The 48831-nt window shown below is 70.2% G+C and carries 44 protein-coding genes and 1 tRNA gene (1 of these 45 running past the window's edge); 30 read left to right on the top strand and 15 right to left on the bottom strand.

The genetic code is table 11. The annotated features are described in order from the left end of the window. On the bottom strand, positions 1-1514 hold the 5' portion of the coding sequence (locus tag Q8S30_RS17300) for a stimulus-sensing domain-containing protein (protein WP_305667273.1). 184 nt of this gene lie to the left of the window's left edge; the window shows 1514 of its 1698 coding nt (coding positions 1-1514); it begins with the start codon at positions 1512-1514; the stop codon falls past the left edge of the window. A gap of 134 nt (positions 1515-1648) precedes the next feature. Here Q8S30_RS17300 and Q8S30_RS17305 point away from each other — a divergent pair, with 134 nt between their 5' ends. Then, positions 1649-3253, top strand: coding sequence for a long-chain-fatty-acid--CoA ligase (locus Q8S30_RS17305; RefSeq protein ID WP_305667274.1), 1605 nt, complete (start codon positions 1649-1651; stop codon positions 3251-3253). A gap of 115 nt (positions 3254-3368) precedes the next feature. Further along, the gene (locus Q8S30_RS17310; protein ID WP_305667275.1) at positions 3369-4325 is read left to right on the top strand and encodes a patatin-like phospholipase family protein; all 957 of its coding nucleotides are present in this window, start codon (positions 3369-3371) and stop codon (positions 4323-4325) included. A gap of 124 nt (positions 4326-4449) precedes the next feature. Here the strand turns inward: Q8S30_RS17310 and Q8S30_RS17315 are convergent, their stop codons facing one another. Further along, positions 4450-5151, bottom strand: a complete 702-nt coding sequence (locus tag Q8S30_RS17315; RefSeq protein ID WP_304813343.1) for a response regulator transcription factor — start codon at positions 5149-5151, stop codon at positions 4450-4452. Positions 5152-5264: 113 nt separating this feature from the next. Here Q8S30_RS17315 and Q8S30_RS17320 point away from each other — a divergent pair, with 113 nt between their 5' ends. Both Q8S30_RS17320 and Q8S30_RS17325 read left to right on the top strand, forming a co-directional pair. Then, positions 5265-5978 (top strand): HugZ family protein, encoded by a 714-nt coding sequence (locus Q8S30_RS17320; protein ID WP_304813344.1) that lies wholly within the window; start codon positions 5265-5267, stop codon positions 5976-5978. Positions 5979-6125: 147 nt separating this feature from the next. Further along, the gene (locus tag Q8S30_RS17325; RefSeq protein WP_304813345.1) at positions 6126-7721 is read left to right on the top strand and encodes a phosphoenolpyruvate carboxykinase; all 1596 of its coding nucleotides are present in this window, start codon (positions 6126-6128) and stop codon (positions 7719-7721) included. A 114-nt stretch (positions 7722-7835) separates the two neighbouring features. Here Q8S30_RS17325 and Q8S30_RS17330 read toward each other — a convergent pair whose 3' ends face one another. Further along, on the bottom strand, positions 7836-8999 hold the full coding sequence (locus Q8S30_RS17330) for an oxygenase MpaB family protein (RefSeq protein WP_304813346.1): 1164 nt from the start codon (positions 8997-8999) through the stop codon (positions 7836-7838). A gap of 126 nt (positions 9000-9125) precedes the next feature. Here Q8S30_RS17330 and Q8S30_RS17335 point away from each other — a divergent pair, with 126 nt between their 5' ends. Further along, positions 9126-9893 (top strand): SDR family oxidoreductase, encoded by a 768-nt coding sequence (locus Q8S30_RS17335; RefSeq protein WP_305667276.1) that lies wholly within the window; start codon positions 9126-9128, stop codon positions 9891-9893. A gap of 1 nt (position 9894) precedes the next feature. Here the strand turns inward: Q8S30_RS17335 and Q8S30_RS17340 are convergent, their stop codons facing one another. Next, positions 9895-10326, bottom strand: a complete 432-nt coding sequence (locus Q8S30_RS17340) for an Rrf2 family transcriptional regulator (RefSeq protein ID WP_304813348.1) — start codon at positions 10324-10326, stop codon at positions 9895-9897. An 82-nt stretch (positions 10327-10408) separates the two neighbouring features. On the opposite strand from Q8S30_RS17340, the gene Q8S30_RS17345 reads away from it, so the two are divergent. Beyond that, on the top strand, positions 10409-10561 hold the full coding sequence (locus tag Q8S30_RS17345) for a hypothetical protein (RefSeq protein WP_304813349.1): 153 nt from the start codon (positions 10409-10411) through the stop codon (positions 10559-10561). Between the two features lie 13 nt (positions 10562-10574). Then, a complete protein-coding gene (locus Q8S30_RS17350; protein WP_305667277.1) occupies positions 10575-10949 on the top strand; it encodes a group III truncated hemoglobin in 375 nt (124 codons plus the stop codon). Between the two features lie 33 nt (positions 10950-10982). Here Q8S30_RS17350 and Q8S30_RS17355 read toward each other — a convergent pair whose 3' ends face one another. Genes Q8S30_RS17355 through Q8S30_RS17365 form a run of 3 tightly spaced genes read right to left on the bottom strand, consistent with a single transcriptional unit; the run spans position 10983 to position 15273 of the window. Next, a complete protein-coding gene (locus Q8S30_RS17355) occupies positions 10983-12188 on the bottom strand; it encodes an MFS transporter (protein WP_305667278.1) in 1206 nt (401 codons plus the stop codon). 21 nt (positions 12189-12209) lie between these two features. After that, positions 12210-15032: a DNA polymerase I gene (polA, locus tag Q8S30_RS17360; RefSeq protein ID WP_305667279.1), complete on the bottom strand. Its 2823-nt coding sequence runs from the start codon at positions 15030-15032 to the stop codon at positions 12210-12212. 1 nt (position 15033) lies between these two features. Beyond that, complete coding sequence (locus Q8S30_RS17365) at positions 15034-15273, bottom strand: zinc-finger domain-containing protein (RefSeq protein WP_305667280.1); 240 nt, start codon at positions 15271-15273, stop codon at positions 15034-15036. A gap of 91 nt (positions 15274-15364) precedes the next feature. Between Q8S30_RS17365 and Q8S30_RS17370 the strand changes: the two genes are divergently transcribed. Continuing rightward, positions 15365-16381, top strand: a complete 1017-nt coding sequence (locus Q8S30_RS17370; RefSeq protein WP_305667281.1) for an alpha/beta hydrolase — start codon at positions 15365-15367, stop codon at positions 16379-16381. Positions 16382-16384: 3 nt separating this feature from the next. On the opposite strand, the gene Q8S30_RS17375 is transcribed toward Q8S30_RS17370, so the two are convergent. Further along, positions 16385-17533, bottom strand: a complete 1149-nt coding sequence (locus tag Q8S30_RS17375; protein ID WP_305667282.1) for a 2-methylaconitate cis-trans isomerase PrpF family protein — start codon at positions 17531-17533, stop codon at positions 16385-16387. Next, positions 17533-18714 carry an enolase C-terminal domain-like protein gene (locus tag Q8S30_RS17380; RefSeq protein ID WP_305667283.1) on the bottom strand — a complete coding sequence of 394 codons (1182 nt, stop codon included), beginning with the start codon at positions 18712-18714 and terminating at the stop codon, positions 17533-17535. The genes Q8S30_RS17375 and Q8S30_RS17380 overlap by 1 nt, the downstream gene beginning before the upstream one ends. Positions 18715-18793: 79 nt before the next feature. On the opposite strand from Q8S30_RS17380, the gene Q8S30_RS17385 reads away from it, so the two are divergent. Both Q8S30_RS17385 and Q8S30_RS17390 read left to right on the top strand, forming a co-directional pair. Beyond that, positions 18794-19570, top strand: coding sequence for an enoyl-CoA hydratase (locus Q8S30_RS17385; protein WP_305667284.1), 777 nt, complete (start codon positions 18794-18796; stop codon positions 19568-19570). A gap of 43 nt (positions 19571-19613) precedes the next feature. Then, the gene (locus Q8S30_RS17390; protein WP_304813361.1) at positions 19614-20585 is read left to right on the top strand and encodes a tripartite tricarboxylate transporter substrate binding protein; all 972 of its coding nucleotides are present in this window, start codon (positions 19614-19616) and stop codon (positions 20583-20585) included. A 33-nt stretch (positions 20586-20618) separates the two neighbouring features. On the opposite strand, the gene Q8S30_RS17395 is transcribed toward Q8S30_RS17390, so the two are convergent. Genes Q8S30_RS17395 through Q8S30_RS17405 form a run of 3 tightly spaced genes read right to left on the bottom strand, consistent with a single transcriptional unit; the run spans position 20619 to position 22758 of the window. Then, positions 20619-21599 (bottom strand): NAD(P)-dependent oxidoreductase, encoded by a 981-nt coding sequence (locus Q8S30_RS17395; RefSeq protein WP_304813363.1) that lies wholly within the window; start codon positions 21597-21599, stop codon positions 20619-20621. Positions 21600-21609: 10 nt separating this feature from the next. Continuing rightward, the gene (locus Q8S30_RS17400; protein ID WP_305667285.1) at positions 21610-22203 is read right to left on the bottom strand and encodes a thiamine pyrophosphate-dependent enzyme; all 594 of its coding nucleotides are present in this window, start codon (positions 22201-22203) and stop codon (positions 21610-21612) included. 3 nt (positions 22204-22206) lie between these two features. Then, the gene (locus Q8S30_RS17405) at positions 22207-22758 is read right to left on the bottom strand and encodes a thiamine pyrophosphate-binding protein (RefSeq protein ID WP_304813367.1); all 552 of its coding nucleotides are present in this window, start codon (positions 22756-22758) and stop codon (positions 22207-22209) included. Positions 22759-22843: 85 nt separating this feature from the next. On the opposite strand from Q8S30_RS17405, the gene Q8S30_RS17410 reads away from it, so the two are divergent. After that, positions 22844-24202, top strand: coding sequence for an ethanolamine ammonia-lyase subunit EutB (locus Q8S30_RS17410; RefSeq protein WP_305667286.1), 1359 nt, complete (start codon positions 22844-22846; stop codon positions 24200-24202). Further along, the gene (gene eutC, locus Q8S30_RS17415) at positions 24199-24921 is read left to right on the top strand and encodes an ethanolamine ammonia-lyase subunit EutC (RefSeq protein ID WP_305667287.1); all 723 of its coding nucleotides are present in this window, start codon (positions 24199-24201) and stop codon (positions 24919-24921) included. Before Q8S30_RS17410 ends, eutC begins: the two co-directional genes overlap by 4 nt. Positions 24922-24924: 3 nt before the next feature. Here eutC and Q8S30_RS17420 read toward each other — a convergent pair whose 3' ends face one another. The 3 genes from Q8S30_RS17420 to Q8S30_RS17430 form a co-directional block, all read right to left on the bottom strand. After that, positions 24925-25251, bottom strand: a complete 327-nt coding sequence (locus Q8S30_RS17420; RefSeq protein ID WP_304813372.1) for a cupin — start codon at positions 25249-25251, stop codon at positions 24925-24927. Beyond that, positions 25248-26612 carry an amidase gene (locus Q8S30_RS17425; protein ID WP_305667288.1) on the bottom strand — a complete coding sequence of 455 codons (1365 nt, stop codon included), beginning with the start codon at positions 26610-26612 and terminating at the stop codon, positions 25248-25250. The genes Q8S30_RS17420 and Q8S30_RS17425 overlap by 4 nt, the downstream gene beginning before the upstream one ends. 69 nt (positions 26613-26681) lie before the next feature. After that, complete coding sequence (locus Q8S30_RS17430) at positions 26682-26837, bottom strand: hypothetical protein (RefSeq protein ID WP_304813375.1); 156 nt, start codon at positions 26835-26837, stop codon at positions 26682-26684. 144 nt (positions 26838-26981) lie between these two features. Here Q8S30_RS17430 and Q8S30_RS17435 point away from each other — a divergent pair, with 144 nt between their 5' ends. From Q8S30_RS17435 to Q8S30_RS17520, 18 genes are all read left to right on the top strand, one after another. Further along, positions 26982-28013 carry a TRAP transporter substrate-binding protein gene (locus tag Q8S30_RS17435; RefSeq protein ID WP_305667289.1) on the top strand — a complete coding sequence of 344 codons (1032 nt, stop codon included), beginning with the start codon at positions 26982-26984 and terminating at the stop codon, positions 28011-28013. A gap of 75 nt (positions 28014-28088) precedes the next feature. Then, entirely contained in the window at positions 28089-28604 is a 516-nt protein-coding gene (locus tag Q8S30_RS17440) for a TRAP transporter small permease (protein ID WP_305667290.1), read from the top strand. Between the two features lie 6 nt (positions 28605-28610). After that, positions 28611-29909 (top strand): TRAP transporter large permease, encoded by a 1299-nt coding sequence (locus Q8S30_RS17445; RefSeq protein ID WP_305667291.1) that lies wholly within the window; start codon positions 28611-28613, stop codon positions 29907-29909. A 5-nt stretch (positions 29910-29914) separates the two neighbouring features. Beyond that, positions 29915-30784, top strand: coding sequence for an SMP-30/gluconolactonase/LRE family protein (locus tag Q8S30_RS17450; RefSeq protein ID WP_305667292.1), 870 nt, complete (start codon positions 29915-29917; stop codon positions 30782-30784). Between the two features lie 12 nt (positions 30785-30796). Then, complete coding sequence (locus tag Q8S30_RS17455) at positions 30797-31639, top strand: NAD(P)-dependent oxidoreductase (RefSeq protein WP_305667293.1); 843 nt, start codon at positions 30797-30799, stop codon at positions 31637-31639. A 67-nt stretch (positions 31640-31706) separates the two neighbouring features. Next, positions 31707-32549 (top strand): hypothetical protein, encoded by an 843-nt coding sequence (locus Q8S30_RS17460; RefSeq protein ID WP_305667294.1) that lies wholly within the window; start codon positions 31707-31709, stop codon positions 32547-32549. Between the two features lie 50 nt (positions 32550-32599). Continuing rightward, the gene (locus Q8S30_RS17465; protein ID WP_305667295.1) at positions 32600-33751 is read left to right on the top strand and encodes an FAD-dependent oxidoreductase; all 1152 of its coding nucleotides are present in this window, start codon (positions 32600-32602) and stop codon (positions 33749-33751) included. After that, a complete protein-coding gene (locus Q8S30_RS17470) occupies positions 33748-35370 on the top strand; it encodes an acyl-CoA dehydrogenase family protein (RefSeq protein ID WP_305667296.1) in 1623 nt (540 codons plus the stop codon). The genes Q8S30_RS17465 and Q8S30_RS17470 overlap by 4 nt, the downstream gene beginning before the upstream one ends. A 57-nt stretch (positions 35371-35427) precedes the next feature. Next, positions 35428-37023, top strand: coding sequence for a phytoene desaturase family protein (crtI, locus tag Q8S30_RS17475; RefSeq protein WP_305667297.1), 1596 nt, complete (start codon positions 35428-35430; stop codon positions 37021-37023). A gap of 295 nt (positions 37024-37318) precedes the next feature. Beyond that, on the top strand, positions 37319-38905 hold the full coding sequence (locus tag Q8S30_RS17480; protein WP_305667298.1) for an NAD(P)/FAD-dependent oxidoreductase: 1587 nt from the start codon (positions 37319-37321) through the stop codon (positions 38903-38905). A 16-nt stretch (positions 38906-38921) separates the two neighbouring features. After that, positions 38922-39740: a lysophospholipid acyltransferase family protein gene (locus Q8S30_RS17485; RefSeq protein ID WP_305667299.1), complete on the top strand. Its 819-nt coding sequence runs from the start codon at positions 38922-38924 to the stop codon at positions 39738-39740. Between the two features lie 3 nt (positions 39741-39743). Beyond that, on the top strand, positions 39744-40856 hold the full coding sequence (locus Q8S30_RS17490) for a glycosyltransferase family 2 protein (protein ID WP_305667300.1): 1113 nt from the start codon (positions 39744-39746) through the stop codon (positions 40854-40856). 6 nt (positions 40857-40862) lie between these two features. Continuing rightward, positions 40863-42473, top strand: a complete 1611-nt coding sequence (locus tag Q8S30_RS17495) for a squalene/phytoene synthase family protein (RefSeq protein ID WP_305667301.1) — start codon at positions 40863-40865, stop codon at positions 42471-42473. 10 nt (positions 42474-42483) lie between these two features. Beyond that, the gene (locus Q8S30_RS17500) at positions 42484-43725 is read left to right on the top strand and encodes an FAD-dependent oxidoreductase (protein ID WP_305667302.1); all 1242 of its coding nucleotides are present in this window, start codon (positions 42484-42486) and stop codon (positions 43723-43725) included. Beyond that, positions 43722-45080 carry an aldehyde dehydrogenase family protein gene (locus Q8S30_RS17505; RefSeq protein WP_305667303.1) on the top strand — a complete coding sequence of 453 codons (1359 nt, stop codon included), beginning with the start codon at positions 43722-43724 and terminating at the stop codon, positions 45078-45080. Before Q8S30_RS17500 ends, Q8S30_RS17505 begins: the two co-directional genes overlap by 4 nt. A gap of 18 nt (positions 45081-45098) precedes the next feature. Then, on the top strand, positions 45099-45776 hold the full coding sequence (locus tag Q8S30_RS17510; protein WP_304813401.1) for a GNAT family N-acetyltransferase: 678 nt from the start codon (positions 45099-45101) through the stop codon (positions 45774-45776). Positions 45777-45787: 11 nt separating this feature from the next. Then, positions 45788-45869: transfer RNA gene (locus Q8S30_RS17515), tRNA-Leu, on the top strand. 273 nt (positions 45870-46142) lie between these two features. Beyond that, positions 46143-48831: MG2 domain-containing protein (locus tag Q8S30_RS17520; RefSeq protein WP_305667304.1), on the top strand; the 2689-nt coding region annotated here is incomplete at its 3' end.

The raw sequence follows: 48831 nt of genomic DNA on the forward strand, positions 1-48831 counted from the left end.
ATCGATTCCAGCTTGGCATCGGGGATGCCTGGCCCCTCATCCTCGACGATGAACTCCACCATCTGCCCCACATTGCGCGCCCGCATCACCACATGCCCGCCCTTCGGGCTGAAGGAGATGGCGTTGCCGATCAGGTTGCGGAATACCTGCACCAGCCGCCCCTCCACACCGCGCACCACCAGGCCTTCGGCCGGCGCCTCGATCTCCAGCGTCGGGTCCTCCTCCTCCCGCGTCGCGGCGTGCAGCTCGCCCAGCGCACCGAGGATGGGCGCGATATCGACCGGCGTGGCGATGGTGCGCGACAGCTCGGCATCCACCCTTGAACTGTCGGCGATGTCGTTGATCAGCCGGTCCATCCGCACTGCGTCGTCGGAGATGATGGCGAGCAGGCGGCGCTGCTTCACCGGGTCCTCGATGCGGCGCAGTGTCTCGATGGCCGACCGCACGCTGGTCAGCGGGTTGCGCAGCTCATGCGCCACATCCGCCGCGAAACGCTCATTGGCGTCGATCCGCGCCCACAGCGCGCGCGCGGCGGTCTGCAGGTCTCGCGCCAGCACGCCGATCTCATCCTCCCGCCGCAGCAGGGGGGGCGGCACGCTGCCGCCACGGCCCTCGCCTTCGCGCATCGCGGCGGCGGCGCTGGCGAGTTGCAGGATCGGCGTCGCGATGGTGCGCGACAGATACAGCGACAGCAGCACCGTCAGGATCAGCGCGAGCGAGAACAGCGCCAGCACGGAGACGCGGATATCCAGCAGCCGCGCATCCACCTCCCGCGCTTCCCGCGTCAGCAGCACGATGCCGACGGAAGCGGCGCCGCTGCGCGCGGGTTCGGCGACCGAGACCAGCAGGCGGCCATCCGCGGTGCGGCGGATGTAGGGGCGCACGCCGCCCTCCAGCGCCAGGCGCAGCTCCTCCCGCCGATCGGTTCCGGTCCTGTCAGTTCCGGTCCTGTCGGTGCCGCCGAATTCGGGCTGCCAGTCGAAGGACGGGGCGTTGGGGTTCACATCCACCAGCATCTGGTCCTGCGCGCCACGCGGCAGGATGGTCAGCACCCGTTCATAGATGCCGGCGATGGTGCCGGCGAAGGCGTCGCGCGGCTCCGGCGGGGGCAGGGGTTCCGTCACGATGGCGCCGCCGGGGCCTTCGCGCACGCGGCTGTCGGCCACCAGCAGGCCGGTATTATCGAACAGCCGGGCCTGGGTGTTGGGCGATGGCTCCACCAGGCGGCGCAGCAGCGGACGGGCGGCTTCCGGCACCAGGATGGTGCGGTCGTCGCGCGGGCGGGCGGCAGCCTCCCCGATCGCGGCGGCATAGATGCGCGCCTGGGTGCGGAGCGACTCGACCTCGGCCGCCAGCAGTCCGTTCTGGTACTGGTCGAGATACAGCAGCGTGGCCGCCAGCAGGGCCGGCGGCAGGGCGTTCATCAGCAGGATGCGGCGCAGCAGCGGCGAGAGCCAGCGCCGGCGCCGCTTTTCCGTGACGGGGGGAGGGGGGGCACCGCCCGCATCGGGCATGGGTCTGGGATTTCCTGAGGCTGCTTGCGGGAAGGTAACGCGGCAGCCTGCCGCAAGGCCATGGCCGTTGCATGGCGGCCGCGAAGGGCCAAGACTTACCGGCAAGAACCAGGGGGAACGCGATGCTCGGGCTGATGCAGGACTGGCCGCTTCGGATCCACCGGCTGATCGACCACGCCGCCCGCCACCATGGCGGCCGGACCATTGCCAGCCGCAGCGTGGAAGGGCCGATGCATCGCACGGACTACGCCACCCTGCGCCGCCGCTCGCTCGCCCTGGCGCAGCGCCTGGTGCGGGAGGGGGTGCAGCCCGGTGACCGCGTGGCGACGCTGGCCTGGAACACCTGGCGGCATATCGAGGCCTGGTACGGCATCACCGGGGCGGGGGCCATCTACCACACGCTGAACCCGCGCCTGTTCCCGGACCAGATCGCCTGGATCCTGAACCACGCCGAAAGCCGTCTGATGTTTCTGGACCTGTCCTTCGTGGCGCTGGCGGAGGGCATCGCGGCGAAACTGCCGCATATCACCCGCTACGTGGTCATGACCGACGCGGCCCACATGCCCGCCACCAGCCTGCCCGGCGCGGTGGATTACGAAAGCTGGCTGGCCGAGGCCGATGGCGACTTCGCCTGGCTGCCCGGTGAGGAGAATGCCGCCGCCGGCCTCTGCTACACCTCCGGCACCACCGGGGAGCCGAAGGGGGTGCTGTATTCGCACCGCTCCAACCTGCTGCACGCGCTGGCGGTGGCGGCGCCGGACATGATGGGGCTTTCGGCGATGGACCGGGTGATGCCGGTGGTGCCGATGTTCCACGCGAATGGCTGGTGCCTGCCCTTCGTCGCGCCGCTCACGGGCGCCGGGCTGGTGCTGCCCGGGCCGAAGCTGGACGGGCCTTCGCTGCACGCGCTGATGCAGGCGGAAGGCGTCACCTTCACCGCCGCCGTGCCCACCGTCTGGCTCGGCCTGTTGCAGCATATGGAGGCGACGGGCAGCGAACTCACCACCCTGAAGCGCGTGGTGATCGGCGGTTCCGCCTGCCCGCGCGCCCTGACCAGCGCCTTCGAACAGCGCGGCATCCATGTGGTCCACGCCTGGGGCATGACCGAGACCAGCCCGATCGGCACCATCTGCGGCGTGAAGCCGGAAGTGGCGGGACGGGATGCGGAGGGTGTGCTGGATCTGCAGGAAACCCAGGGATTCCCCCCCTTCACGGTGGATATGCGGATCGTCGGCGATGATGGTGTGGAGAAGCCCTGGGACGGCGCCACCTTCGGCAACCTCCAGGTGCGCGGTCCCACCGTCACGCGCGGCTATTTCCGCACCGGGGATGCGCTGACGGAAGATGGCTGGTTCGAGACGGGCGATGTCGCGACCATCGATCCTGCCGGCTACATGCACATCACCGACCGCACCAAGGACGTGATCAAGTCCGGCGGCGAATGGATTTCCTCCATCGCGCTGGAAAACCTGGCGATGGGCCACCCGGATGTGGCGGAAGCCGCCGTGGTCGCCGCCCGCCATCCGAAATGGGATGAGCGGCCGCTGCTGGTGGTGGTGGCGAAGCCCGGCCGGACGGTGACGCGGGAGGGGATGGTGGCGCATCTGGCGCCGCATGTCGCGAAATGGTGGCTGCCTGATGATGTCGTGGTGGTGGAGGAAATCCCCCACACGGCGACCGGCAAGATCCTGAAGACGAAGCTGCGGGAACAGTTCGCGGGGTATTTCGGGGTGCCCTGAAGGCGGGCTAGCCTCGCACCCGGATGATACGGGATGCCGGACATGGCGGGCGCGGAACTGGAGACCGGCGCGGCGGCGCGCTCCCTCACCCCTGGCTGCGGCGCGGCCGGCTGACATGGCGCGTCCCCGGCTCGGCATTGCCCTCGGCAGCGGCTCCGCGCGTGGCTGGGCGCATATCGGCGTGCTCGACGCGCTGGCGGAAGCCGGCATCGCCCCCGACATCGTCTGCGGCACCTCGATCGGCGCCCTGGTCGGTGCCGCCCATTCGGCCGGCCACCTGGCGAAGCTGCGGGAATGGGTGGAGGCGGCGACCTGGCGGGAGATTGTCGGCCTGCTGGATGTGCGGCTGACCGGCGGCGGGCTGATCGAAGGCAAGGAACTGCTGGGCTTCCTGAACGGCCTGGGCCTCGCCGGCCCGATCGAGAGCCAGCCGCTTCGCTTCGCCGCGGTGGCGACGGAACTCGCCACCGGGCGGGAGATCTGGCTGCAGTCCGGCCCGATGCATGAGGCGGTGCGCGCCTCCGCCGCCCTGCCTGGCCTGTTCAGCCCGGTGCTGCGGGACGGCAAGTGGCTGGTGGATGGCGGGCTGTGCAACCCGGTGCCGGTCTCGGTCTGCCGGGCGCTGGGGGCGGATGTCATCATCGCCGTCAACCTGAACGGGGACCTGGTTGGCCGGCGCTTCGAGACCACCCCGCCCACGCCCACGCCCACGCCCACGCCGTCGCCCTCGTCGTCGCCGGGCCCGGGCGGGGAGGGCATGGCCCGGGCCCTGGCCCAGCTTCCCGCGGCGCTGCGGGACCAGGCGGAGGCGCTGGGGGCGCGGCTATTTCCGAATGGCGGCGCCCGGAACGGCCTGGCCAGCCCCGGCTATTTCGACGTGCTGGCCAATTCCATCAACATCATGCAGGACCAGATCACCCGCACCCGGCTGGCCGGGGAGCCGCCGCATGTGCTGCTGCTGCCCCGGCTGCGCGACATGGCGCTGATGGATTTCCACCGGGGGCGAGAGGCCATCGCCGAGGGCCGCGCCTGCGTCGAACAGGCGCTTCCCGCACTGCGGCGGTATCTTTGACGCGCGCACCGAAGGTGGCCGCGCGGCTGACGCCGCGTAGCCATTCGGAGCATCGTCCCGAGGCCCGAGGCCTCGTCGTCACGCCCTTGGCGTGCCTGCGGCACGACCGAGCTCAAGGATCTCCTCAGGCTTCCTTGTAGCGATAGCCCAGCCCGTACAGCGTCTCGATCTGCTGGAAATCGTCATCCACCGCGCGGAACTTCTTCCGCACGCGCTTCACATGGCTGTCGATGGTGCGGTCATCGACATAGATGTTCTCGCCATAGGCGCCGTCGATCAGCTGGTCGCGGTTCTTCACCATGCCGGGGCGCACGGCCAGCGCCTTCACCAGCAGGAATTCCGTGACCGTCAGCTGCACCTGCTTTCCCTTCCACATGCAGGTGTGCTTCGTCTCATCCAGCACCAGGTCGCCGCGGGCGATGATGCCGCCGGCCGGCGTGCCGCTGCCCTCGGCGCGGCCGGCCTCGTTGCGGCGCAGCAGGGCGCGGATACGCTCCAGCAGCAGGCGCTGGCTGAACGGCTTGGTGATGTAGTCATCCGCGCCGAGTCGGAGGCCCATCAGCTCATCCAGCTCGTCATCCTTGCTGGTCAGGAAGATCACCGGCATGGCGCTGCGCTGGCGGAGGCGCTGCAGCAGCTCCATCCCATCCATGCGCGGCATCTTGATATCGAGCACCGCGAGGTCCGCCGGCCGGGCCATCAGCCCCTGCAATGCGCTTTCCCCGTCGGTGAAGGTGCGGACGGTGAAACCTTCCTGCTCCAGGGTCATGGAGACGCTGGTCAGGATGTTGCGGTCGTCATCCACCAGGGCAATGGTGTGCGGCACGGGGTGCTCCTCATGGCGCGGGGCGCCGCTAACACGGACGCAAGGGCGCCGGTCCGATTCTCTGTAACCGCAGATTGTGGCAAAGCCGGGTCACGCAAAGGGCTGACGAGGAAATGAGCGAGGACGACCACGGATTTACCGCCCGCCGCCTGCTGCGCGGTGCCGCTGCCGCCACCCTGGCGACCTCCGCCGAGGGCCAGCCCTTCGCCAGCCTGGTGACGCCTGCGGTGCTGCCAGACCTGACCGTGCTGCTGCTGCTGTCCGACCTGTCCGAGCACACCCGCCACCTGAAGGCGGAGCCCCGCTGTTCGCTGCTGGCCCAGGGGGTGCCGGAGAACGCCAACCCGCAGACCGCGCCGCGCGTGACCATCACCGGGCTGGCCGAGCTGGCGCCGGCGGATCTCAAGCCGCGCTGGCTGGCGCGCCACCCCTATGCCGCCTTCTACGCCGGTTTCGGCGATTTCCGCCTGTGGCGCATCCGCCCCGCCGCCGCCCTGCTGGTGGCCGGCTTCGCCCGCGCCACCCGGCTGCGCCAGGCCGATCTGCTGCCCGATCCCGCCGCGGTCGAAGCCCTGGCGGCGGCGGAGGCCGGGATCATCGGCCATGTGAATGATGACCACGCCGATGCGCTGTCCGCCATCGCCACCGGCCTGCTCGGCAAGCCCGCGGGCGATTGGCGGATGACGGGGGTGGACCCGGATGGCTGCGACCTGGCGGCGGGGGAGGTTGTGGCCCGGCTGGACTGGCCCGCCCCGGTTGCAGATGCTGGCGGGATTCGCGTGGCGCTTGTGGCGGCGACGCGCGAGGCCCGGGCAAAAATCGGCTAAACAGCGAAGGTTGAACAAGTAACCAACCGGTTCGCGTTGATTGTGACAGCTTACCCGCCCTAATTTGGCCGCCACGAGCGCCTATCAGGGGACGCACGGTGCGGCTGGCGCGTTTATGGTCCTGGCGCACCTTTTTGGAGGCTTGCGATGACATCCGACGTATCCGCCCTGTCCGGGACCGGCGTTGCCGGCTCGGCGACCATCCATGCCAACCTGACGGCGCCGGGTCTTTATGCCCATGCGCTGCGGCGGGATGAGGGGCGGCTTTCCGCGGATGGCGCCTTCATGGCCGTCACCGGCCAGCACACCGGCCGTTCCGTGCAGGACAAGTTCGTGGTGGACGACCCGGAGGTGCATGACGCCATCTGGTGGGGCAAGGTCAACCGCCCGCTGCCGGTGGACAAGTACAAGGCCTTCTCCGCCAAGGTCCGCACCTGGCTGGGCGAGCAGCCGGAGCTGTTCACCCAGGACCTGTATGCCGGCGCCGATCCCGCGCATCGCATCAAGGTGCGGCTGGTCACCACCAATGCCTGGCACGCGCTGTTCGCCCGCAACATGTTCATCCGCCCGGCGCGGGAGGAACTGGCGAGCTTCAAGCCCGACTACACCATCCTGCACGCCCCGGAATATGAGGCCGATCCGGCCGTCGATGGCTGCCGCACCAGCACGCTGATCGCGCTGTCCTTCGCCGCGCGCACCATCTGCATCGCCGGCACCAGCTATGCGGGTGAGATCAAGAAGTCGATCTTCACGGTGATGAACTGGATCCTGCCGGATCGCGGCGTGCTGCCGATGCATTGCTCCGCCAACCTCGGCAAGGATGGCGACACCGCGCTGTTCTTCGGCCTGTCCGGCACCGGCAAGACCACGCTGTCCTCGGACCCTGAGCGCCAGCTGATCGGCGATGACGAGCATGGCTGGAGCGAGACCGGCGTCTTCAACTTCGAGGGCGGCTGCTACGCCAAGGTCATCAAGCTGTCCCAGGAAGCCGAGCCGCAGATCTGGAACGCCTCGCATCGCTTCGGCGCGGTGCTGGAGAACGTGGTCGGCGACGATTACGGCAGCCTCGACCTCGACGACAACGGCCTGACCGAGAACACCCGCGCCTGCTACCCGATCGAGTTCATCCCGAACACGGTGCAGGGTGGTCAGGCAGGCAAGCCGAAGAACGTGGTGATGCTGACGGCGGATGCCTTCGGCGTGCTGCCGCCGATCGCCAAGCTGACGGCGGCGCAGGCGATGTACCACTTCCTGTCCGGCTACACGGCGCGCGTGGCGGGCACCGAAAAGGGCCTGGGCAAGGAGCCGCAGGCCACCTTCTCCACCTGCTTCGGCGCGCCCTTCCTGCCGCGCCACCCGGAAGTCTACGGCAAGATGCTGGCGGAGCGCATCGCCAAGGACGGCGCCGAGGTGTGGCTGGTGAATACCGGCTGGACCGGCGGCGCCTATGGCACCGGCAAGCGGATGTCCATCCAGCACACCCGCGCTTTGCTGCGCGCCGCGCTGGATGGCAGCCTGGCCAAGGTGGAGTTCGAGACGGACCCCTTCTTCGGCCTGTCCATTCCGAAGGCGGTGCCGGGCGTGCCGTCCGACGTGCTGAACCCGCGCAACAGCTGGGCGGACAAGGCGGCCTATGACAAGCAGGCCAAGCAGCTCGTGTCCCTTTTCGAGCAGAACTTCGAGAGCTTCGCCGGCGGCGTCAGCGACGAGGTAAAGGCCGCCGCGATCCGCGCCGCGGCCTGAGGCAGTATCGCGTGATGACTGAGGTGGACCGACCGAAAGTCTGAACCACGCGACCGGACCAGGCGGGCCCATGATGCGTGGTGAACGCATCCTGGGCCAGCGGGCCGGCCCGGATCAGTCCGGCCGCTCCGTCTCCGCATGCAGCTTGGCGGGCAGGCGGTAGCTGATCGGGCCCTTGTCGTCGTAGGACATGCCCAGCATGTGGCTGTACTGCCCCGCCCGCCGGCGGCCTTCCTGCCCGGGAATCCACTTCCGCATCAGCCGGTCCGTCCTGGCGCGGAGCCGGAAGAAGGGCAGCACCCCGAAGGTCGAGAGCTTCGGAAAGTTCAACTGGTCCGCCATCTCGTCGCCGAGCAGGGCGCGTGAAACGCGATAGACATACTGCGCCAGCTTGCGCCGCTTCCCGGGGTCCGTGATCCCGGCCACCAGGGCGGCGGAGTTGATCAGGCCATTGGCCACCAGGATCGCCTCCATATGCGGCGGTGGCTCGCACATCCGCCCGATCCGGACGATGCGCTGCGCATCCTCGGCCGTCACCGCCTGCATCTCCGCCGGCACGCCCATCAGGTGGCCGGAGTAGCGCCAGGTGTGCATGAAGCTGTCCACCTCCTCCTGCGTCATCTGCAGGCCGAGCTGCTTGCCGCGCATCAGCAACTGGCCGGAGAAGGCCGAAGCCGCGAAGGCGATATGCGAGGCGCTGAGCGGCACGCCCCAGGCCGCCTTGTCCCATTCCTCGGAGCGGTTCAGCATCTGGCGGACGCGCGCATGGATCATCCGGATGCGGACGGACAGTTTCCAGCCTTCCGCCTGCCGGTCCAGCCCGCCCATCATGAAGATCTCGACCAGGTGGCGGTTGTTCTGGTGCATCCGCGACACGCCGGTATCCGTCACCCGCCCGGTGATGGCGAAGGATTTGCTGATCATCGTGGCGAAGCCCTCGACCAGCACGGCGCCGACGAAGGCGCCGAGCAGCAGTTCGAGGTTGGCGTGGAAGGCATGGCTGCCGGCGCGCGTGGCCTCCGGATCGTACCAGTCCGGCACGCGCTCGATCTCCGCGAACAGGGCGCGCATCGGCTCCGGCGCCTCGGCCAGGGCCGCGCCGCCCTCCTCGATACCCTTCTGGATCCAGATCTTTTCCTCGCCAGGCTTGAGCGAGGCGAGCGCCGCATCGGCCAGGGGGTCGCCCTCGGTGATGAAGCGGAGGTAGGTTTCCGCCATCTGCGGATCGTGCTTGCGTGCCTCGGCGAAGCCAGCAGCATATTCCGTCGGGATGTTCATGGCCGGCGGTTTCCTTCCATTATGGGAGCAGGTCCACGGCCCCACCGCCGCGAACAGCCAACCGGGGCCTGAGCCTGTGCTGCCGATCCGATTCAACTTGAATGCAAATCAACGGGGGAAACGCGCGTGAATCAAGCGCATTTGCAAAAATTCGACCTGACCGGGCGGGTCGCCCTGGTCACCGGTGCCTCGCGCGGCCTCGGCGCCGCCATGGCGCGCGGGCTGGCCCAGGCGGGGGCGGAGGTGATCCTGAACGGCCGCGACCAGGCCGCGCTGGAAGCCCAGGCGGGGTCCCTGCGCGCCGAGGGCCTGGCCTGCCGCATCAGTGCCTTCGACGTGACAGATGGCCCGGCGGTGGAGGCGGCGGTGGCCGGCCTCGGCCCGATCGACGTCCTGCTGCACAATGCCGGCAACCAGCACCGCGCGCCGATCGAGGAGACGACGGAGGAAGGCTGGCACAGCGTGATCGACACGCACCTGACGGCGCTGTGGCGGCTGTCCCGCCTGATCGTCCCGGGGATGAAGGAACGCCGCCGCGGCAAGGTGATCGCCACCGGCAGCCTGGCGAGCGACCTCGGCCGCGCCACCATCACGCCCTATGCCTCGGCCAAGGGCGGGCTGAAGATGTTCATCCGCGCGCTGGCCGTGGAACTCGGGCCGTGGAACATCCAGTGCAATGCGATCGGGCCGGGCTGGTTCGACACGGATATGAACAAGGCGCTGCTGACCAACCCGGACTGGCTCGCCATGGTGCAGCGCCGCTGCCCGGCCGGGCGCTATGCGGATCCGGAGGAGATTGCGGGGACGGCGGTTTTCCTGGCTTCCCCGGCGTCCGACTTCGTCTCGGGGCAGTTGCTGTTCGTCGATGGTGGCGTCACGGCCAGCATGACTTGATTCAGCCCGGCAAGCCCAGCAGGTCGCGCAGCTCCGCCTGGGGCTGCGCGATATCGGCCAGGGTGGTGCCATCCAGCACCGCCAGGAACGCGGCCCTTGCCTGATGCAGCGCCTGTTTCAGGCGGCAGGCGGGCAGGATGGCGCAGGCGCCGCCGCCCAGGCAGGGCACCAGCGCCATATCCGGCTCCATCTGCCGCACCACCTCCCCCACCGTGATCGCCTCCGCCGGCCGCGCCAGCGCCAGCCCGCCGCCACGCCCGCGCAGGGTGCGGACATGGCCGGACTGGCCGAGCTGGTGCGCCACCTTCATCAGGTGGTTCTCCGAGATGCCATAGGCCTGTGCCACCTCCGCGATGGTGGGCCGCTGCCCCGGCGTGATCGCCAGGTGGATCAGCATGCGAAGGGCGTAGTCGGTGAGGGTGGTGAGGCGCATGATTTGAAGATGCATTATCCATATTGCTTTGCAAGCGTCATGCGGCCTAAGATGTATGGACAATACATCTTAGGAGGCCTCGATGAGTCCCGTCGGCCTGTTCCTGTTGCCCGGCAACCTCGTCAGCGACGCGCTGCACATCCAGGACCGCGACAGCCGCGTCATGCTGCGCACGCTGGTCAATATGCTGGTCTGGAACCTGGTGGCGGTGCTCGCCATCCTGCCCTTCCTGTGATGCCGGTCCCGTGATGCCGGAGATTACCGAAGCGCAGATCGCCCGGCTGGTGGAGCATTTCTATGCCCGGATCCGCCGCGATCCGGTGCTTGGCCCCGTCTTCCACAGCGCGATCGGCACGGAGTGGGACGCGCATCTGGACAAGCTGCGCCGCTTCTGGTCCGCGGTGATGCTGCGCAGTGGCGCCTATCACGGCGACCCATACACCGCGCATCTGCGTCTGCCCGGCCTGACGCCGGCGATGTTCGATGCCTGGCTCGGGCTGTTCGAGGAAAGTTGCCGGGACCTGTTCCCGGATGCGACGGCGCAGGCCTTCATCGACCGTGCGCAGCGCATTGCCCGCAGCCTGCGGATGGGGCTGTTCGAAAGGCTGCCGCTGCGGCCCTGACGCATTTTCCGGGAAGCCCCGCTGGGAAAATGCTCACCCCTTCCGCCGCATCTCCTGCGCCAGGGCCATCCCTGCCGTCGCCAGCATGAAGGCGCCGCCGAGCAGGAACACCGCCTCCGGCCGCCCGCTATCCACCAGCCAGCCGAACATCGGCGGCGCGATCATGCCGCCGATGTTGAAGCCGGTGGAGACCACGCCGAACACCGCGCCGGCCTGGCCGGGCGGCGCCGCGGCGCGCACCATCATGTCGCGGGATGGCATGCACAGCCCGGTCAGGATGCCGGCCAGCCCGAGCACCACGGCGACCAGCCAGGCCGGCATCGCCAGCAGCCCGACGCCGATGGTCAGCACGCCGGCCAGCCCGAAGCCGCCCATCGCCACCAGCCCGTGCCGCTTCACCCGGTCCGCCAGCGCACCGCCCAGCAGCACGCCGACGGCTGACCCCGCGAGCAGCGCCGTCAGCGCGACGGAGGCCATGCCGAGGCTCATGCCGCCGGCGGCCACCAGCGCCGCGATGGCAAAGGCGTTCATGCCACCAACGGACAGCGAGATCAGCACGAAGAAGCCGGTGAGCGAGATCACCGCCGGGTTCAGCACCCGCGTCTGCTGCCCGGCGATCGGCTTCGGGGCGACGCCCTTCACCGGGTCCGGCGGGCAGGTCGCCAGCACCCAGGCCGCGACCACCCAGGCAATGCCCCCCGCCACCAGCAGCGCGCCGGACAGGCCCAGCGTCGCCGCCAGCCCGAGCATCAGGAAAGGCGCCACCGCCCCGCCGGCAAACCCCGCGAAAGTGTGCAGCGAAAAGGCCCGCCCCATGCGCGGCCCGGCCATGGTGGTATTGAGGATGGCGTAGTCGGAGGGGTGGTAGACCGCATTCGCCAGCCCGGCGAGCGCGCCCGCCAGCAGCACCATCGGGTAGCTCGGCGAAAGCCCGACCAGCGCGAAGGCCGCGCCACCCACCACCAGCCCCGCCGCCAGCACGCGCCGCGGCCCGATCCGGTCCACCAGGAAGCCCATCGGCGCCTGGGTGAGTGCGGAGACGATGCTGAACAGCGTGATCGCCAGGCCCAGTTCGATGAAGCTGACGCCGAGGCGGGCCTGCAGCAGCGGGAACAGCGGCGGCAGCACCAGGATATGCAGGTGGCTGACGGCATGCGCCGCGCCGATCGCCCCCAGGGTGCGCCGTTCCGTGGCGCTCCAGCTTGCGCCGGGAAGGCTGCTATCCGCCGTTATGCTCACTGCGTTTCCACCCGTATGCGATCAGTGGGCCTCGGCCCAGGACCTGCCATGCCCGATCTCAACCGATAGCGGCACGGAAAGGCTGGCGACGCCCTCCATGATCCGCTTCACCAGGGCGGATGTGGCCTCGACCTCGGCCTCCGGCACCTCGAACACCAATTCGTCATGCACCTGCAGCAGCATGCGCGCGCCGAGGCCGGCTTCGTGCAGCGCCAGGGGCAGGCGCACCATGGCGCGCTTGATCACCTCCGCCGCGCCGCCCTGGAAGGGGGCGTTGATGGCGGCGCGTTCGGCCCCGCCGCGGCGCACCGGGTCCTTGCTGGCGATGTCGGCGATCCACAGCTTGCGGCCGAAGGGGGTCTGCACATAGCCGCTGGTGCGCGCATCCTCCTTCAGCTTTTCCATGCAGGCGCGGATGCCAGGGTACTGGGCGAAATAGGCATCGATGATCGATCGCGCCTCGCCCGGCCCGATGCCGAGGCGGGCGCCGAGGCCGAAGGCGGACATGCCGTAGATGATGCCGAAATTGATCGTCTTGGCCCGCCGCCGCGCTTCCTTGTCCACCGCATCGGGAGCCAGGTGGAAGATATCCGCGGCGGTGCGGGAATGGATGTCCTGGCCGGTGGCGAAGGCCTCCTTCAACGCCGGCACATCAGCCACATGCGCCAGGATGCGCAGCTCGATCTGGCTGTAGTCGGCCGCCAGCAGCACATGACCCGGCTCCGCCACGAAGGCGGTGCGGATGCGGGCCCCTTCCTCCGTCCGCACCGGGATGTTCTGCAGATTCGGATCGCTGGAGGACAGCCGCCCGGTGGAGGTCAGCGCCATGGCGAAATCCGTATGCACCCGGCCATGGGCATCCGCCGCCTGGGCCAGCGCATCGACATAGGTGGATTTCAGCTTGGCGATCTGCCGCCAATCCAGCACCCGGCGGGGCAGCGCATGGCCCTGGGCGGCCAACTCCTCCAGCACCCCGGCATCCGTGCCCCAGGCGCCGGTCAGCTTGCTGCGCTTGCCGCCCGGCAGCTTTTGTTCATCGAACAGGATTTCGCCAAGCTGCTTGGGCGAGCCGACATTGAAGGGCTTGCCCGCCAGTTCATGGATCTCGCGCTCATACCGCGCCAGTTTCTCGGTGAAGTCGGCGCCAATTCGTGACAGTTCGGCGGCGTCGATCTTGATGCCGGCCAGTTCCATGTCCCGCAGCACGGGCACCATGCGGCGCTCCACCTGCTCATACAGCGCCAGCGCGCGGGCCGGGCGCAGTTCGGGGCGCAGCGCGTGCCACAGCCGCAGCGTCACATCGGCATCCTCCGCCGCATAGGCGGTGGCCTTGTCCAGCGTGACCTTGCTGAAGGGGATGCGGTTGCGGCCGGTGCCGGTGACGCTGTCGTAGCTGATGCAGCTATGGCCGAGATGCTGGCCCGCCAGCTCATCCATGCCGTGCCCATGCTTCCCGGCGCGCAGCGCGTAGGACATCATCATGGTGTCATCCACCGGCGCCACGGCGATGCCGCCATTCGCCGCCCGGCACAGCACTTCCAGGTCGTATTTGGCGTTGTGCAGCACCTTGAGGACGGCCGGGTTCTCCAGCAGCCCCTTCAACTCCGCCAGCGCGGCCTCCGGCGCAATCTGCGCCGGCGTGCCGCTGCCCATCAGGTCGCCGCTGCCCTCATGCCGCAGCGGCACGTAGCAGGCGCGGCCCGGCGCGGTCGCCATCGAGAAGCCGACCAGGCTGGCCTTCATGGCATCGAGGTTGTCGGTCTCCGTATCGAAGCCGATGACGCCCGCCGCATTGGCCTCCGTCACCCAGGCGCGCAGCGCGTCCAGCGTGGTGACGGTCTCATAGCCGGTGAAGGCCGGGGCCTCCGTGGGCGTGGCCGGGGTTTCGGCGAGCGGGGCGGGGGGGCGGTAGCCATTGTTGCGGGTGACGGCGCTGGCATCCCCCAGGCCGAGGCGGGCCAGCAGGCTGCGGAAGCCGTTGTCGCGCAGGAATTTCTCCAGCGTGACCGGGTTCGGCGCGCGGGTCAGCATGTTCTCGATCGGGCAGGGCAGCGGCGCATTGGCGTCCAGCTGCACCAGCCGCCTGCTGATCCGCGCCTTCTCGGCGTTCTGCTCCAGCGCTTCCCGCCGCTTCGGCTGCTTGATCCTGGCCGTATTTGCCAGAAGCTCTTCCAGGCCTCCGAATTCATTGATGAGCAGCGCGGCGGTCTTGATGCCGATGCCCGGCACGCCCGGCACATTATCCGTGCTGTCGCCGGCCAGCGCCTGCACCTCCACCACCTTGTCCGGCGTCACGCCGAACTTCTCGAACACCTCCGGCTCCCGGATCGGCTTCTGCTTGATCGGGTCCAGCATCTGCACGCCGGGGCCGACAAGCTGCATCAGGTCCTTGTCGGAGGACACGATCGAAACCTCGCCGCCCTCCGCCACGAAGGCGCGGGCGTAAGCCGCGATCAGGTCATCCGCCTCGAAGCCCGGCTGTTCCGCCTGGCAGACGCCGAGCGCCTCGGTCGCCTCCCGGATCAGGGCGAATTGCGGAATCAGCTCCGGCGGTGGTTCGGGACGATGCGCCTTGTAGTCGGGGTAGAAATCATTGCGGAAGGTCAGCCGCGCGCTGTCGAACACCACGGCGATATGGGTCGCGGCGTGGCGCGAGAGGAATTGCGACAGCATCTGGGTGAAGCCGAACACGGCATTCACATGCACCCCGTCCGGCCGCGTCATCGGCGGCAGGGCGTGAAATGCGCGGAAGATGTAGCCCGAGCCATCGACCAGGATCAGCCGCTTCTGGCCCGGCGCGACCGGTGGGACAGCTTCCTCGACGGGCAGCGCGGCTTCGCTCATCTCAATGCCCGCTATCGTCGCCCGCGCCTTCGGCCAGGACATAGGTGCGGGAGCAATAGGGGCAGGTCACCTGGTGCTGCTCGATCCGCAGGAAGACCAGCGGATGGCCAAGCGCACCGCCGCCGCCATCGCATCCGATGACGCGGGTGGTGACCATGATGGTCTCCTCCGGCGTCACGCCGGGCAGGGCAACCGGGGTGTAGCCGGTCTGGCGGGCATCGCGCATGGCGGTCCTTCGCATGGCAGTTGTGGCATGGCCGTTGGGCAGGACCGGGAACATAGGGGGGGCGAGGGCGATGGACCAGCCCGGCCCGTCTTGCTACCCCTTGCCCATGCGCCCCATCGCCTCCCCCCGGGTGGTCCTGGCCTGCCTCGCCTTGCTGCTGGGGGTTGCCTGCACGCCGGTGGTGATGCCGATGGGCCCGGCCATTTCGCCGCCCGCCCTGGCGCCGGATGCGGTGGTGGCGGCGGATGGCGCCCGGCTGCCGATGCGCGCCTTTCCGCCGGACGGGCCGCCGCGCGCCGTGCTGCTGGCGCTGCATGGCTTCAACGACCATTCCGGCAATTTCCTGGCCGACAGCATCGCCGCGCTGAACGAGGGCGGGCTGCTGGTCTATGCCTATGACCAGCGCGGCTTCGGCCGGTCCCCCAACCGCGGCTATTGGGCGGGGGAGGCGACGCTGGCCGGGGATGCCGCCACCGCCGCCCGCCTGCTGCGCGCCCGGCACCCCGGCCTGCCCCTGTTCCTGATGGGGGAGAGCATGGGCGGTGCGGTGGCGGTGGTGGCCGGCACAAGTGCCGATCCGCCGCCGGTGGATGGCTATGTCCTGCTCGCGCCTGCCCTGTGGGGCCGGGCCAGCATGAATGCGGTGATGCGCGGCGGGTTGTGGGTGGCGGCGCGGACCATGCCGATCCTGGGTTTCCAGGGCGGCGTCGGCGGCATCGTCGCCAGCGACAATCCGGCCGCCCTGCGCCGCCTGGGGCGGGACCCGCTGGTGCTGCGCAGCACGCGGGTGGATGCCGCGGTGGGGCTGGTGGATCTGATGGATGCGGCGACCGCCGCCCTGCCCACCTGCTGCCGCAACGCGGCGCAGCAGCCGGTGCCGGTGCTGCTGCTGTATGGCGACAAGGATAGCGTGATCCCGGCCCGCCCGGTGCGCGCCGCGCTGCGCCGGCTGCCGCCGGACAGCCCGGTGCGGATCGCCATCCATGAGGAGGGTTTTCACCTGCTGCTGACCGACAACAACCGCGACGCGGTGGCGGGTGACATCCTGGCCTTCACCGCCGACCCGGCCGCGCCGCTGCCTTCCGGCGCCGAAGCTTTCGCGCCAGGCTGGCTGGCGCGCTGAGGCTCAGGCGGGAATCCACACCCGCCCATCGAACAGCCGCCGCGCGGTGCGGTAGAAGGACCCGGCGCGGGCCACCCATGCCCCCGCCTCCTGCACCACATCCGCACCCACGGTCAGCACACCGGAGGGCATGCCGATGCGGATCGGCCCGGTCCCGCTGCCGACGCATTCGGCCACCAGCGTGCCCTCGATCCGCGCCGCGACGGCGGTGCAGAGCGAGCCGGTCAGCGGCAGCGCCCGGTGCGGCTGGCCGTTGGAGATGATGCGCGCCGCCAGGTCGATCTCCCCGGCCGCGATGGTCTCGCCGGACAGGGTCGGCGCCGCGGCCGGCGGGCTGACGAAGCCGATATAGGGGACGGAACTGATCGCCCGCGCCGCCGCCAGATCCGCCCCGATGCCCATGCGGATGCTGGCCTGCAGGCGGATGGCATCGAGCAGCGCCAGCACTTCCGGCCGCGCCTCCAGCTCCTCCGGCAGTTCGCGGCCCGTCAGCCCGATATCCCGCGCCCGGATGAAGGCGGAGGCATTGGCGGCATCGACCAGCGAGGCCTCGATCCGGCCGAAACCCGGCACATCGAGCACATCCACCACCTGGCCGGAGGGCAGCAGCCGGCCTGTGGTGGCGCCGCCGGGCTGGACGAAATCCAGCCGCACCGGCGCACCGGTGCCGCCGACGCCCGGAATCGCCAGCTCGCCGGTGACCTTGGCGCGGCCATCCTCCACTTCGAAGCTGTTGTGGATGATCTTCTTCGTATTGGTGTTGTAGATGCGGACCGTGGCGCTGGTGCCGTTCGGCCGCACCAGCCCCTCATCCACCGCGAAGGGGCCGACGGCGGAGCTCATATTGCCGCAATTGCCCTTCCAATCGACGCGCGCCTCGCGGATCAGCACCTGGGCGAAGGTGTAGTCGATATCGGCATCGGCGCGTTCGGACGGCGCCAGCACGCAGATCTTGGACAGGGAGGAGACACCGCCCCCCATGCCGTTGAGCTGGCGGCCATAGGGATCGGGCGTGCCCAGCGCCGCCATGAAGATCCCGTCCCACTCGGCACGATCCTCTGGGCGATCCGCAGGCAGGTCGCGCGCATGAAACATGATGGCCTTGCTGGTGCCGCCGCGCATGAAGACGGCGGGGATGGCGCGCTGGGGCATCAGCCGAGGCTCTTGAACACGCTGTGCAACGCGTTCTTCGCCTCGAAGCCGATGCCCGGGATATCGGGCATCGCGACCCGGCCTGCGACCACCGGCACGTCATCGGCGAAGCCGCCAAACGGCGCAAAAACCTCCGGATAGCTCTCATTGCCCCCCAGCCCGAGCCCGACCGCGATGTTCAGCGCGAACTGATGCCCGCCATGCGGCACGCAGCGGCGGCGGGACCAGCCATGGGCGGCCAGCATGTCCAGCGTGCGCAGATACTCCACCAGGCCGTAGGACAGCGCCGGGTCCATCTGCAGAATGTCCCGGTCCGGCCGCAGCCCGCCATGGCGGATCAGATTGCGCGCATCCAGCATGGAGAACAGGTTCTCGCCGGTCGCGATCGGCGGCCCGTAATGCTCGGCGAGCGTCGCGTGCGTGGCATAATCCAGCGGGTCGAGCGGTTCCTCGTACCAGCGCAGTTTCATCGGCGCGAGCGCCTCGGCATAGGCCAGCGCGGCGGGCAGGTCGAAGCGGCCATTCACATCGACCGCCAGCTTGCTGCCATCACCGCCGAGCAGCTTCACCACCGCCTCGATGCGTTCGATATCCTCGGCCAGCGCGTCGGCGATGGGGGTGCCGGGGGCGCCGCCGATCTTCATCTTCACCGTGGCATAGCCCATGCCGAGATAGCGCTTCATCTCCTCGACCAGCGCATCCACCCCCTTGCCGGGGTAGTAGTAGCCGCCGGCGGCATAGACCCAGGCGGCCTCATCCGCCTGGCCGCCATTGTAGCGATCCGCCAGCAGGCGCCACAGCGGCACGCCTTCCAGCTTCGCCGCCGCATCCCACAGCGCCATGTCCAGCACGCCGACGGCGACGCTGCGCTCGCCATGGCCGCCGGGCTTCTCGTTCTTCATCATCGCCGACCAGGCGCCCTGCGGGTTCAGCTTGCCATCGGGGCTGGTGATCTGCGCCTCGGTGGCCTCCGTCAGCCGCGGCACGAAGCGTTCGGCCAGCAGGCCGGGCTGGGCGTAGCGGCCATTGGAGTTGAAGCCGTAGCCTGTGGCGCGGCGGCCAGCCTCGCCTTCCACCGTGACCGCGACAATGGAGGCGGTCATCTTGGAGAAGTCGATATAGGCGTTGGCAATGTCGCTCGCGATCGGGGCGATGCCCTGCTTGACGCTGACGATACGCATTCTTGTCAGTCTCCATCCGGTTGCCGGACTTGTCGCCCCGTGCGACCTGACCGCACAAGAGGGGACCAAGGAGGAAACCATGCCCGACATCCTGCACGAGACCCGCGGCCCGGTGGCCTGGACCACGCTGAACCGCCCGGACCAGCGCAACGCCATGACCTTTCCGATGTATGAGGGCCTGTTCGAACAGGCCGCCGCGGTGGCGGCCGACCCCGCCATCCGCTGCTGGGTCATCACCGGCGCCGGCGGCAAGGCCTTCGCGGCCGGCACCGATATCAGCCAGTTCCAGCACTTCTCCACTGGCCAGGACGCGCTGGACTACGAAACCCGGATCGACCGCGTGCTGTCCGCGATCGAGGATTGCCCGAAGCCCGTCATCGCCGCGGTGGCCGGCGCCTGCGTCGGCGGCGGCCTCGGCATCGCCGGCGTCTGCGACATGCGGATCGCCAGCGCCAATGCCCGCTTCGGCGTGCCGGTGGCCCGCACCCTGGGCAATACGCTGTCCACCATGAACATCTCCCGCTTCGCCGCGCTGATCGGGCCCGCGAAGCTGAAGGATTTGATCTTCACCGCGCGCCTGATGGATGCGCCGGAAGCCCTGGCCGCCGGCTTCATCTCCGAAATGCTGGACACGCCGGAGGCGCTCGCCGAGCGCGCCCTGAAGCTGGCGGAAGATGTCGCCGGCATGGCGCCGCTGACGCTGACCGCGACCAAGGTGGCCCTGAAGCGCCTGCGGCTGGCCGCCGGCACCATCGAGGGTGACGACCTGGTGACCATGTGCTTCGGCAGCCATGATTTCCGCGAGGGGGTCGAGGCCTTCCTCGCCAAGCGGAAGCCGGTCTGGACGGGCAGGTAGGGCCGCGCCATCCTCCGGTCATAAGAAGAACCGGAGGAATACGATGTTTTCACGACGCGGCCTGTTGGCGGCGGCGGGCGCCACGGCCCTGCCGCTGCCTGCCTTGGCCCAGGGCAGCTACCCCACCCGCACCGTCTCCCTGCTCGTCGGCTTCGCGCCAGGCGGTGGCACGGACATCATCGCCCGGCTGTTGCAGCCGGCGCTGCAGGCGGAATTCGGCCAGGCCATCGCCATCGAGAATCGTGCCGGCGGGTCCGGCACCATCGCGGCGACGACCAATGCGCGCGGCCGTCCGGATGGCTACCAGATGCTGATGACCACCGTCAGCGCCTCCGCCGTCGTGCCGCCGACGATGAAGCCGCCGCCCTTCGACATCATCGCGGACCAGACCGCCGTGGTGCTGGCAGGCACCGTGCCGCTGGTGGCGGTGGTGCCGCTGGAATCTCCGGCACAGGATTTTGCCGGGTTCATCGCCCATGCCAAGGCGAATCCGGGCAAGCTGAATTACTCCTCCTCCGGCGTTGCAACCCAGCAGCATCTGGCCGCCGCCGCGCTGTCCTTCGCCGCTGGGCTGGACATGACCCACATTCCCTTCCGCGGGACCGGCCAGGCGGTGAATGAGGTGCTGGCCGGGCGCATCGACATCGCCATCGACACGCTGCCCACCTACCTGCCGCATATCCGATCGGGCCGCGTGCGCGCCTTGGCCACCACCCTGCCTGCCCGCGTGCCGACGCTGCCGGATGTGCCGACCATCGCCGAAAGCGGCTTCCCGGATTTCGACGCGGCCGTCTGGTACATGGTGATGGGCCCGCCCGGCCTGCCTGCCGCCATCAGCGAACGCTGGGTGCAGGCGGTGAACAAGGCGCTGTCCGACCCTGCCCTGCGCCAGCGCGTGGCCGAGGCCGGCTTCATCCCCGGCGGTGGCACCAGCGCCGACGCCGCGGCCCTGCTGCGCCGCGATGCGGCGAAATACGCCGAGGTGATCCGCCGCGCGAATATCCAGTTCGACTGAAGCAGGGCGGGGCGCGCGCGCCCCGCCTCCGCCTCAGTTCCGGCGTGCCAGAACCTCGGGATTGACGATGACGTCGGGGTCGAGCGTGCCGGCGAAGCAGGCCAGCGCGGCGGCGGCGGAATCGAGCGCCATGCGCCGCAGACCCTCCGCCGTGCTGGCGGCGACATGCGGCGTCATGATCAGGTTCGGGGTGGAGAGCAGGCTGATCGGCGTCTCCACCGGCTCCTCCTCGAACACGTCGATCCCGGCGGCGGAAAGATGCCCGGCGCGCAGCGAAGCCTCCAGCGCCACCTGATCCACGATGGTGCCGCGCGCGGTGTTCACCAGCACGGCGCCGGGCTTCATCCGCGCCATGAAGGCGCCGTCGATCATGTTGCGCGTCGCCGGGCCGCTGGGGACGTGGACCGTGACGATGTCCGCCTCCGCCGCCGCGGTCGCCGCGTCATCCACCGGCTCGAAGCCGAGGCCGCGGATGCTGCCCTTGCCAATATTCGGGTCGCGCACCAGCACGCGCATGCCAAACGCGGCGCACAGCTTGGCCACGCGCGTGCCGATGCGGCCGAAGCCCACCACCAGCACGGTCTTGCCCTGCAGGTCGAAGGTGGGCAGCCCGGCCTGCGCGCCCCAGACCGGCGTGGCGGCGCGCATATTGGCGTTGAAGCTGGTCAGCTTGCGGGCGCAGGCCAGCATCATCATCAGCGCGTGTTCGGCGACCGAAACCGCATTGGCTTCCGGCGTGATGGCCAGCGGAATGCCGCGCTCGGTCAGCGCCGGCACATCGACGATGTCGTAGCCGACGCCGTGGCGCACCAGGATCTTCAGATTGGTGCAATGCGCCAGGAAGGCGCGGTCGATGCGGATGGTCCGCACGATCAGCGCATCCGCCTTCGGCAGATTGGCGGCGAGGCTTTCGGGCGAGAGGTCCATCAGGACATCCACCGTCACCCCCGGGGTCGCGCGCATCCGCGCGATGGCTTCCTCGTGGATCGGGCGGACGCAGATCACATGCGGCATGGTCGGGCCTTCAAAGCTGGTGGTGGGCGGCGGGGCCGAGCAGGGCCTCGCGGAATCGCGCTTGCAGGATGGCGCCGTCGCGCGGCGGCAGCACCAGCGGCAGGTTGCCGGGCGCGATCTTCTGCACCGCGAAGATGGTGCCGGTGGCGGCATGGATCTCGGCCCGCAGGGCCGGCACCTCCTCCAGCGTCGTCAGCGTGCGCGCACGGGAAAGCCCCGCGCCGCGCGCCATGGCGGCGAGGTCCACGCCATGCTTGGTCGCCGTTTCCTGGTTGCCCGTCTCGCTGTAGTGTTCATTGTCCAGCACGACGATGGACAGGTTCTTCGGCCTCTGCACCGCGATGGTCGCCATGGCGCCGAGCGCCATCAGCATCTCGCCATCGCCGGTGATGACCAGCACTTTCGCGGAAGGCTGCGCCAGCGCCAGGCCGAGGCCCATCATCGCCGCGCCCCCCATGCCGCCCCACAGCGGCAGATTGCGCGGCGTGTCGCCGATGGCGGTGATGTCCCAGGCGGAGGCGCCGAGGCCGGCGATAACCATCAATTCGCCGCGGTCTTCCAGCAGCGTGCGCACCACGTCGCGCCGGTTCGGGTATTCGGCCATGGATCAGTCCTTCCCGAAGGTCTTGGCGCCGATCAGGCGCTGGCCGAGCAGCGTGGCTGCCGGGCGAAAGGTATTGAAGGCGAGGCGCAGCGTCGCATCCACCGTCTCCGCCACATCCTCTGCGCGGTCGGCGCGATGCACGATCGTGCCCATCGCTTCCAGCACCGCCTGCGTCGCCTGGCCCATCGGGATCTGCGCCGGATTGAATTCCGCAAAATCGCCGCGCATGGTCACGATCATCGGCAGTGGCGTGCGGTGGATATGCGACAGCGACAGCATGTTGATGCAGTTGCCGACGCCGGAAGACTGCATCAGCAGCACGCCCTTCACGCCGCCAAGCCAGGCGCCACAGAGCAGGGCAACGCCCTCCTCCTCCGTCGTCAGGGTGACGACGGTCATTTCATTATCGGCTAGGCACCGCTTGATCAGCCGGCTGTGGCCGGCATCCGGCACCAGGGCGACCTGGGTGATGCCATTGGCCTTGAGCGCCGCGTAGATGTGGTCCGGCCAGCCCGCCGCCGCATCCGGGCGCATCTCCAGCTTGTCGCGATCCATGCCGTTCCTCCGTATTTGTGGCATCCTCGCCCCGGAGGCTCCAACTGACAACCCGGGCGCGTGATGGGTATAGGGAGAGGGCGGCATGGGTTTTTCCGCGACGGTGGGCGGCACGCGGCACAATTTCGCCGATCTGCGCCAGCTTCTGGCCTGCGCCACGCCGTTCCGGTCCGGCGATGCGCTGGCCGGCGTGGCCGCCGAAAGCGCCGCGCAGCGCGTGGCGGCGCAACGGGCACTGGCCGACCTGCCGCTGCGGCACTTCCTGTCCGATGCCGTGGTACCCTATGAGGCGGATGAGGTGACGCGGCTGATCCTGGACAGCCACGACGCCCAGGCCTTCGCCCCCGTGGCGCATCTGACGATCGGCGGCTTCCGGGACTGGCTGCTGGCCGAGGCGGATGCGCCCGCGCTTGCCGCCCTCGCGGCGGGCCTGACGCCGGAGATGGTGGCGGCATTGTCAAAAATCTGCCGGTTGCAGGATCTGGTGGCGATCGGCGCGAAATGCCGCGTCGTGACGCGCTTCCGCAACACGCTCGGCCTGCCCGGCACGCTGTCCATCCGCCTGCAGCCGAATGACCCGGTGGATGACCCGAAGGGCATCGCGGCACAGGTGCTGGATGGGCTGCTGCTCGGCGCCGGGGATGCGGTGATCGGCGTCAACCCGGCCACCGACAATGTGGACAATCTCTGCCGCGTGCTCGGCCTGCTCGATGCGGTGCGGGACCGCTATGCGATCCCCACCCAGAGCTGTGTGCTGGCCCACATCACCACCACGCTGCTGGCGATGCAGCGCGGCGCGCCGGTGGATCTGGTGTTCCAATCCATCGGCGGCACCCAGGCGGTGAATGAGAGCTTTGGCGTGTCGCTCTCCCTGCTGGCGGAGGCGCATGCGGCCGCGCTGGCGCTGGGCCGCGGCACGCTGGGCGACAACTGCATGTATTTCGAAACCGGCCAGGGCAGCGCGCTGTCCGCGGATGCGCATCACGGCGTGGACCAGCAGACGCTGGAATGCCGCGCCTATGCCGTGGCGCGCCGCTTCCGGCCGCTGCTGGTGAATTCCGTGGTCGGCTTCATCGGCCCCGAATACCTGTATGACGGCAAGCAGATCACCCGCGCGGGTCTCGAGGACCATATGTGCGGCAAGCTGCTCGGCCTGCCGATGGGGGTGGATGTCTGCTACACGAACCACGCCGAGGCCGACCAGGACGACATGGATGCGCTGCTGACGCTGCTCGGCGTGGCGGGCGTGACCTATGTGATGGGCGTGCCGGGGGCGGATGACACGATGCTCGCCTACCAATCCACCTCCTTCCATGACGGGCTTTATGTCCGCGCCGCGCTGGGCAAGACGCCCGCGCCGGAATTCGCGGCTTGGCTGCACCGGATGGGGCTGGCGGTGCACACGCCGGATCGCCTGCCGATGGCCGTGGCGGGGCTGCTGTGACCGCACCTGTCCTGTGGCGCGACCTGCGGCGCTACACGGCGGCGCGCGTTGGCCTCGGCCGTGTCGGCAATGGCCTGCCCACCGCGGCGCATCTCGATTTCCAGGAGGCGCATGCCCAGGCGCGCGATGCCGTCTGGTCCACCCTGGATGTGCCCGTGCTGCGCGATGCGCTGGGGGCGCAGGTGGTCGCCAGCGCGGCGCCGGATCGCCGCGCCTATCTGCTGCGCCCGGATCTCGGGCGGCGCCTGGCGGAAGGTGTCCCGCTCACGCCGCGCCCCGGCTGCTTCGCCATTGTCGTGGCGGATGGCCTCTGCGCCACCGGCGTGCAGGCCCAGGCGCCCGCGCTGGTCACGGCGCTGACGGAGGGGCTGCACCAGGCGGGCTGGGATGTCGCGCCACCGGTCATCGCCACCCAGGCGCGAGTCGCCATCGGGGATGCGATCGGCCAGGCGCTCGGCGCGGCGATGGTGGCGGTGCTGATCGGCGAGCGCCCGGGCCTGTCCGCGCTGGACAGCATGGGCATCTACCTGACCCACGCGCCGCGCCCCGGCCGTCGCGATGCGGAGCGCAACTGCATCAGCAATATCCGCCCCGGCGGGCTGAGCGTGGCGGAGGCTGCGGCGAAACTTCTGTGGCTGGTTGCCGCCGCGCGTGGCCTGGGTGCGACCGGCGTCGCCCTGAAGGACGAACAGCCGGCGCTGCCGCTGCTGGAGGGCTGAGCTTCACCCTGGCGGCAGATGCACCGCCAGCCAAAGCGCATCCGCGCTGGTCGCCACCACGCGATGCCGGCAGCCCGCCGGCAACACCGCCCAATCGCCCGCCACCATCACCCGCGCCGCGCCATCGGCAAGACCGAGCGTCGCCGCGCCGCGCGCCAGCAGCACGAATTCCGTGCCGGGCTGGTCGTACCAGAAGCCCGCCGGGCTGGCGGCGCGGTGGGAGGCGATGCGCTGCACCACCACGCCGCCCTGTTCCAGCAGCGTGGCAAAGCTCTCGGCGCCTTCGGTTGGCGCTTCCCCCTCAACCAGGCTCCCGAAACGCGCGCTCACGCGGCCAGCGCCGCCTCCACGGCCTGCGCCACGGCGAACAGCCTGGCATCGCCGCCATGCTCGCCCATCAGCTGGAAGCCGACCGGCGCCTCCCCAGGCTTGTGGCAGGGCAGGCTGATGGCGCAGCGGTCGAGGAAGTTGCCAACGCTGGTATTCCGCAGCAGCAGCAGGTTGATTCGGCCATACTCCGCTTCATCCTCGATCTCGGACAGGGCAGGTGGCACCAGCGCGCAGGTCGGCGACACCACCGCATCATATCCCGCCGTGCGCGCCGCAAACGCCGAAATGATCCGCGCGCGGTCCTGGCCGAGCTGAATGTAGTCCGCCGCCGCCATCTGCCCGCCGCGCAGGATGCGGGACAGGATGCGCGGGTCGTAGGCGTCGCGCTGGCGTTCGATCAGCCCGCGGTGAAAGGCATAGGCCTCGGAGGAGGCGTAGCCGCCGGTCGCATTGGCCTTCGGAATATCGGCCAGCTCCGGCACCACCAGCTTCTCCACTCGCGCCCCGGCGGCGGAAAGCCTGGACAGCGCCGCCTCGAAGGCGCTGGTCACGCCGGCATCCCAGTTCTCGGTGACGTAGCCCTGCAACACGCCGAGGCGCAGCCCGGCCACTGGCACCGGCAGGCCCGGTGACCAGGCCTCCTCGCCGGCCATCAGGCTGTCGATCACCGCGCAGCAGGCGACGGAGCGTGCGATGGGGCCGAGGCTGTCCAGCGTGAAGGACAGCGGCAGCGTGCCCGTCAGCGGCACCCGCTTCGCCGTCGGTTTCCAGCCCACCAGCCCGCACAGCGCCGCCGGAATCCGGCAGGAGCCGCCGGTATCGGAGCCCAGCCCGGCAAACCCCATCCCATCCGCCGTCGCGACGGCGGCGCCGGAGGAAGACCCGCCCGGCAGCCGCCCCGTCGCCCGGTCCCCCTTGTCCCGGCCCCACGGGCTGCGCGGCGTGCCGAAATGCGGGTTGTGGCCGAGGCCGGAGAAGGCGAATTCCACCATGTTGGTGCGCCCGAGCACCACGAACCCCGCCCGTTGCAGGCGCGCGACGGACGGCGCGGTGGCCGTGGCCGGCGCCACATCGGCCAATGCCTTGGAACCACCCCGGGTCTGCTGCCCGGCCTCGTCGTAAAGGTCCTTGATGCTGATCGGGATGCCGGCCCAGGGGCTCGGCGCGCGCCCGGCCTGGCGCAGCGCATCCATCGCCCGCGCCGAGGCACGCGCCGCTTCGGCCTGCACCACCAGGAAGGCGCGCCCGCCTTCACCGTCCGGATCGGCGATGCGCTCCAGCGCCGCCTCGGTCAGCGCCGCGGCGGTGGTGCGGCCGGCGGCGAGGTCGGCGGCGGCTTCGGCGAGGGTGGCATGCGACATGGGCGGGTTTCCGGCTGGGATGCGCCGGATGCTGGCCAGGATGGGCGGCGCCCGCAAGCCCGCGCCGGGTCAGCCCTGGGCGGGCGGCGCCACCTGGTCGTTGGCGGGCGGGTGGGCGACGATCAGCTCCAGCACAGCCGGATAGACCAGGAAGCCGACCAATCCGGCAGGCAGCAATCGCACGCCCCCGGCTTCGGCTTCCTCGATGGTGGTCCCGCGGTCCATGCTGCCCTCCTGGCAATCCACAGGGGGTGAGCGCGGCAGGCTGCGACGGGTTTGCGGACGAATTGACAAGACGCCGCGAGCAAGTCGTATGATGTCGTATAACCCATGGCCAGAAGGCCGTGGGACGGGAAGGAGAGACAATCCATGAAAGCTCTGCGCGCCATCCGCGCCAAGGCCGCCGAGGCCTTTCGAGCCAAGGCCGGCCAGGCCTTCTGTGCGGGTGCCCTGGCGGCTGCCGCCCTGCTGCCCTGGTCCGCCACGCCCGCCACGGCGCAGGAATGGCGCGGCTGGAACATCCATGCGGCGGACTATCCCAACGGCCAGGGCCTGGACCGATTCGGCCAGCTGGTGATGGAGCGGACCAACAACCGCATCCGCATGCGGACCTACCACTCGGCGCAGCTCGGCCAGCAGGATGAGGCCATCCAGCAGATGCGGCTGGGGTCCATCGATTTCGGCAATTTCAACCTCTCGCCCTTCAACAACCTGGCGCCGTCGACCAATGTGGTGACGCTGCCCTTCCTGTTCCGCAACGTGGCGCACAGCCATGCCGCGATTGACGGCATCGCCGGGACCGAGATCGCCAAGGACCTGGAGGCGATCGGCATCATCGCACTCGCCTGGTATGATGGCGGCGCCCGCAGCGTCTATTCCACCCGCCCGATCCGCACGCCGGCCGATATGCGCGGCCTGAAGATCCGCGTGCAGACCAGCGATTTGTGGATCGACCTGATGCGCGCACTCGGCGCCAATGCCACCCCGCTGCCTTTCGGCGAGGTCTTCACCAGCCTGCAATCCGGCGTGATCGACGCGGCGGAGAACAACTTCCCGTCCTACGAAAGCACCCGGCATTTCGAGGTGGCGCGCTACTACACCACCACGGAACACTCCAACGTGCCCGAGGTGCTCGCCGTCTCCCAGCAACGCTGGCGCCGGCTGAACGAGCAGGAGCGCAACATCGTGCGCGACGCCGCGCGTGAAAGCGCCACCCTGCAGCGTCGCCTCTGGGCGGAGCGGGAGCAGGTTTCCCGCCGGCGGGTCGAGGCCGCGGGCGTGACCGTGATCGAACTGACGGATCGCACGCCCTGGTCACAGCTGATGGAGCCGGTCTACGCGAAATACGCCGCGACGCCGCGCCTGTCCGGCATGGTGCAGGCCATCCGCGCGCTGCCTTGATGGGATGGGTGGCCTTTGGGCCACCCTTTCCTGCCGCGCCGGTTTCCAACGCCTTCCCCAGGAACGCACTCAGCCATGGCGATGTTTTCCCGCGTGCTCGACGCCTTCTGCAACATCGTAGTCATGGTCGCCGGCTGCGCCCTGGTCGGGCTGGTGGTGATGATGGGCTGGATGGTGTTCGGCCGCTACGTGCTGAACGACACGCCGACCTGGATCGAGCGCGCCGCCACGCTGTCCATCCTGTGCATCGCCCTGCCGGTCGCCGCCGTCGGGGTGCGGGAGCGGTTCCACCTTTCGGTGCTCGGCTTCCGGGAGGCGCTGCCGATGCAGGTACAGCGCTGGATCGCGGTCGGCTGCGATACCGCGGTCGGCGTCTTCGGCTTCGCGATGATGATCTATTCGCAGGAGCTGGTGGACATGGTCTGGAACTTCAAAATTCCGCTGCTCGGCATCAGCCAGGGCTGGACCTATGTGCCGCTGCAGGTCTGCGGCGGGCTCGTCACGCTTTTCGCCATCGAGCAGGTGCTGCGCGACATCCTGAACAAGGACGGCCCCGAGCAGCGCGGCATCGCCGCGGCCTTCCTGGAGTAAATTCGCGTGGAATTCGGGCTTTTCCTGATCTTCGGGATCTTCGTCCTTGGCGTCGTCTCCGGCGTGCCGGTGGCCTTCGTGCTGGGGATCGCCGCGCTGGTCGGCTTTCTCTACGAAGGCATCAACCCCGCCGTCGCCTTCCAGCAGATGGCCGCCGGCATGAGCATCTTCGCGCTGCTCGCCATTCCCTTCTTCATCTTCGCCGGGGAGCTGATGCTGCATGGCGGCATCGCGCGGCGGCTGGTGGCGCTGGCCTCCGCCGCGGTCGGCTGGATGCGCGGCGGGCTCGGCATGGTGGATGTCTCCACCTCCATGCTGTTCGGCGGCATCTCGGGCTCCGCGGTGGCCGATACCTCGGCCACCGGCGTCATCCTGATCCCGGCGATGAAGGCCAAGGGGTACGGGGTGGATTATGCGGTGTCGCTCACCGTCACCTCCTCCATCGCCGGCATCCTGATTCCACCCTCCCACAACATGATCCTGTACAGCCTGGCGGCGGGTGGTGGCATCTCCGTCACCGCGCTGTTCATCGCGGGCATCGTGCCGGGGCTGATGATGTGCGGCTTCCTCGCCATCGCGGCCTATGTCATGGCGGTGCGCCGCGGCTATCCGTCCGAGCCCTGGGCCGGCTTCCGCCATCTGTTCTGGCGCTTCGTCGATGCGCTGCCCGGCCTGTTCACCGCCTTCATCATCCTGGGCGGCGTCCTGTCCGGCGTCTTCACCGTGACGGAAAGCGCGGCCTTCGGCACACTCTGGGCGTTGCTGGTGACGGTGCTGGTCTACCGCAGCCTGAGCTGGGACAGCTTCAAGGTCGCCGTCGCCGCCAGCGTCCGCACCTCCGCCGTGGTGTTCCTGCTGGTCGGTACCGCCACCGCCTTCGCCTACCTGCTCGCGCTGTACCGGCTGCCGGATCTGCTGACGGAGGGGATGCTGGCGATCAGCTCCAATCCCATCGTCATCATGCTGATGATCAACCTCTGCCTGCTGCTGCTCGGCTGCATCATGGACATGGCGGCGCTGATCCTGATCACCACGCCGATCTTCCTGCCGGTGGTGGTGGCGATCGGCGTCGATCCGGTGCAGTTCGGCATGATCATGATGATGAATCTGGGTCTCGGCCTGACCACGCCACCGGTCGGCGCCGTGCTCTTCGTCGGCTGCGCCATCGGCAAGATCCCGATCGAGGCGGTGATGAAGACCATCTGGCCCTTCTACGGCGCCATCGCCCTGGCGCTGCTGCTGACCACCTATTGGCCCGCCGTGTCGCTGACGCTGCCGAGGTTGCTGCTCGGCTACGAAGGCTGAGCCGCATGTTCAGCCTTGCCGCCGACCTGCGGGCGCAGGTCGGCGAGAGCCCGGTCTGGGATGCGGCGCGGGGCGTGCTGTGGATGGTGGACATCCTGGCCCCCTGCGTCATCCGCTTCGACCCCGCCACGGGCGTGACCCGCCGCATCCCGATGCCGGAGCCCTGCGGCAGCCTGGCGCTGTGCCGCAGCGGCGCGCTGCTGGTGGCACAGCGCGCCGGCGTGGTGCGGCTGGAGCCCGACAGCGGCGCCATCACCCCCTTCGCGGCGATGCCGGAGGAGCCGGCGCATAACCGGCTGAATGACGGCAAGGTCGGCCCGGATGGCTGCTTCTGGATCGGCAGCATGGACAACCGGCCGGACAAACAGGCCACCGGCATCCTGTGGCGCGTCACGCCCGATGGGCGCGTGGAACGCCGGCGGGATGGGCTGGTGGTCTCGAACGGCCTGGCCTGGTCGCCGGATGGCTGCACCATCTGGCATTCGGACAGCCGCCGCGCCGTGCTCGACCGCGCCGGTTTCGACCCCGCGACGGGCGCCACCGGCCCCTGGCGCCATGTGCGGGATTTCGATGAGGCGACCGGCCGCCCCGATGGCGCCGCCTGTGATGCCGCGGGCAACTACTGGTCCGCCGGTGTCTCCGCCGGCCGGATCAACGTGATCGCGCCCAATGGCACGATCCTGCGACATTTCGACTTCCCCGTGCCCGCGCCCACCATGCCCTGCTTCGCCGGGCCGGGGCTTGCCACGCTGTTCGTCACCAGCCTCCGCGCCGGCAAGGATGCGGCGACGCTGGCCGCCCATCCTGGCCTGGGTGGGCTGTTCCGCGCCGAGGGTCTGGGCCAGGGTGCGGCCATCACGCTTTTCGCCGATTGAGGGATTCCCGCCATGCCCCACACCAAGCCCATCCTGCTGACCGGCGCCTCCGGCAATCTCGGCCGCATGCTGACGAAGGAGCTGTCCGCCGCCGGCTACACGCTGCGGCTGACCGACATCATGCCCTTCCCGGATGCGCTGCCGAAGGGCGCCAGCTTCGTGAAGGCGGATCTGACCGAATCGCTCGCCATCGTCCGCCAGGCGGAAGGCTGCGGCACCATCCTGCATTTCGGCGGCGTCAGCGTGGAGAAGCCCTTCGAGGAAGTGGCCGGCCCCAACCTGCATGGGCTGTACCACATCTATGAGGCCGCCCGGATGTTCGGCGCCCGCGTGGTCTTCGCCAGTTCCAACCACTCCATCGGCTTCCACGAAAGGCCGCAGGGCAACCAGGGCAAGCTGGATGCGGACTGCGCCTTCCGGCCGGATGGGTACTACGGGCTGTCCAAGGTGTACGGTGAGCTGATGGGCCGCATGTACTGGGACAAGCATGGGGTGGAGAACGTCAATATCCGCATCGGCTCCTGCTTCCCGAAGCCGATCAACAAGCGGATGCTGGCCACCTGGCTGTCCTATGCCGACCTCGCCCGGCTGATCACCCGCACCATCGAGGCCGAGCGCGTCGGCCATTGCGTGGTCTGGGGCGCCTCGAAGAATCCGGACAGCTTCTGGGCCGAGGATCACCGCGACCGGCTGGGCTGGGCGCCGGAGGATACGGCGGAGGATTACCGCGCCGAGGTCGGCGCCATCGTCTCCGACGATCCGGTGGAGGAACGCTACCAGGGCGGCGGCTATTGCTCGATCGAATACTCCCGCAAGGGCGGCTTTTCGCCGCGCGACCAGTTCGAACAGGAATGATGGCCGCGCCAGGGTTTCCGACCTGCGGACGGCACCCCGGCCGGCGCCCGGCAGTGGCGGGCAGGATATGATCCGCCTGGCCTCCGGCGATTGGGACGCCACGATCCTGGTCAGCCAGGGCGCCGCGATCGGCGCCCTGTCCTGGCGCGGGCAGGACATCGTGCAGCCGGTGCCGGAGGGCGAAAGCCCGAATCGCGGGCTGCACAGCGCCTTCCTGATGGCACCCTGGACCAACCGGCTGGCGGAGGGACGCATCTCGGTCGGTGGGCAGGACTACGTCATGCCGATCAACCGGCCGCTGGAAGGCCATGCGCTGCATGGTTTCGTGCGGGAACGCGCCTGGGTGGTGGAAGCCCAGGCGCCGGATGCCGCCATCCTCACCTGCGCCGTGGACCATCCGCCTTTCCGCTGCACCGCGCGGCTGGAGGTGGCGCTGGAGCCAGATGGGCTGCGCCTGGACCTGACGCTGACCAATAGCGGCGATGCGCCGACGCCCATGGGCATCGGCTGGCACCCCTTCTTCACCCGCCCCGCCGGCCTGCGGCTGCGCTTCGCGGCCAGCACCGTCTTCGGCCGCGATGCCCGCAACCTGGCCATCGCGCCGCGCCCCAGCGCCGGCTTGCAGGGTGGGGTAGAGGTGCTGGAAGGGCTGGATACGCATTTCGCCGGCTGGGATGGCGTGGCGGTGATGACGCGCCCGGGCGGGCCGGACCTCGAACTGCGCGCCACCGGCGATTGGGCACGCAACCTGCAGATCTATGCCCCGCGCGGCATCCCGGTGCTGTGCGTGGAGCCGGTGAGCCACGCGCCGGATGCGGTGAACCGGCCCCATATCGCAGCGCATGGCCCGATGCATCTCCTGGCGCCGGGCCAGTCCCTGCGGGGGGGCACAACCCTGCTACTGGTGTAAGCACCGGACCCCCTTCCACAACCCAGGCGCGGCAGGCCAGACTGGGCGCCATGCAAAGCGCTCTCGTGCTCGGTGCCGGTGTCATGGGCCTGTCGGCCGCCTGGGCGCTTGCGCGCGCCGGCTGGTCGGTGCGGGTGGTGGACCAGGACCCCGTGCCCAATCCTCGCGGCAGTTCGGTGGATGACCACCGGCTGATCCGCCACGCCTATGGCGCCGCCACCGGCTACATGCGGATGATCGACCCGGCCCATGCCGCCTGGGACCTGTTCTTCGCCGAGGCCGGGGAACGCCCCTATGTCCAGACCGGCGTGCTGGCCCTGGCCAATGCCCCCGGTGGCTGGCTGGCGGAAAGCCGAACCGCGCTGCTGGGCGATGGCCATGCGGTGACGGAATTGGACGCCGCGACCGTCGCGGCCCGCCACCCCTTCCTGTCCCCGGATGGCATCGCCGCCGCCTTCCACCTGCCCTCGGGCGGCGTGCTGCTGGCGCGGCGGATCGTGGAGCTGCTGGCGCGCGGCCTGGCCCGGCGCGGCACCGATATCCGCCGCGGCCAGGCGATCGCGGTGGACCCCGCCCATGGCGCGGTGACGCTGGCGGATGGCACGCGCCTGCAGGCGGACCTGCTGGTGGTGGCCGCCGGCCCCTGGGCGCCACGCCTGCTGCCGGGTTTGGCGGCGCGGGTGCGGCCGACGCGGCAGATCATCGTCCGCCTGGCCCCGCCACCGGAACATGAGGCCGGCTGGCAGGCGGCGCCGATGCTGCTGGATCTGGCCGAGGATGGCGGCTTCTACGCCGTGCCGCCGGTGGCCGGCACGCCGCTGAAGATCGGCGACCATCGCTTCGCGCCCACCTCCGACCCCGACGCACCGCGGGAGGCGACGCCAGCGGAGGCGGCGGAAATCCTCGGCCTGGCCCGGCATCGGATCCGTGATCTCGAAAGCTATCGCGTACTCTCCGCCGCGGCCTGCTACTACGACGTGCAGGCGGAGGAGCGATTCGTGGTGGAGAAGCTGGGGGAGCGTGCCTTCGTCATGTCCGGCTTTTCCGGCCACGGCTTCAAATTCGGCAGCCTGCTCGGCCTGGCGCTGGCGCGCGCGGCCGCCGACCCGTCCCTGGTGCCCGGGCTGGCCGGCTGGGCCGCCGGCGCCACCCCGCCGCCGCCCGGCCTTCTGACCGACCTTCAACAGGCTGCCACGACATGAGCGTGACCGATGATCTCGTCCTCGGCCTGACCCGGGTGATCGACCTGCCCGGCCTGACGGAGGCCGCCGGCGCCCAGCTCGGGGCCGACGACATCGCCGCCCTGGTCGAGGAAGCCGCCCGCTTCACCGGGGAGAAGCTGGCCCCAGGCTGGCAGCAGGCGGACCGCCATGGCGCCCGCTACGCCAATGGCACCGTCACCTGCCCGCCGCACTACACCCAGCTGATGCGGGACTGGATCGACAGCGGCTGGCAGGGCATCGCCGCGCCGGTGAAACATGGCGGGCAGGGCCTGCCGCACGCGCTGTGGATCGCGGTGACGGAGCTGGCCTCGGCCGCCGACATGGCCTTCTTCCTCGGCCCGGTGCTGACCGCCGGCGCCATCGACCTGCTGGTGGGCCATGCGACGCCGGATCAGGCCGAACGCTGGCTGCCCAAGCTGGTCTCCGGCGAGTGGACCGGCACGATGTGCCTGACCGAGCCGCAGGCCGGCTCCGACCTCTCGGCGCTGCGCTGCCGCGCGGAACCGCTGGGCGAGGGGCGCTACGCGCTGCACGGCCAGAAGATCTACATCACCTGGGGCGAGCACGACCTTACCGAGAACATCCTGCACCTGGTCCTCGCCCGGCTGCCGGGCGCGCCGGAAGGCTCGCGCGGCATTTCGCTGTTCGCTGCGCCGAAGATGCTGGCCGAGGGCGGCCGCAACGCGCTGCGCTGCGGCGGCATCGAGCACAAGCTCGGCATCCACGCCTCCCCCACCTGCATCATGCTGTTCGATGGCGCGGAGGCGGAACTGGTGGGTGAGCCCGGGCGGGGGCTCAACGCCATGTTCGCCATGATGAACGCCGCCCGCCTCGCCGTGGGCGTGCAGGGCGTCGGCCAGGGCGCCCGTGCCCTGGCGCTGGCCGAGGCCTATGCCGCGCAGCGCAGCCAGAATGGCCGCAACATCGACCAGCACCCCGATGTCGCTCGCATGCTGGCCGAGATGCGCGCCACCACGCTGGCCGGCCGGTTGCTGGCGCTGGAAGCCGCCGCCGCGCTGGACCGGCACCATCTGCTGGGGGATGAGGCCGGCGCCACCCGCCTCGCCTTGCTCACCCCCATCGTCAAGGCCTGGTGCACCGATCGGGGGGTGGAGAATGCCAGCCTCGGCATCCAGGTGCATGGCGGCATGGGCTTCGTCGAAGACAGCGGCGCCGCCCAGGTGATGCGGGACGCACGCATCGCGCCGATCTATGAAGGCACCAACGGCATCCAGGCGATCGACCTGCTGGTCCGCAAGCTGGCCCGCGACGAGGGGGTGGCCATGCGCGCCCTGCTGGCGGAGGTCGCCGCCACCGATCCGCGCCTGGCCCCGGCCAGCGCCCGCCTGGCCGCCGTGACGGACCTGTTGCTCGGCCTGCAGGGCAAGGACGCCGATTTGGCGCAATCCCTGGCGGCGGCCTATCTCGACGCCAGCGGCTGGCTGCTCGGCGGCTGGATGCTGGCCCGCGCCGCCGCCGCCAGCCCGGACAGGGCCGCCCTGGCGGGTTTCTACCTGGCCCGCCTGCTACCGCGTGCCGAGGCCCGCTGCCTTGAAATTGAGCAGGGTGCGCTGCTGCCCCTGCCGCCGCATCATTAACGGATCGCACATGCCTCTTGCGCGCTGGCCGACCGGTCGCATCTGCTGCCCAACGATATGACCGCACCCTTGTCCTCCCCCGCCCTTCACCGCTCCCGCCCCAAGGTTGCCATCATCGGCGCCGGGCCCGGGGGTCTCGCCGCCGCCATGCTGCTGGCCGCCTCCGGCGCCAGGGTCACGGTCTATGAAAAGGATGAGGTGGTGGGCGGGCGAACCCGCACCCTGACCTCGCCGGAGGGCTACAGTTTTGACCTCGGCCCGACCTTCTTCCTGTATCCGCGCATCCTGAAGGAGATCTTCTCCCGCTGCGGCGCGGATCTCGAGAAGGAAGTCGATATGCGGCGGCTGGAGCCGCAATACCGGCTGCTGTTCGAGCAGGGCGGCAACGTCACGACGCTGGACGCCAGCGCCAACCTCGAACGCATGGAAGCCGCGATCGCCCGCATCTCGCCCGGGGATGCCAAGGGCCTGCGGCCCTTCATGCAGGAAAACCGTGCCAAGCTGGAAGCCTTCCGGCCGGTGCTGGAACGCGCCTTCTCCACCGCCGCCGACATGATCCGCCCGGACATGATCAAGGCGCTGCCACTGATGAAGCCCTGGTCCACCGTGGACAAGGATCTGGCACGGCATTTCAAGGACCCGCGGGTTCGCCTGGCGTTTTCGTTCCAGACCAAATACCTGGGCATGTCGCCGTTCAAATGCCCGGCGCTGTTCACCATCCTGTCCTTCCTGGAATACGAACACGGCGTCTTCCACCCGATCGGTGGCTGCGGCGCCGTCTCCAACGCCATGGCACGCGTCGCCGAACGCCTCGGCGCGGATATCCGCCTGAACAGTCCGGTCGACCGCATCGCCTTCGAGGGCAAGCGCGCCAAGGGTGTCGAGATCGGCGGCACGCGGCATGACGCGGATGCGGTGGTGGTCAACGCCGACTTCGCCGGCGCCATCCCGAAGCTGATCCCGAACCACCTGCGGAAGACCTGGACCGACAAGAAGATCGGCAAGGCGCGCTATTCCTGCTCGACCTTCATGCTCTATCTCGGCCTGGACCGGACCCTGCCCGGCGTCGCCCACCACAATGTCATCCTGTCCGAGCAGTACCGGCAGAACATCGGCGAGATCGAGACCGGCGTGATCCCGGAAATCCCCTCGCTGTATGTGCAGAACGTCGGCGCCACGGACCCGACCATGGCCCCCGAGGGTCACTCCGCCCTTTATGTCCTGGTCCCGGTGCCGAACCTGATCGTGCAGCCGGACTGGGCGCAGCAAAGCGCGCGATTCCGGGAAATTGCGCTGGACCGGCTGAAGGTGCTCGGCCTCGGCGACCTGCGTCCCCACATCAAGTACGAGCGCATCGTCGCGCCACAGGATTGGGAAAGCGACTTCAACGTGGGCTTTGGCGCCACCTTCAACCTGTCCCACGAACTGCCGCAAATGCTGCTGTTCCGGCCCGGCAACCGCTACCGCGACGTGGACGGCGTGTACCTGGTGGGCGGCGGCACCCACCCCGGCAGCGGCCTGCCCGTGATCTACGAAGGTGCCCGCATCACCACCGGCCTGCTCGCCGCCGACCTCGGCCTGTCCGGCGCCCCCAGCCGCCCCACGGCCGACAGCGGCTTCCAGGCGGCAACCCCGGTGACGGCGGAGCCTTAACCCGGTTACCGCGGATGGTTAGCAAGGAGGGCTCCGGTTGCGGCAGTGCCGCAACCCCCGCACCCTCCCGCGAAGGGGCAGTGGCCCCTTCGAACCCTCGACTTAGGGGTAGGCGAGAGGAGGGGCACGGCGGGCGTTTTGGGACAAGCGGATGCGCAATGCCCCTCCTCTCGCCTACCCCTTAACGGGATTCCAAAGGGACCACTGTCCCTTTGGCGGGGGTGCAGGGGGCAGCGCCCCCTGCAATACCACCCGCGAAAACGGCTAAGACTTCGGACGACACGGAGGAACGCGCATGGCAGACCGGGTGGTGGTGGTGGGTGGTGGCCTCGGTGGGCTGGCCGCGGCGTGTGTGGCCGCGGCGCGTGGGCACAAGGTGACGGTGCTGGACAAGAACCCCTGGATGGGGGGGAAGGCGGCGGTTCTGAATCTGGAGGCGCCGGATGGGTCCGGGTCGTTCCGGTTCGACATGGGGCCGACGATTCTGACGGTGCCGCGGGTGTTGCGGCGGATCTACGCGGAGGCGGGGCGCGACCAGGCGAAGGAGTTGCCGCTGATCCGGCTGGACCCGCAGTGGCGTTGTTTCTTCGAGGATGGCACGCAGATCGACCTGATGGCCGATGTCGCCACCATGCAGGCGGAGATCGAGAAGTTCGCACCGGGCCGTGGCTTGGGCGAGGGGTATCGCAAGTTCCAGGAGGAGAGCCGGCACCTGCATGGCGTCTCGGAGAAGTTCTTCTTCTGGCGGCCGGTCGAGGGTGTGACGGACACCATCGACATGAAGGCGAATCTCAACCCGAACACGCTGCGGGATGTGTTGTCGCTGAAGATGGGCCAGACGGCGGCCAAGATCATCCGTGGCCATGTTCCGGATGAGCGGCTGGCGCAGATGCTGGACCATTACTGCCAGTATATCGGCTCCTCGCCCTATCTGGCGCCGGCGGTGGTGTGCTCGATCGGCGACATGCAGGCGAGCGAGGGTGTCTGGTACCCCGTGGGCGGAACGCGCGCGGTGGCGGAGGGCCTGGCCAAGCTGGCTGGCGAGTTGGGCGCGGAGCTACGCACCAATGCCGAGGTGACGGGCTTTGACATCGAGAACGGCGCCATCAAGGGCGTGCGCGTGGGCAGCGAGACGATCGCCTGCGATGCGGTGATCTCCAATATGGACGCCATCCGCACCTACAAGGAGCTGGTGGGCGGCGAGCCGGGCCGGAAATACGCCAAGAAGAACTTCGAGCCGGCGTGTTCGGGCGTGGTGCTCTATCTCGGCCTGAACAAGCGCTACGACCACCTGGCGCATCACTGCTTCGTCTTCTCCCGCGATGCGGAGGAGGAGTTCGATGCAATCTACAAGAAGGGCGAGCCGGCCCCCGACCCCACCGCCTACCTCGCCGCCACGTCGTGCAGCGATGACGGCACCGCCCCGGCGGGCGGGGAGGCGCTGTATGTGCTGGTCCACACCCCGCATCTGCGCCCGCACCATGACTGGTCCAAGATGTTCCCGAAGTACCGGCAGACCATCCTGGACAAGCTGAAGCGCACCGCGGGGATGGAGGATATCGAGGAGCGGATCGTGGTCGAAAGCCAGCTCACGCCCGTCGATATCCATGAGCGCTACAAGGTGCTGGATGGCGCGATCTACGGCCTCGCCAGCCATGGCAGCTTCACCGGCGCCTTCAAGCCGGGCAACCGGTCCAAGATGGTGAAGGGCCTGTATCTCTGCGGTGGCGCCGCGCATCCGGGGCCGGGCATGCCGATGGTGATGATGTCCGGCTGGATCGCGGCGGATGCGCTGGACCGCGACCGCGGTGGCAAGGGCATGTCGGATGCGGCACGCGAGGCCGGGCGGCGGGAGGCGGAGCTGGCCGCCGCGGCGGAGTAGCCATGCCATGAATGCCATGCCGGAAAGGGCCGGGGGCGAGGCGGGCGAAAGCCCGGTCACGCTGTACGACCCGCGCCGCATGGCGTTCTTCCACTACATGTTCACCCGCTTCTTCCGCAAACACATGCGGGCCGGGCGGGTGGCCCGCTGGGGTCTGCCGCAGGAATACGGCGCCCGGCCACTGGTGGTCTTCGCCAACCATCCGGGCTGGTGGGACGGTGTCGCCTTCATGCTGCTGTCGCAGCGGCTGTTTCCCGGGCGGCGCATGTTCGTGCCGATGGATGCCGGGGCGATCACCAAGTACCGCTTCATGACGCGCATCGGTGTCTTCGGTGTGGAAGGCGGCACGCCGCGCGGTGCCGTGGCCTTCCTGCGCACGGCGCGGCAGGTGCTGGCGGCGCCGGACCGCATGTTGTGGATGAACGCGCCCGGCCGGTTCAGCGATGTGCGTGAGCGCCCGGTGCCGATCGCCCCCGGCATGTCCCGCCTGCCGGAGATGGCGCCGGATGCGCTGTTCGTGCCGCTGGCGCTGGACTACCCGTTCTGGTCGGAGCGCAAGGCGGAGATGCTGTGTGCCTTCGGCCCGCCGATCGAGGCGGCGAGCCTTGCCGCGCTGCCGCGGGAGGATCGGCTGGCGGTGCTGTCGGGGGCGCTGGCCGCCACCATGGACCGGCTGGCGGAGGATGCCATCGCCCGCGAACCGGCGCGATTCGAGACGCTGCTGCAGGGCCCCGAAGGCATGGGCGGCATCTACCAGCTCTGGCGACGCTTGCTTTCCGCGATCAAGGGACAATCATTCGACCCAAGACATGATCCCAAGGGGGGGGCGGGCTAGGCGATGGATAATGATGCCACTTGGGATTTCACCTGGGCCTGGATAGCGCTCGCCCTGGCCATGTTCCCGGCCACCATGGGGGTCGTGAACCTGTTCCTCGTGCGTCCGCCGCGCGGGGTGCCGGCCAGTGGTACGCTGGTCTCCATCCTGGTGCCGGCGCGCAATGAAGCGGCGAACATCTCGGGCTGCCTCGATGCCGCACTGGCCTCTGCCGGCGTGGCGGTCGAGGTGGTGGTGATGGATGACGGCTCCACCGACGGTACGGCGGAGATCGTGCGGGCCTATGCGGCGCGGGATGCGCGGGTGCGGCTGGAAGCAGCGCCCGCCTTGCCTTCGGGCTGGACCGGCAAGGTGCATGCCTGCGCCCGCCTGGCGGATGCCGCGCGCGGCACGCATTTCCTGTTCATCGATGCCGATGTGCGCCTGGCGCCGGACGCCGCCGCCAGCATGGCCGGCCATGCGGCGCGCACCGGCACGGTGATGGTCACCGGCGTGCCGAAGCAGGTGATCGGCTCGCTGGGCGAGGCGCTGACCGTGCCGATGATCAATTTCCTGATCTTCTGCTACCTCCCGGGCGGGGGCCGCGCCTTCACCCAGCGTTCCGGCATGGCGGCGGCCTGTGGCCAGTTGCTCCTGGTGGAGCGCGAGGGCTATTTCGCGAGCGGCGGTCATGAAGGGGTGCGAGGCGTGCTGCATGACGGTCTGGCGCTTGCGCGCCGCATGCGCGAACACGGCCTGGCGACCGAGATCGTCGAGGGCCACGCCCTGGCCACCTGCCGCATGTACACCAACTTCCGCGACAGCTGGGCCGGCTTCATCAAGAATGCGCGGGAGGGCATGGCAACGCCGGTGGGCCTGCCGATCTGGACCGTCATGCTCGCCGGCGCGCATCTCTGGCCGTTCTTCTTTCTGCCGCGCAGCGCGGCGATCCTGGCGCTGGCGCTCGGCTTCGCGCTGCGCGCCGCCGTCACGCTGCGGGTGCGGGAGCCGTGGTGGACCATTCCGCTGCATCCGCTGACCGTGCTGGTGGCGCTGGCCATCCAGTGGGCGGCGCTGGTCCGCGGGCTGATGGGCAAGCCGGCCGGCTGGAAGGGGCGGGCCTATGAGCCCGTCTAGCTGAACATGGACCAGTCCGAGTTCGCGGCCGGGCTTGCCGCCGGTCCGCCGAACCGGACGGAAACGACGGAGAATTTCCCGGTCGCCTCCCGCCTTCTGCCGCCCGAATTGCGGCCGAAGGTGATGGCCTTCTACCGCTTCGCCCGCATGGCGGATGATATCGCCGATGCGCCGGAGCTTTCGCCGCCAGCCAAGCTGGCCCGCCTCGATGCCATGGAACGCCTGCTGGACGACCCGCAGGGCCCGCTGGCCGAGGTCGGCACGGCGGAGGCGCGGGTGCTGCTCTCGGCCTTCCGGCAGGATGCCGTGCAGCAGCGCTACCCGGATTGGCCGGCGCTTGAGGATTATTGCAAACGCTCCGCCGCGCCGGTTGGCCGCATGCTGCTGCGCCTGCATGGGGAGGCGCATCCGCAGGCCGAACCGGCCGCCGATGCGCTGTGCGCGGCGTTGCAGATCCTGAACCATCTGCAGGATCTGGTGCCGGACCGCACGGCGATGGGCCGCATCTACCTGCCCGAACCCTGGATGGCGCTGGCGGGCGGTGAGGGAGGCTTCTTCGCGCCCAACAATCCGCAGCGCCGCGCCGTGCTGGATGCGGCGCTGGACCGGGTGGAGGCAACGCTGGAGGTGGCGGCGCCGCTGCCGCGCCTGCTGCAATCCCGCCTGAAGCGCCAGGCGGCGGTGACGCTGGCGCTGGCCTGGCGCCTGCTGGCCCGGCTGCGTGCGGCGGACCCGGTGGCCGGGCGCGTCGCCCTGCGCCGTGTGGATTTCGCCGCCGCCTTCGCCGGCCTGCTGCGCCCGCCGCCCGGCGATGCCGATGTGGTGCGCGCCCGGGTGGATCGCGCCGGCAGCAGCTTCGGCCGCGGCATGGCGGTGCTGAAGGGCGAACGCCGCCGGGCGCTGTATGCCGTGTATGGCTTCTGCCGCGCGGTGGACGACATTGCCGATGGCGCGATGCCGGAGGCTGAGAAGCGCCGCCTGCTGGCCGCCTGGCGCGGCAAGCTGGTGCGTGCGGATTGTGCGCTGTCCGCCGAACTCGCCTGGGCGCGCGCCGCCTTCGCGCTGCCGCTGGCCGAATGCGTCGCCATGATCGACGGCATGGAGACCGATGCCACCCCCGGCCTGCGCCTGCCGGATGAGGCGGCGCTGGATGCCTATTGCCGCCGCGTCGCCGGCAGCGTCGGCGCCATGGCGGTGCGGATCTTCGGCGCGCCGGGGGCGGAGGATTTCGGCCTGGCGCTCGGCCGCACCCTGCAGCTGGTCAACATCGTGCGCGACGTGGATGAGGACGCGGCGATCGACCGCGTCTATGTCCCGGCTTCCTCGCTGGCCCGCCACGGCGTGCCGCCCGGCACCCCTTCGGCCATCGTCGCGCACCCGCATTTCGCGCTATGCTGCGAAGACCTCGCGGCGCGGGCGGCGGCCGGCTTCGCGCGGGCGGAACTGGAATTGCAGGAGCATGACGCGAAGGCGATGAAACCGGCGCGCATCATGATGTGGGGCTACCGCAGGCTGCTGGACCGCATGCTGGCCGCCGGCTTCGCCCATCCGCGCCGGCGGCCGCGGCTGGGGCGGGCGGAGAAGCTGCGCATGGCCTGGCTGGCGGTGCGCCCATGAGGATGCGGGCATGACGGTCCATGTGGTCGGCGCCGGCGTGGCCGGGCTGGCGGCGGCGCTGGCCCTGGTGCGCGGCGGCCGCCGCGTGGCGCTGCATGAGGCCGCCCCGGTGGCCGGCGGCCGCTGCCGCGCGCTGCCCGATGGCACGGATAACGGCACCCACGCCCTGCTCGGCGCCAACCATGCGGCGCTGCGCTTCCTGGTGCAGATCGGCGCGCGGGATGGCTGGGTGGAACCCGAGCCCACCGGCCTGCCGGTGCTGGATCTGGCGAATGGCAGTGCGCGCCGTGTGGCACTGTCCCCGCTCGGCTGGGGCGATGCGGCGAAACGGCCCGATGGGGTAACACTGGGTAGCCTGTTGGCCCTGCTGCGCCTGGCGCTGCCCGGCCCGGATCGCAGCGTGGCGGAGGTCTTCGCCCACCACCCCAAGCTGCTGCGCGCGCTGGTGGAGCCGCTGACGGTGGCCGCGTTGAACACCCCGGTGGGTGAGGCCTCCGCCCGCCGGCTTGGCGCCGTGTTGCGGCGGCTGGGTGGCAAGGGCGCGGCGCGGCTGCTGGTGGCGCGCCAGGGCCTCGGGCCGGATCTGGTGGCGCCGGCGCTGGCGACGCTGGCCTGCCACGGCGCCAATCTCCGCACCGGGGCCCGGCTGCGCGCGCTGGTGCAGGAAGGCGGCCGCGTCACCGGCCTGGATTTCGGCGCGGCGACGCAGCCGGTCGGCCCCGCCGATGCCGTGGTGCTGGCCCTGCCGCCCTGGGAGGCGCAGCGCCTGCTGCCCGGCCTGCCGGTGCCGGCCCGGCATGCGCCCATCCTGAACGTGCATTTCACCCGGCTCGAGGAGGGCGAGGTGCGCTTCATCGGGCTTCTTGGCGGGTTGGCGCAATGGGTGCTGGTGCGCCCTTCCGGCGTCTCCGTCACCGTCAGCGCCGCCGATGACAGCGTCGGGCTGAGCGATGCGGAGGCCGTTTCGCAGATCTGGCCGGAGGTGCGGGAGGCGGCGCTGCGCTTCGGCCTGCCCGGCGCCTGGCCGGTGGAACCACCCCCCGCGCGCGCGGTGCGCGAACGCCGCGCCACGCCGCGGCACGGGCTGAACCCGCCCCCGGCCCCGCCACGCTGCCCGCTGCCGAACCTGGCGCTGGCCGGCGACTGGACGCTCGCCGCGCTGCCGGCCACGATCGAGTCCGCCATCCGCTCCGGCGAGGCCGCCGCCGCCGCGCTGCTTTCCGCACGGGCCCGCCAGGCCGTCGCGGCGTGAGGGCGGCGGAGACCCCGGCCGGCGCGCTGGCGCGGCTGCGTACGGTGGAAGCGCGCGATGGCCGCCTGTCGCTGGACCAGCGGCGGGATCTGCTGGACCGGCTGGCCAAGACCCTGCTGGCGCGGGCGGAGGATCTGGCCGCGGCGCTGGATGCCGATTACGGCGGCAGGTCGCGGCTGGAGACGCTGCTGGCGGATGTGCTGTGTACCGTCGATGCCGCGCGCTATTCGCGCCGCCACCTGAAAAGCTGGGCGCGGCCCCGCCGCGCCGCTGTGCCCTACCCCTTCTGGCCGGCGCGGGCGTGGGAGGAGCCGGTGCCGAAGGGCATCATCGGCATCATGGCGCCCTGGAACTACCCGGTGCAGCTGGCCCTGGTGCCGGTGGTGGATGCGCTGGCCGCCGGCAACCGCGTGGTGGTGAAGCCGAGCGAGGGCGTCCCCCGCACCGCAGCCCTGATCGCGGAGGTGCTGGAGGCCGCGCTGGGCCCGGAGGTCGCCGCCACCGTGCTGGGCGGGCCGGATGTGGCCGCCGATTTCGCGGCGCAGCCCTGGGACCATCTGATGTTCACCGGCGGCACCGAGACCGGCCGCAAGGTGGCGCAGGCGGCCGCGCGGAACCTGGTGCCGGTGACGCTGGAACTCGGCGGCAAATGCCCGGCCGTGGTGCTGCCCGGCGCCGATCTGGCGGTGGCGGCGCGGGATATCCTGGTGGGCAAGGCGGTGAATGCCGGGCAGACCTGCATCGCGCCGGACACCGTGCTGCTGGTCGGCCACACCACCGCGGCCTTCGCGGATGCCTGCCGCGCCAGCGGCCTCGCCTTGCCCGAGACGGGCCTGGCCAGCGACGCGCAGGCAGCGCGGCTGGACCGGCTGGTGGATGGTGTGGCGCTGCAACCGCTCGGCCCGGATGGCCCCGGCCGGCAGCGCGCCTTGGCGCTCGCCTTCCCGGACGCCGGCGCTGCGCTGGCGCGGGAGGAGGTGTTCGGCCCCGTGCTGGCGGTGGAGGCCGTGGCGGGGCTGGCAGCCGCGATCGGCTGGATCAACGCGCGCCCGGCGCCGCTCGCGATCTATCTGTTCGGCGCCACGGCGGCGGAAACGGCGGCGGTGTCCGCCGCCACCCGGTCCGGCGCCCTGGTCAGCGGGCGGACGGTGGAATATGCCGCCTTCCCGGCGCTCGGATTCGGCGGCACAGGCGGCTCGGGGCAGGGGCGTTATCACGGAAAAGCAGGATTTTTAACCTTTTCCGAGATCCGTTCACATGTTCGGCATGGCCCCTGGAGTCTAGCGCGCCTCTTTGATCTTCCAAGAAAAAGACTCGCGCACCGGTTGATCACGAGGCTGGTCGGCGTTCGTTAACGATGCCAATCTTGATGCATGAACGCATCAGAAGAACAACGGCGGGATGTATGCACGGAAAGGCTGTGCCTCCGTTTGCCCTTCCCCGAAGATGCCGCGGCGCTTGCTGGCCTTATGGGGCCAGAGATCAGTGCACGACTTGCATCCTGGCCGGTTCATCTGGCGCCGGAGGCTGCGGCCGCGCGGCTGGGTGAGGCCCGGGCCGCCGCGATGGCCGGGCTGGCGCTGCCCATGGTCATCACGCGGCGTGATGGGGGTGAAATTGTCGGCTGGATCAGTGCCGCACGTTCCGAGGCCGACCGCAACCGCGCCGTGCTGACCTACTGGCTGGGCGACCGTTTCCAGCGCGAGGGGCTGATGCGGGAGGCTGCGCCGGCGGCGCTGGCTGCCATATTCAACCAGATGGGGGTCAGCGAGGTGCGCGCCGCCGTGCAGCCGGACAACGCGGCCTCCCGCGCCGTGCTGCGCGGCCTCGGCATGCGTCCGCTCGGCCTCGGCCATATCTGGTGCGCGGCGCGGGGGCGGGAGGAGCAGTGCGAGTGGTGGACCGTGCTGCGGCCGATCGAGACGATCCTGCCCCAGACGGATGTGGCGCAGGACAGGCCACCGGCGCATGCGGCGTCCTGCACCGACGGTGCCGGGGTGCATGCGGTGCCGAAGGACCACCCTGGCGAGTTGCGGGCCGGCGCGGCATAAGCGGTGTGAAGGCGGGCGTGCCGGAACGGTAGACGGAAGGGTCTTAAAAACCCTCGGCCCTGTGCCATGCGGGTTCGATCCCCGCCGCCCGCAATTCCCTGGTCCCGCGGCGGCAGCCTCGCGGTGCCGCCCTTGCCCTGCGCCAGCCGGGCGAAATTCGCACCCTCGGCACCCGCATCGGCGATATCGGCACCGGCCTTTCCAACCTGGTGCGGCTGGATGCGCTGGCGCCTGCCGCGCGGCATCCCCGGCCTGATCTGCGGTCGCGACGCACGAAACAAAGTTTCGTCGCGGCGGCTTCGGCATGGCTGCACGGCTGCGGTGGCCATGCCATGCTGCCCGGAAAACGCCGCGCAGGAGCCCGTCATGTCGCCCCGCTTGTTGCTGCCCCTGCTGCTGCTGCTCGGCTGGCTGCTGCCGCTTCCCGCCCTGGCCTTCGACCCGCCCGGCCTCGCCCAGGATGCCGGCGCCTATGAGAGCGCGCTGAGCCGGCGCTTCCCCGCCGGCGGCACGCCCCAGCAGCGCGCCCAGGCCGAGGCCCGCGCGCGCGCCGCGGAGGCCCGCAAGGATTGGGCCGCCGCCGCCGCGGCGTGGGAGGAGCGGGTCGGCGCCGGCGACGCCAATGGCGATACCTGGCTCGCCTTGTCCCGCGCCCAGCTTTCCCGCACCCCGCCGGAGGCGCGGCGCGCGCTGCAGGCGGCGTGGCGCGCCTATATGATGGTGCCGGGCGGTCCGCCCGAAATTCCCTCCCTGCTCGCGATGGCGGAGGCGTTCGGCCGGCTGGACCAGCCGGTCTGGCAGATCGAGGCGCTGGAAGCCGTGGTCGACCGCGCCCCGCAGGAAGTGCGGCACCGGGAGGCGCTGGGCAGCGCCCGTCGCAGCGCCGGCCTGCTGGTGCGCCGCATCACGACGGAGCCGGATGCCGAGCCGGCGCGCGCCTGCCTCACCTTCACCTCCGCCCCCGCGCGGCGAACGGATTGGCAGCCGGGCGACTGGCTACGCGCGGACCCTGCCCTGCCGGGCATGGCGGTGACGCGGGAAGGCGATGTGCTCTGCATCGCCGGCCTGCCCTGGGGCCAGACCACGCAGCTGGTGCTGCGCGCCGGCATGCCGGGGGAGGATGGGCTGCGCGTGCAGCGCGACCGCACATACCGCATCGCCATGCCGAACCGCCCGGCCCGCATCGCCTTCGACAGCCGCGCCTTCCTGCTGCCGCAAGGACAGGACCCGCGCGTGACGGTCGCCACGGTGAACGTCTCCGCGCTGCATCTGCGGCTGGTACGCGTGACGGAGCGCAACCTGGTGCCGCTGATGCGCGACTGGCGCCCGGGCCAGGTGATGGAGGATTGGATCAGCGAGAACCTTTCCGAGGATCTCGGCACCGTCGTCTGGGAAGGCCGCGCCGAATTGCCGCGGGCGGAGCCCAACCGCATGGCCCGCGCCGCCCTGCCGCTGCCGGATGCGCTGCGCAGCGCCGGGCCGGGGATGTATGTGCTGGTGGCGCGGCCCGGCGATGGCACGCAGCGGGCCGGCAGCGCCGCGCTGGCCGTGCTGGCGACCGATCTCGGCATCACCGCCTGGCGCGGTCCGCAGGGGCTGGCGGTGCAGCTGCGCGGCTTCTCCGATGCCAGGGTGCGGGACGGCGTGCGCGTCGTGCTGCTGGCGCGCAACAACGACATCCTGGCCGAGGCGCAGACCGATGCCGATGGGCTGGCGCGCTTCAACGCCGCCGCGCTGCGCGGTGCGGGCAATCTGGCGCCGGTCGCGGTGCAGGCCTTCTCGGGCGCGGATTTCGCCACGCTGAACCTGGAATCCGCCGCCTTCGACCTGACCGATCGCGGCGCGGAGGGACGGCCGCATCCGGGGCCGCTCGATGCCTTCCTCTGGCTGGATCGCGGCATCTACCGGCCGGGCGAGGTGGTGCAGGTTGGCGCGCTGCTGCGCGATGGCGGCGGGCAGCCGGTGGATCTGCCGGTACGGCTGCGGGTGAAGCGCCCGAACGGCCAGGTGTTTTTCGAGATGGTGCCGGACCGCGTGCAGGGCGCCGCCTTCGTCGCCCCCGTGACGCTTTCCGCCAGCGCGCCGGCCGGCGCCTGGACAATTGAGGTGCTGGCGGACCCCAACGCGCCGCCGATCGGCACCACGACCTTCCGCGTCGATGCCTTCGTGCCGGAACGGCTGGAAGTGACCGCTGGCCCCGCCCCCGGCACGCTGGTGCCCGGGCAGGAGATGCAGATTCCGGTCGCCGCCCGCTTCCTGTATGGCGCGCCCGGCGCCGGGCTTTCGGGCACGGCGGAACTGCGCCTGAGCGTCGATCCGCAGCCCTTCGAGGCCTGGCGCGGCTGGCGCTTCGGCCTGATGGACGAGAGCTTCACGCCGGACCTTCAGGTGTTCGACGTGCCGGAGACGGATGCGGAGGGCCGGGCCACGCTCGCCCTGCTGCTGCCCCAGGCGCCGGACACCACGCGGCCGCTGCGCGCCGATGTGTCCGTGCTGATGTCGGAACCGGGCGGCCGCAGCAGCGGCACACGGCTTTCGCTGCCGGTGCGTGCCCGTGGCACGCTGCTCGCCATCCGCCCCGCCTTCGAGGGCGGCGCGGTGAATGACGGCGCCGAGGCCGCCTTCGACATCGCCGCGGTGAACCCGGATGGCGCCGCCACAACCGGCACGCTGCGCGTGCGGCTGGTGCGCGAACGGCCCGACTGGCGGATCGTGATGCGCGAACGCCTGGCCCGCTACGAGACGGTGTGGCGCGACGAGCCGGTGGATTCCACCGATGTGCAGGTCGCCCCCGGCCAGCCGGCCCGCTTCGCCCGAACCCTGTCCTTCGGCCGCTACCGGCTGGAAGTGACGGAGCCCAGCGGGCCCGATGGTGGATTGGGCATCGCCAGCTACCGCTTCCGCGCCGGCTGGGCGCAGGCGGAATCGGCGGAGGTGCCGGACCGCGTCGATGTCGCCGCCGATCGCCGCGCCTACAGCGCCGGCGACGCCGCGCGGCTTCGCATCACGCCGCCCTTCGCCGGGCGGGCCAGCATCGCCGTGCTGACGGATCGCG

Source organism: Frigidibacter sp. (assembly GCF_030695035.1).
Lineage (GTDB): Bacteria > Pseudomonadota > Alphaproteobacteria > Rhodobacterales > Rhodobacteraceae > Frigidibacter.

Bases quoted from the DNA above. Each gene is read 5' to 3' on its own strand.
- Q8S30_RS17320 (WP_304813344.1), top strand. From the start codon at position 5,265: ATGAGCGAGGACGACCACGGATTTACCGCCCGCCGCCTGCTGCGCGGT.
- Q8S30_RS17480 (WP_305667298.1), top strand. From the start codon at position 37,319: ATGGCAGACCGGGTGGTGGTGGTGGGTGGTGGCCTCGGTGGGCTGGCC.
- Q8S30_RS17370 (WP_305667281.1), top strand. From the start codon at position 15,365: ATGCGCCCCATCGCCTCCCCCCGGGTGGTCCTGGCCTGCCTCGCCTTG.
- Q8S30_RS17465 (WP_305667295.1), top strand. From the start codon at position 32,600: ATGCAAAGCGCTCTCGTGCTCGGTGCCGGTGTCATGGGCCTGTCGGCC.
- Q8S30_RS17405 (WP_304813367.1), bottom strand. From the start codon at position 22,758: ATGGATCGCGACAAGCTGGAGATGCGCCCGGATGCGGCGGCGGGCTGG.
- Q8S30_RS17365 (WP_305667280.1), bottom strand. From the start codon at position 15,273: ATGCGAAGGACCGCCATGCGCGATGCCCGCCAGACCGGCTACACCCCG.
- Q8S30_RS17350 (WP_305667277.1), top strand. From the start codon at position 10,575: ATGCCGGAGATTACCGAAGCGCAGATCGCCCGGCTGGTGGAGCATTTC.
- Q8S30_RS17385 (WP_305667284.1), top strand. From the start codon at position 18,794: ATGCCCGACATCCTGCACGAGACCCGCGGCCCGGTGGCCTGGACCACG.
- Q8S30_RS17400 (WP_305667285.1), bottom strand. From the start codon at position 22,203: ATGGCCGAATACCCGAACCGGCGCGACGTGGTGCGCACGCTGCTGGAA.
- Q8S30_RS17410 (WP_305667286.1), top strand. From the start codon at position 22,844: ATGGGTTTTTCCGCGACGGTGGGCGGCACGCGGCACAATTTCGCCGAT.
- Q8S30_RS17495 (WP_305667301.1), top strand. From the start codon at position 40,863: ATGGACCAGTCCGAGTTCGCGGCCGGGCTTGCCGCCGGTCCGCCGAAC.
- Q8S30_RS17380 (WP_305667283.1), bottom strand. From the start codon at position 18,714: ATGCGTATCGTCAGCGTCAAGCAGGGCATCGCCCCGATCGCGAGCGAC.
- Q8S30_RS17460 (WP_305667294.1), top strand. From the start codon at position 31,707: ATGATCCGCCTGGCCTCCGGCGATTGGGACGCCACGATCCTGGTCAGC.
- polA (WP_305667279.1), bottom strand. From the start codon at position 15,032: ATGAGCGAAGCCGCGCTGCCCGTCGAGGAAGCTGTCCCACCGGTCGCG.
- Q8S30_RS17345 (WP_304813349.1), top strand. From the start codon at position 10,409: ATGAGTCCCGTCGGCCTGTTCCTGTTGCCCGGCAACCTCGTCAGCGAC.
- Q8S30_RS17395 (WP_304813363.1), bottom strand. From the start codon at position 21,599: ATGCCGCATGTGATCTGCGTCCGCCCGATCCACGAGGAAGCCATCGCG.
- Q8S30_RS17440 (WP_305667290.1), top strand. From the start codon at position 28,089: ATGGCGATGTTTTCCCGCGTGCTCGACGCCTTCTGCAACATCGTAGTC.
- Q8S30_RS17450 (WP_305667292.1), top strand. From the start codon at position 29,915: ATGTTCAGCCTTGCCGCCGACCTGCGGGCGCAGGTCGGCGAGAGCCCG.
- Q8S30_RS17310 (WP_305667275.1), top strand. From the start codon at position 3,369: ATGGCGCGTCCCCGGCTCGGCATTGCCCTCGGCAGCGGCTCCGCGCGT.
- Q8S30_RS17325 (WP_304813345.1), top strand. From the start codon at position 6,126: ATGACATCCGACGTATCCGCCCTGTCCGGGACCGGCGTTGCCGGCTCG.
- Q8S30_RS17390 (WP_304813361.1), top strand. From the start codon at position 19,614: ATGTTTTCACGACGCGGCCTGTTGGCGGCGGCGGGCGCCACGGCCCTG.
- Q8S30_RS17490 (WP_305667300.1), top strand. From the start codon at position 39,744: ATGGATAATGATGCCACTTGGGATTTCACCTGGGCCTGGATAGCGCTC.
- Q8S30_RS17510 (WP_304813401.1), top strand. From the start codon at position 45,099: ATGAACGCATCAGAAGAACAACGGCGGGATGTATGCACGGAAAGGCTG.
- Q8S30_RS17485 (WP_305667299.1), top strand. From the start codon at position 38,922: ATGCCGGAAAGGGCCGGGGGCGAGGCGGGCGAAAGCCCGGTCACGCTG.
- Q8S30_RS17340 (WP_304813348.1), bottom strand. From the start codon at position 10,326: ATGCGCCTCACCACCCTCACCGACTACGCCCTTCGCATGCTGATCCAC.
- crtI (WP_305667297.1), top strand. From the start codon at position 35,428: ATGACCGCACCCTTGTCCTCCCCCGCCCTTCACCGCTCCCGCCCCAAG.
- Q8S30_RS17305 (WP_305667274.1), top strand. From the start codon at position 1,649: ATGCAGGACTGGCCGCTTCGGATCCACCGGCTGATCGACCACGCCGCC.
- Q8S30_RS17455 (WP_305667293.1), top strand. From the start codon at position 30,797: ATGCCCCACACCAAGCCCATCCTGCTGACCGGCGCCTCCGGCAATCTC.
- Q8S30_RS17375 (WP_305667282.1), bottom strand. From the start codon at position 17,533: ATGCCCCAGCGCGCCATCCCCGCCGTCTTCATGCGCGGCGGCACCAGC.
- Q8S30_RS17425 (WP_305667288.1), bottom strand. From the start codon at position 26,612: ATGTCGCATGCCACCCTCGCCGAAGCCGCCGCCGACCTCGCCGCCGGC.
- Q8S30_RS17470 (WP_305667296.1), top strand. From the start codon at position 33,748: ATGAGCGTGACCGATGATCTCGTCCTCGGCCTGACCCGGGTGATCGAC.
- Q8S30_RS17330 (WP_304813346.1), bottom strand. From the start codon at position 8,999: ATGAACATCCCGACGGAATATGCTGCTGGCTTCGCCGAGGCACGCAAG.
- Q8S30_RS17435 (WP_305667289.1), top strand. From the start codon at position 26,982: ATGAAAGCTCTGCGCGCCATCCGCGCCAAGGCCGCCGAGGCCTTTCGA.
- Q8S30_RS17500 (WP_305667302.1), top strand. From the start codon at position 42,484: ATGACGGTCCATGTGGTCGGCGCCGGCGTGGCCGGGCTGGCGGCGGCG.
- Q8S30_RS17430 (WP_304813375.1), bottom strand. From the start codon at position 26,837: ATGGACCGCGGGACCACCATCGAGGAAGCCGAAGCCGGGGGCGTGCGA.